Genomic DNA, 55829 nt, shown 5'->3' on the forward strand with positions numbered 1-55829 from the left:
GAACAAATCCTACCGATGGATGCAGAATTCCCTGTTTCCGGCAAATCACAAAAATCGACCTTGTACAGTGTCCCCGATTGCCAAGCGATCGTAAAGAAGGCCATCGTCAACCGTCTGAGCGAATACTATCACCGTCGTACCCGTTTGCCTGAATCCGGCGCACTTTATCCGATTGAAGTGGCCATCAACAAGGATGAAGTGATCCTGACGATTGACACAAGCGGTTCCAGTCTTTTCAAACGCGGTTACCGTTCCGAAAAAGGTGGCGCACCATTGAAGGAAAATATGGCGGCCGCTTTGGTGATGTTGACCAATTGGTTCCCTGATCGCCCCTTCTATGATCCGACTTGCGGTTCCGGCACGATTCCGATTGAAGCAGCTCTTATCGGCTTGAATATCGCGCCTGGTTTGAAGCGCTCATTCCCTTCCGAAGAGTGGAACATTTTCGAAGAAGGTATGTGGGATCGTATCCGCAATGAAGCCAAAGCTGCCGCGAATTTCGATGTGAAGTTGGATATCGGCGGTTCGGACATCGATCCACATGTCATCGCCATCGCGAAGAGCAATGCCGAGAAAGCAGGCGTTGCGGATTATGTCACTTTCAAACAGTTGGCTTTGGCCGACTTCACGACTACCAAGGAATACGGCACAATTGTCTGCAACCCGCCCTACGGTGAGCGTCTTTCCGATCAGGAAGAGATCGAGATACTCTACAAAGAGATGGGCCAAGTTTTCCGCCCATTGAAGACATGGAGCAAGTACATTCTGACGAGCGAATTGCTTTTCGAAGAATTTTACGGCGAAAGAGCTACGAAAAAACGCAAACTCTACAACGGCAGATTGCGTACCGATCTGTTCCAATATTGGGGAACGCGCCCACCTAGAGTCAAAAAAGAACTTGATGCCAGCGAAACCAAAGAAAAATAATTTTTTCAAATAAATAAAGCAGTCCGGACTCCTCGCTGATGCGGGTTCGTCCGGACTGCTTTATTTTTTCATATTCCCGAAAAATCTCAAGCTTGCTCATTTGTTCTTTTTGGTGAGCTGATAGAGTGCTTTTTTTGCGAGATTATCGGCTCCTTTATTTTCCTTTTCCGGAATCCATTCCAAGTAAAAATTCGTGAACGCAGCCAATTCCTGCAAGGTCTCTTCCAGATACAATTTGTGTTCCGTTTTTTTTGTATACTTTTTCCTGATCGACTCGGCAACAAGTTTGCTGTCCGTATAACAAAAAATGAGTTGGTCTTGTTTGTTTTGCGCTTTCAGGTGGCGCAAGCCATGCAGAAGCGCTTCGAATTCAGCCCGATGATTATCCATCCTGCCCTCTAAAGGCAGGCCTATTTGCTCTTGTACACCGTCCTCAACGATCAAAATCCCAATGGCAGCATACCCTTCTTTTCCGGTGGCCGCCCCATCCACAAATAATTTTATCAAATGTTCCACATCCCAAAAAACAAAGGTGAAAGAAAATCCTGAACGGATTCTCCTCACCTCTGCGGTTTACTGTACTTGTTTATGATTCTGCCACGACGATCACATTAGTGGCTTGTGGTCCTCTTACGCCTTCAGCGATATCAAACTGAACGCGTTGCCCTTCTTCAAGTCTTTTGAAGCCTTCTCCAGCTATACCGGTAAAATGTACGAAGATGTCGTCATCCTGTTGGTCGAATTCAATAAAACCATACCCTTTATCATTATTGAACCACTTTACTTTGCCAAATTCCATTGTACATCCTCCTTAAACACTCAATTCTTTGGAACTGCTTTCACAAAGACGGGTTACCCCCATTATAGAGAGGAATCCCTATAGAGTCAATTATTCTGATAGCTTCATTGGCACTTATTCAAAAAAACCAAAAAATTCGGCCAGCTTATTTTCCAATTGATCAATTTCATCGCGGATTTTATTTTCGCTCGGCTCGCCCGTCGATCCGATCCCATTGTAAATGCGGTAGACCACCTCCAACCACTCCGAAACGGACGGTATGGTCCTGGCTTCGAACGGATAAAGAAGGGACAACTGCATGAAAAAGGCATTTTCCATGGCATCTGCCACAGTCGGATTTTTATTGGCGATTTCTTCACGGATATACGCCATTCCTTCTTTGTACGTCTTTGACTCGATCAAGGGGACCAATCCAGCCAGGTCCAATTTTTCTTCGCTTCCGTCCAACCTGACAGCTACCGTCGGATGGAGCCCACGCGCAAGAAATTGATGAATGATCTCTGTTTTGAGCATCCGATGGAGATTATTATTCATGAGTAAGCGTTGCGCTATCTTGCCGAATTGGTCATCCTCCAATTCCTTCAATTGTTGCGCGTATGTCTGCTGCTTGTGGAACGGTTGCGTATCGATGTTTTTTTCAGCTTGGAGGATTTCTGAACTTCTTTTTAGTTTTCTTTCCAAATTCTTCAGTTCAGCTTTCTCGACTTCAGCCTCCAATTGCTCCAAAGCAAATTGATGTTCCATCGAAAGCCCGAAAGTATTTTTGCGTGCTTCGATTTGTTCACGAGCCATGTCGAATGATCCGGAATGCAATAAGCCTTTCAAGTAAAGGAAATCAATATCGTCGACCGAAATGGCGGAAGCAATATCCGGACGCATTTCGGTTATCATCTCCAGGCACTTCTCTGTTTGATTAGTCTCTTGCAACAACATGAGGTACAGCGGGAGCATATCGTCCGTCTTTTTGATGGCAACAGCCTTGCCGATCCATTCTTCCGCAAGCTGCAGATTCCCCTCTTCAAATGCCAATAGTCCCTTTTTCAAGTATCCTTCGTAATTTAATGGAAAAATAATTTTATCTCCCATTTCCATCACCCCAATCTACGCTGATTTTCCTGTTAGGTCATTATAACACAAAAGCGAACGCGAAAAAAACCGCCCCGCACAGCTGCTGCTGTGTGGGCGGTCCATAATCGTTCATTGATCAATAGTTCCGGAATCGTTTCTGGCGTTGCTCGACCAATTCAGCTGGAGTCAGTTGCTTCAGCTCTTTCAGCTTGGCACTTAATTCTTGCTTCAGTTCCAGCATGACATCATCCGATTTACGGGCCACTTTCCTACGGGTTTCCATAATGATTTTGTCGATGACGTCCAATGAAAAGAGATCATCAGGCGTCAACTTCATTACTTTGGCTGCTTCATCGGATCGTGAAGAATCTTTCCACAAAATGGAAGCAAAGCCTTCCGGTGACAGGACAGAATACATGGTATTCTCCAACATCCATACCTCGTTGCCCATTGCCAGCGCCAAGGCTCCGCCGCTGCCTCCCTCACCGATAAAGATGGCGATGAAAGGAACCGTCAATTGGCTCATCACCAAAAGCGACTCAGCGATGGCTTCACCGATGCCTCGATCTTCAGAATCGACATCGCAAAAAGCGCCTGAGGTATTGATGAAAGTAACGATCGGACGATTGAATTTCTCCGCCTGTTTCATCAAACGGATCGCTTTGCGGTAGCCCTCCGGATGCGGGGATCCGAAATTCCGGTAGACATTTTCAGTCACGTCATGGCCTTTTTGGGTTCCGATGACGGTTACCGGCATGTCATCCAACAATGCGATCCCACCGACGATAGCAGGGTCGTCACCGAACTTTCTGTCGCCGTGGAATTCAACAAAGCCTTCACAAATGGCATGGATCATTTCTGTCGCCGTCAGACGGGAGATGCTTCTTGCAGAGGTGATAATTTCTTTGACATCCTTCACTGCACTTCACCCGCCTTTTCTGCAGGAGCATGCAACAGCAATAAATGCTGCAATGCTCTCCTTAAATCTTTTCTGGCTACTATTTTGTCGATAAAGCCGTTTTCCAGCACTTTTTCAGCTGTCTGGAAGCCTTCTGGTAATTTTGCTTTGATTGTCTGTTCGATGACGCGCTTGCCGGCGAAACCGACAGTCGCCCCTGTTTCAGCTAGGATAATATCCCCCTGCATTGCAAAGCTGGCCGTTACGCCCCCAGTTGTCGGATCGGTCAGGACTGTGATGTACAAAAGTCCTGCTTTACTGTGATTGGAGACTGCAACGCTGACTTTAGCCATCTGCATCAAGGACATGATGCCCTCTTGCATTCTGGCACCGCCTGAAGCCGTGAAGACGATGATCGGGAGCTTTTCAACCGTTGCACGTTCAAATGCACGTGTCAATTTCTCGCCGACCACTTTCCCCATGCTTGCCATGATAAAGTTCGAATCCATCACACACAAAGCAACTTTATGCTTATTGATGAATGCCGCGCCTGTTACAACCGCTTCGTCAAGTCCCGTTTTTTCTTTGGCGATCTTCAATTTGTTCTCATACCCGGGAAACGCCAGTGGATTTTCTTCAGGCATGAGCGCATTCCATTCATCAAAAGTACCTTCATCAACGATACTGGAAATGCGTTCGTATGCCGGGATCCTGAAATTGTAGGCACAATGCGGGCATACTTTATCTTTCCCTAAATCCTTGCTGTAGATCGTCTTTTGACAATTCGGGCATTTTTCCCATAGGCCTTCAGGAACGATCGGTTTCTGATCGTCTGCTTTTGAAGCGGGAACTTGAGCTATCGGAATGTAAGGACGCTTACGAAATAATTTCATTTCCTCACCTCTAGTGTGACTTCTTGACTAATTGATTTATACACTTTCCTCTTCTTCAGGCGCCCACGTCTTCAGGAACACATTTTGGAGATATTCTGTATCGTAATCTCCGGAAATGAAGTTTGGATCCTGCAAAATATCTTCTTGGAAGAATTGGTTCGTGTCGACTCCCTCGATGACCAGTTCCTGCAGCGCACGCCTCATTTTGGCGATTGCTTCACTTCTGTTGTCACCTTTTGTGATGATTTTCGCGATCATCGAGTCATAGAACGGCGGAATCATATATCCGCCGTACATGGCGCTTTCCACGCGCAGTCCATTCCCGCCGCTGGGCAGGAACAGGTAGTCGATTTTTCCGGACGAAGGACGGAAGCCCAAAGCCGGATTTTCAGCATTGATACGGCACTCGATCGTATGACCGGTGATAACAACTTCATCTTGCGTAAAGGACAAAGGCTCACCGCTCGCGATGCGCAATTGTTCCTTTACGATATCGATGCCAGTCGCCATTTCGGTTACCGGATGCTCCACTTGGATACGTGTGTTCATTTCCATGAAATAAAACCGTTGTTCCGTATCGACAAGAAACTCGATTGTCCCTGCATTGGTATAGCCGACATGTTTAGCCGCCCGGATGGCGACGTCCCCCATGGCTTTGCGGGTCTCCTCAGAAATAAATGTGGATGGACTTTCTTCCAACACTTTCTGATGATTGCGTTGCAAGGAGCAATCACGCTCGCCCAAATGGACGACATTTCCGAAAGAATCACCTAAAATCTGCACTTCGATATGGCGAGCCGGCGTGATGATCTTTTCAAGGTACATGCTGTCGTCCCCGAAAGCCGCCTTAGCTTCCGCTTTCGCTTGGCTGAAGGCTGCCTCCAGTCCGTTTTCTTGGTAGACTTTCCGCATCCCCTTACCCCCACCACCAGCGGCAGCTTTCAGGATGACGGGATAACCGATTTTCTCAGCTTGTACCACTGCCTCTTCGTATGAAGAGATGTAGCCTTCGCTTCCCGGAGTGACTGGTACGCCTGCTGCAATCATCGTCTTGCGGGCATTTGCTTTATTGCCCATCAGGTCGATGATGGTGGAAGAAGGTCCGATGAATCGGATATTCATTTCTTCACACATTGTGGCGAATGCGCTGTTTTCCGAGAGGAACCCGAAGCCTGGGTGGATAGCTTGTGCCCCTGTAACGACTGCTGCACTCAAGATGCTTGTCATATTCAGATAGGAATCGCTTGCTTTTGCAGGGCCGATACAAATAGCCTGAGTGGCTAGTTGTGTATGCAATGCTTCGCGGTCAGCTTCAGAATAGACCGCAACCGTTTGGATTCCTAACTCATGACAAGCACGAATGATCCTGACAGCAATTTCTCCTCTGTTTGCGATCAATACCTTCGTAAACATATTATCTACCAATGATGAATGTCATTTCAACTTCACAAACTTTTTTGTCACCGACAAAAGCTTGCCCATAACCGACACCTGCAAATTTCTTCAATTTGACGATATCCACTTGGAGGCGAAGAACGTCTCCTGGAACAACTTTTTGACGGAATTTGACTTTATTCAATCCGCCCAAGTAAGCTGTCTGACCCTTGAAATCAGGCAATGTCAACAACGGAATAGATCCTGCTTGAGCCAATGCTTCAACAATCAGTACACCTGGCATTACTGGCTCTCCAGGGAAGTGGCCTTGGAAGAAAGGCTCGTTGATTGTTACGTTTTTGTAGCAGACGATGTGTTCGCCTGGTGTCAATTCTTCAACTTTATCGATGAAGAAAATCGGATAGCGATTCGGGATGATATCCATTACTTCTTGTGCACTCAATAAACTCATTTTATTAGTCTCCTTTTATTAGACGATACGGAACAATGGTTGGTTGTATTCAACGATTTGTTCATTTTCAACCAACACTTCAACGATTTCCCCATCGAATTCGCTTTTGATTTCATTCATAAGTTTCATCGCTTCCACCAAACAGACAACGTCGCCTTTTGCGATGCTCTGGCCTTTAATGGCGTAAGGTTTTGCTTCAGGGGTCGGTGCCAGGTAAACAACACCGACGATCGGGGAAGTGATGATTTTTCCTTCTTTTGCAGTAGCCGCTTCAGAAACAGCCTCCTTGAGGTTTTGGACTGGAGCGATCACTGCTGGACTAGGAACTTCTGCCTGAATGTTGTCGCTTGACTGCTGGTTCGTTTGAACCAACTTGTTCTTCGACAACAGGAGCTGAAAGTCACCTGTCTGATAGTGCAACTCAGTCAAGGTTGAATCATCGATCAAGGAGATCAGGCTTTTTACATCTTCAATATTCATGTATTAAGCCTCCCATTTTTTGAAACATAGTACGGCATTGTGGCCGCCGAAGCCCAGAGAGTTACTCAATGTGTAAGTGACTTCTTTTTCACGTCCTACATTCGGGATGTAGTCTAGATCGCAATTTTCATCAGCCGTTTGGAAGCCGATTGTAGGCGGCATGAAATCATCTTGGATAGTTTTGACACAGGCAACCGCTTCGATACCGCCGGCTGCGCCCAGCAAATGTCCCGTCATACTCTTTGTGCTTGAGATAGCGACATTGTGAGCTTCTTCGCCGAATGCGTACTTGATTGCAGCCGTTTCGCCTGAATCATTTGCAGGCGTACTTGTTCCATGAGCGTTGATGTAATCGACTTGCGCTGGAGTGATGCCTGCTTCTTTCATCGCCAGGATCATCGCTTTGCCAGCACCGCTTCCATCAGCTGATGGAGCCGTCATATGATAGGCATCACAGGTGACGCCATAACCGACAACTTCAGCCAAGATATTTGCGCCTCGTGCCAGTGCGTGATCAAGATTTTCAAGCATCAAAATGCCCGCACCTTCACCCATGACAAAACCATTTCGTTCTTTATCGAAAGGAATGGACGCACGGTCCGGATCGGTGCTAGTGGATAAAGCAGTCAGAGCCGCGAAACCAGCGATACCGATTTCACACACCGTAGCTTCCGATCCACCTGCAAGCATCAAATCGGCATAACCATGCTTGATGCTGCGGAATGCTTCTCCGATTGAATTTGTCGCAGAAGCACAAGCAGTAACGATGTCCATGCTCGGTCCTTTAGCACCGAATTTGATGGCAGTATTTCCTGCCGCCATGTTGCCGATTGCCATCGGAACGAACATAGGTGGGACGCGTTTCGGTCCTTTTTCATGCATTTTGATGATGCCGGATTCCATTGTAATGAAACCGCCGACACCAGAGCCGATGGTAACGCCAAAGCGGTCCGCATCGATTTTTTCCATGTCGATGCCGCTTTGTTCCACGGCTTGAGCAGAGGCAGCTACCGCATATTGCGAAAACAAATCCATACGCTTGTATTCTTTTCGGTCCATATACTTGGTCGCATCAAAGTCTTTCACTTCACCTGCGACGGATATGCCCGTTTCGCTTGCATCAAAATTTGTGATGGCAGCAATACCGTTTTTACCGTTTTTGATGCCGTCCCAAAATTCAGTGACTGTATTTCCTAAAGGGGTGATAGCACCCATACCTGTAATAACAACGCGATTCATATTTATCCTCCTGTCTTACATGTACATGCCGCCATTGACACTGATGGTCTGGCCGGTGATGTAAGTATTCTCACTCAAGAAGACAGCAGTGTTTGCCACTTCTTCGGCTTTTCCAAATCGTTTCAATGGGATTTGCGTCAACATTTGTTCTTGAATCTTTTCCGAAAGAACATCCGTCATTTCCGTTTCGATGAATCCTGGTGCAATGGCATTACACGTAATGCCTCTTGTCGCAGCTTCACGGGCGACAGATTTCGTCAATCCGATGATACCGGCTTTGCTGGCGGCATAGTTGGCCTGCCCTGTATTTCCGGTTTCACCGACTACGCTGGAAATATTGATGATACTGCCGGCTCTTTGTTTCAGCATTAGAGGCAAGGCGTGGCGGATCATATTGAAGGTACCTTTCAAGTTCACTTGATAAGTGGCATCAAAGTCCTCCTCATCCATGCGCATGATCAATTTGTCGCGGGTAATCCCAGCGTTGTTGACCAAAACATCAACAGAACCGAACAGTTCTTTGGCCTGGCTGACGATTTCTTTGGCAGTCTCAAAATCGCTGACATCTCCTAGGAGCGTTTTTACAGTTACACCGTAAGATTCCAGATGCGCAACTTTTTCTTCAGCAATCGGTTTACGTGCATTCAGAACGATATTGGCTCCACGTTTCGCATAAGCTTCAGCGATGGCTTCGCCGATTCCTCTTGAACTACCAGTGACGATGACCGTCTTTCCTTTTAAATCCAAGACTATCCCTCATTTCTTATCTGATCTTCTTATTTTTGTAATGCTTCAAGGGTCTTGGTGAGGGATTTCAAATCCTCCACATTATATACAGCGACCTCTTTGTTGATTTTTTTGATGAATTTGCTTAAAGTCGTGCCTGGGCCGACTTCCACAAAGGTGTCCACTCCCAGTTCAACCAACTTGCGGACGCTGTCTTCCCAAAGTACCGGCGATTCGATCTGACGCACTAAAAGACCCTTGATGGCGTCTCTTGCTACGATGGTCGCTTCGGTATTGCCAACGACCGGTATCTTCGGTTCATCGACAGCCACTTCAGACAAGGCTACTTCCAACTTTTCCGCTGCAGGATGCAACAGAGCCGTATGGAAAGGACCGCTGACTTTCAAAGGGATGATGCGTTTCACGCCTTTGGATTCAAGGATTTCGATGGCTTTATCCACGCCTTCGATTTCTCCGCCGATAACAATCTGCGTCGGCATGTTATAGTTGGCAGGCGCGACATAGGCTGTCTCGCTCGCTTCCCGGCAAGATTCTTCGATGACAGAACGTTCCGCATTCATGACGGCAGCCATTTTCCCACGGCCTGCCGGCACAGCTTCGCTCATGTATTTTCCGCGTTTCGCTACGAGCGAAATAGCCTCATTAAAAGAAAAAGCATTGGCTTTCACCAGTGCTGTATATTCTCCGAGGCTCAATCCTGCAACAAAATCTGGCTGAATTCCCTTTTCAGCTAGTAATTGATCAAGGGCGTAGCTAACCGTTAAGATTGCTGGTTGTGTATATTCAGTTAAATGAAGCTTGTCATTCTCTTGGAAACATAATTCTGCAACATCGTAACCAAGCGTTGCTGAGGCTTCCTCAAAAACAGCGCGCACAACGGCATACTCGTTATAAAGTTCTTGACCCATACCGAAATATTGTGCACCCTGACCACTATAGACAAAAGCTGTTGCCATTATTTCACCTCTATAAATTTGTTACTCAGCCCACAATTTAGCTTGGGCCAAAATAACTTCTTTGCATTCCGTCATATACTCTTGTATGATCTCGTGACACGTTTGTTCCTTCGAAATCAAACCGGCGATTTGTCCGGCCATCATCGAACCGTAGTCTTTATCGCCATCAACAGTCGCTCTTCTCAGAGCGCCTTTGCCCATTTCTTCAAGTTTTGCCAAGTCCGGATTTTCCTTGCTTGTCTCTTCTTTTTCGACTTGCAGATATTCTCTGGTCAACTTATTGCGCAACACACGAACAGGATGTCCGGTAATCTGACCGGTAATGACTGTATCGATGTCTTTTGCCTTGAGGATAGCATTCTTGAAGTTTTGATGTGCATTGGATTCTGTGGCTACTACAAAACGAGTACCTACCTGAACAGCAGATGCGCCCAACATGAAAGCAGCTGCCATCCCACGTCCGTCGCCGATACCACCGGCAGCGATGACTGGAATCGAAACGGCATCGACAACCTGAGGAACCAGGGCAAGTGTCGTTGTTTTCCCGATGTGACCACCGGATTCCATGCCTTCGACTACGACAGCGTGTGCGCCATCTTTCTCCATTCTTCTCGCTAAAGCTACGGAAGCCACTACCGGAATAACGGTAATGCCTGCTTCTTTGAATTGGTTCATATAACGGGCTGGACTTCCGGCGCCGGTTGTGACAACCTTAACGCCGGCAGCGATAACTGCTTCTACGATAGCATCGACATGCGGATTCAAAAGCATGATGTTTACACCGAAAGGCTTATCCGTCAATGCTTTCATTTTCGAAATTTTCTCATTCGCTACATCCACACTATCATGTCCAGTCCCGATAAGACCCAAACCACCAGCATTGGAAACGGCACTTGCCAAATCAGCATCCGCTACCCACGCCATTGCCCCTTGAATGATGGGATATTGAATACCTAATAATTCACATAATTCTGATTTCATACAAGGCCTACTTTCCTGCTACTGCTTATTCTGCTAATTGAGCGTCAACGTATTTAACTAAATCTTCAACAGTGTTGATGCCTTCGTCTGATTCGATTTTGATGTCGAATTCGTCTTCGATGTCGTTGATGATTTGGAATAAGTCTAAGCTGTCCGCATCTAAGTCTTCTCTGAAGTTAGTTGCTAATTGTACTTCTTCTACTTCTTTGTCCAATTGGTCCACGATAATAGCTTGAATTTTTTCGAATGTCATAATAAATTCCTCCAAATATGTTTTTTTTAGTTTAATGATACTACGATGGCTCCCCAAGTGAGGCCGCCACCAAATCCTGTCATCAGCACCTTATCTTTGGTGCCGAGTTGAATTTCCTTGGTTTGAACAAGCTGATCCAACAATATCGGAATGCTTGCTGCTGAAGTGTTGCCCGTTTCCGCAATGTTTGTGGCAAACAGTGAAAATGGCAATTTCACTTTTTTGCTGATTGCCTCCAATAAGCGCACATTTGCTTGATGAGCCAAAATCTTCTTCAGATCGCCATCAGAAAGATTTCCCTTCTCCATCACTTCGCGTATGACGCTTGGCACACTGCGGATTGCAAAATCAAAGATGGCTCTGCCATCCATCGTAAGGAAAGCTTGTTCCTTTTGCGAGGAGTCTCCATACGGATTTTCTACTTTCATCGTGTTCGCCACTAATGCCATATGGCGTCCACCATCAGAATGGATCGCTTCTGCAACGAAGCAATCATCTTCCGTTCGTTCCAACAACAAACCGCCAGCGCCATCCCCAAACAGAACAGCCGTAGAACGGTCTTCCCAGTTGACGACTTTTGACATTGTCTCAGCACCGATGATCATGCCATATTGATAGAGACCGCTCTGCATCATATGGAGACCGGTGGACAATGCGTAGACAAAGCCGGAACAAGCTGCATTGATATCGAAACAGAAAGCATTTACTGCGCCTATCTTTTCTTGCACTAAACAAGCAGTCGATGGGCTGAGAGCATCCGGCGTCATTGTTGCTACGATAATGAAGTCCAGTTGGTCTGCAGTGATCTTACCGTTTTGCAAAATTTTGACGGCCGCTTTGCTTGATAAATCGGAAGTATTTTCATCCTTCGAAATGTGTCGGCTGCGGATGCCTGTCCTTTTGCTGATCCACTCATCACTTGTGTCCATGATTTTAGACAGATCATCGTTTGAGATGACCTGTTCAGGAAGGTAGTGACCTGTTGCGCTAATCTTTGAACCCAATTTCATCAACCCTGTTCCTTGATATTTTGAACTAACCCAAATAAGAAACCGTGAAGATTGTTTAGGCCTTTCAGCAAAACTTTCACTTCCTGATCTTCCATATCGCGAATAGTGTTTTTTACCATCTCTCTATGGAACTTATCATGAAGACGATACAGTAAGCGTCCTTTTTTGGTTAATCCTAGTTTTACGACTCTGCGGTCTTTCTCCATCCGAATGCGTTCGACATACCCCTTTTTTACCAGAGCGTTTATGGCCACCGTCAAAGTTCCCGCAGTAATGTTCAATTTTTTTGCTACTTCAGAAGTTGTATGAGCTTGATACATGCCGATTGCCTCGACTGTATGCATCTCCTTGATGGATAAATCAGAAAATGTACTGACACGCAATGCACGCTCTTCGATATCCAACACTTCACTGAAGACTGCTACGAGATATGAGTTAATTTTATCTATGGAATGATCCAAAGATAGCTCTCCTCCTTTCGATGCCCAATCAAACCACATTCGCTTGAAGGTCAAAATAGTTTGATGTTCAAACCTTTCGACTTTCAAACTATATAAAATTTTATACAACCTGTCAAGCATTTCGATAATAATTTTTCTGTTATATCTTCCGGTGCTGCAAGATTCATTGAGTCCCTACTCTATTTAAAACGGTTACGTTGAACTGCAGGATAACCAGCCTGCTTGGTATGGCCTGCCGCAACAAAAAGAAGCGACGATGAGTGCCGCTTCTTTTGCATATATGTATTAATCAACTTTAACAAATTCTTCAATGTCTTTGAAATTCACGATTGTTTTATCCTCGCAGATGTCTTTCATCGTGCCGGAGGACAAATCCCAGTAGATCTCTACGACGGCGCTATTTGTCAATAATTTCCGGATTACTCCTACCATTTCCTGCTTACGGAAGGTAAATTTTATTTCGTCACCGATTTCAGGTCGTATAGATTCCTTGATGGCTTCGACGACTTCCAAAGCCTGCTCATACGATACGCCAAGCAGATTCGCAATACGTGAGTTGCTCGTGCCCTTACGTAATTCGCTCTCAATCATGGTTTTTGTTTCATCAGTAATATTTCGTACCATTTCCATTATCGCCTCACTTTTAAGAACCAGGAACTACAACACACTTACAAGTAGTAGTATACCACACTTTCCATCATTTAGCCTATTTTTTTCAATTATTGCCTTTAACATCGAAACATATCTTTCATTTTGTTGACTGCTGTCCGCAATTTCATTTTAAATAGGTATTAATTATCTGTTCACTATGAGGTATAATAAGGATGTGAAAATTTTAACATTCTGTTTAGGAGGGATTTATGATGTTGAATGACCTGATTACGATACTGAAATATGAATACACGGTTCACCCAGGAGAATATTTCAATGTCGATACCTACTGGGTAAAAAGCATGTCTGAAGTGAAGACTGTCATCATTGACCAAGATCATGTATTCACGAAAATGGTAAGTTTTTATCCCAAAAATTTTGTCATCTATTTGGAGCAGTTCCCTGACCAAAGCATCTATCGCACCAACTTTCCGCTGAAAAAAATTGATAACAGCGATTCGCATGAGGTTCTTTTCGACGAGACGACAAAAAATATCTTTGAATATCTGGATTGATTTCCGGATATGTTACAATCATTCCCACAGAAAAAGACCGCTGTAAGGATATTAGTCCTTGCAGCGGTCTTTTCAATTATCTTTAGACGTCTCAAGAGAGATTCGAACTCCCGACCGTTCGCTTAGAAGGCGAATGCTCTATCCGGCTGAGCTATTGAGACAAAATGATTATTCGGCCAAACAAATTTGAAGAAGTTTCAAACCAGTGCCACAAGAAATGATTATACAGCAATCCGTTTAAATTGTCACCATAATTTTGACTATTTCCACAAAAAAATTTCACTGCTGCAACAAATAGATAATTATGTTTTGCTATCCATCTTCAGTCCTGAACATCGCTCTGTGCCGAGAAAAAAAGCGTCACACCCGCTTCACAACGGATATAACCCTTTCTCTGACAAGGACATTTGATCCTGAAAACAGATAGGACGTCTCAAGAGAGATTCGAACTCCCGACCGTTCGCTTAGAAGGCGAATGCTCTATCCGGCTGAGCTATTGAGACAAAATTTTGAGTCCTCAAAACGACTCACAACATTTAATATTATAGGCGATGACCAGCTTAAAGTCAATACTATTTCGTAGGAAGGTTTCGAGGTTTTCCTGCAGGTGAGCTCCTTATGTAAAAAATAAAGTGATTTTCAGGCTGAGTACAGATTTGACTCAACCTGAAATCACAAATCATTCTGCGAAGAACGTATCCTTCACGGCTGCAGTGACTGCCAATTTGACATGCTCGTAGGTCAGTCCGCCTTGCACATACAAGAGATAAGGCGGTCTGATCGGCCCGTCTGCCGTCAATTCCAGGCTTGCGCCCTGAATGAAGGTTCCGGCAGCCATGATGACATCATCTTCATAACCGGGCATATAGGCCGGAATCGGTTTGACTGCTGCGTTAACCGGCGAATATTTCTGGATCGTCTGGGCAAAAGCAATCATCGCTTCCTTGCTCGGTAATGCGACCATCTGGATCAAATCAGTGCGGGGGCTGTCCCAAGCAGGGGTAGACGGTACGTTGCACTCCTCCAACAATCCTGCTGTATAGACAGCACCTTTCACCGCTTCGCCGACAACATGGGGCGCCAAAAATAAGCCTTGATACATCTCCAAAAGGCTGTAGAGTGAGGCGCCTGCTTCACGACCGATACCGGGAGTTGTCAGTCGGTATGCACACCGTTCAATCAGGTCCTCTCTGCCCGCGAGGTAACCACCCATCTTCACGATGCCGCCGCCCGGGTTTTTGATGAGGGAACCGGCAATCAGATCCGCTCCGACTTCAATCGGCTCAAGTGTTTCGACGAACTCGCCATAACAGTTGTCGACAAAAAAGACAACTTCCGGACCAACGTGCGGTCGGATTGCCGCAATCATCTCCTTAATTTCGTTTATTGTAAAGGAAGGTCTGGCTGCATAGCCACGTGAGCGTTGTATCGCGATTATTTTTGTTTTTGTATTGATTTTTCTAAGAACACTCGGAATATCCACTTTGCCGTCCGCAAGCAGATCGATATGCTGATAAGCGATGTTGAACTCTTTTAGGGAGCCGATTCCGTTTCCGGTCAAACCAACGATGTCCAACAACGTATCGTATGGCGTTCCGGTTACGTAGATCAATTCATCGCCGGGACGCAAGACTCCGAAGAGCGCAGTCGAAATAGCGTGTGTTCCGGAAATGATTTGCGGCCTGACCAAAGCGGCTTCAGCCTGAAAAATCTCTGCATAGACTTTCTCGAGCGTATCGCGGCCGTCGTCATCATAGCCATAGCCTGTACTAGGATTAAAATGGTAATCGCTGACGCGGTGCTTCCGGAAAGCTTCAAGCACCTTGCCTTGATTAAATAAAGCCTTCTCCTGTATTTCTTTAAACACGGTCTGGATTTTGTTGTCCACTTTAACGACCAGATCCGCCAGTAGTTCTTCTTTATTCGTCACTTGCATCAGTTACTTTGTCTCCTAACCACTTTGAATTCGTTTTAGCATATCCTCTTAAGCGATATGCGTTTGTTTCCTCTATGTACTCAATGGATTCCACAAAGGTCTCTTGTTGCATCTTATTCATCGTCCGGGCTTCAGGGCCGCTTGCATCAATGTCCTTTGTATACGGAACCAACATTTTGGCGATTTCATCCCAGATGAAGTCCTTCAATCGGTTGATGTCGTCATCTTCAAGGGCAGAAATTACGATGTTCGGGAAGAGTCTCGGCTGGAAATCCGGGCTTGCAAGATCCCGTTTGTTGTAGATCGTCAACATAGGTGTCTTATCCATGTCCAAATCCTTCAACAATGCCAAGACGGTCTTCTCATGCTGATCGATGAAGGAAGTCGAAGCATCCACTACATGCAAAAATACATCCATATTGCGGCTCTCCTCCAACGTTGAATGGAAAGCATGGATCAACTGTGTCGGAAGGTCCTGGATAAAACCTACAGTGTCGGTTATAGTTGCCTGGAATTGATTAGGCAATGTCAGTTTCCTTGTCAAAGGATCCAGCGTTGCAAACAATTTATCTTCTTCCAACGTTGCTGCATCAGTCAAGCGGTTAATGATCGTCGATTTGCCTGCATTCGTGTAACCAATCAAGCCGATTTGGAAAACTTCGCTGGCATGTCGCTTTTCTCTTGCCCTTTGACGGTGAAGTTCTGTTTCTTCCAATGTCTTTTTGATTTCCTGCATCTGACTGTGTATGTGTCTACGGTCGGTCTCGAGTTTTGTCTCACCCGGTCCTCTTGTTCCGATTCCACCGCCTAGACGGGATAAATTAACGCCTTGACCCATCAAACGCGGCAATAGATAACTCAACTGCGCCAAGGCAACCTGAAGTTTCCCTTCTTTACTGCGTGCGCGCATTGCAAAGATATCCAATATCAGTTGAACACGATCGATGACTTTGCAGTCGACAGTTTCTTGGATGTTGCGCACTTGCTTGGAAGAAAGCTCCTGTTGGAAAATGACGGTATCTGCTTCTAATTCTGCACACAAATTCACTAGCTCTTCCACTTTCCCTTTGCCGATGACAGTGCGCGAATCCTTACGTTCCCTCTTTTGGGTCAATACGCCGACAACTTCCCCTAATGCGGTTTCGGTCAATTCAGCCAGTTCTCTCAGCTCATATTCAAAGGCTTCATCTGTTTGATTCGTCTGAACGTTAACCAGAATTACTTTTTCTTTCGTATTTTCCATAGAATTTCCAACTTTCTTTATACGTTCTTTATCATCCATCAGGCTAAGAACGCCTCGACTAAATCTTCGATTTTCTGCATATCATGGCTGTTCCGAACCAAATCAAACCAATGGATGCCGCTCATTCTGTTTCGAAACCAGGTCAACTGCCTTTTGGCATAGCGTCTGGAATTTTGCTTCAGCATTTCTGTGGCTTCTTCATATGTGATTTCACCATTGAAAAAACCGAACCATTCTTTGTAGCCGATGCCTCTTGTCGCTTGCGTCTTGACGGGCAGTTTCCTGTCAAAAAGAGCTTTAGCTTCTTCAACCAGACCCTTATCAGTCATCAGATCCACCCGTCTGTTGATGCGATCGTAAAGGATACCGCGATCGGTGTCAAGCCCAATCAGCAAGGCGTCATAATGTGGAGCTGTCTCCCGATCTGCCTGATCCGAAAAACGCTTTCCGCTGAAGTGGATCACTTCCAAAGCGCGGATCACCCTTCTGCTGTTGTTCGGATGGATCTGTTCAGCTGCTTTGGGATCCTTCGCCTGCAATTGCTTCCATATGCACATGGCATCAGTCCGCTCCAACTCAGCCTCCAGTTGTTTCCGGTAGTCAGGATTTTCGGCAGCCACCCCGCCAAACTGCATATCAAACAATAGTCCTTCTATATAAAGTCCCGAACCTCCGACAACGATCGGTAGCTTGCCTCTCGCCAGGATCGCCTCGATTGCTTGTCTGGCGTCCCTTTTGAAATCGGACGCCGTGTAATCCTGCTCCACTGGAATGATATCCAAAAGATGATGCGGGATGCCTTCAGCCTCTTCCTCGGTCACTTTAGCCGTACCGATGTCCAACCCTGCGTACACTTGCATGGAATCGCCATTGATGATTTCACCGTTATATTTTTTTGCCAGTCGGATGCTCAGTGCGGTTTTCCCCACTGCTGTCGGTCCGACAATGACCATGATTTTCTCTAAATTGTTCTTTGTTTCAGACACCTTGAATCACCTTTCTCATCTGCAGTGCGCGTTCCGGATAATCCGTAATCATCGAATCGATTTTTTTGCGCAGACAAACCTGCATTTCGACCTTTCGGTTCACCGTCCAAACACGAAGTGGAATCTTTGATTGTTCGAAAGGGGGCAGACTGCGCAGAATCGAGAATTTCGGATGCCAACCTTCCACAGCAATTCCTTCACCTAGATCCAGTCGTTGCTTGCCTTTCTTGCTGAAAAGCAGGGCAATTTTCGAGTCTTGGCGCAACTCCTTGATTTTTTTCAAGGTTTCGTAATGGAAACTGGAGTAGATGACCGAAAATTGGGCAAGATAAGGCTCTGCCAAAGCAAGCACCTTTTCTTCGATTGCGGAATATTGAAACACATCCGTCTTCAATTCAACATTAAGGACGCCTGAAAAATGATTCTCGGCCAATAGGTCCAATACCTCCTGAAGCGTCGGGATACGGGCGTTGCTGTATTTCGGATCGAACCAGCTGCCGGCATCCAGTTCCTTCAATTGCTTCAGCGTCATGTCTTTTACATAGCCTTTTCCGGATGTCGTGCGGTCCACGGTCTCGTCATGGATGACCACTACCTGACCATCCTTGCTTAAATGGACGTCCAGTTCGATACCGTCGCTGGAAACTTTCAGAGCTTCCTGAAAAGCCTCCAGCGTATTTTCTGGCCGGTTTCCGCGACTGCCTCTATGCGCGATGATTTTAGTGTATGCCAATCTCCTCAACCCTTCCGGTCTGTTCTACTGCGCAGGTCTTCTGTTACGCTTTGTTTTTTTCGGTATTGGCCAACTCAAGCAATTCTTTCGCATGAGCCAGCGAAAGTTCCGTGATATCGGTACCTGCCAACATCCGCGCCACTTCGTTGATGCGTTCAGCACCGAACAGCGACTTGACATGCGTCTTTGTCCGATCGGCAATGATTTCCTTTTCTATATAAAGGTGCTGATCCGCCATCGCCGCCACTTGCGGTAGATGCGTGATGCAAAGCACTTGTGAGTAACCAGCCACCAAGTGGATCTTATTGGCTATCGCCTGCGCTACCCTGCCCGAGACACCCGTATCCACTTCATCAAAGATGATACTGGTGATGCCTTGGGTTTTGGTGAAAATGGCTTTCATCGCCAACATCATCCTTGAAAGTTCGCCACCGCTGGCAACCTTCGCCAATGCTTTTAAAGGTTCGCCGACATTCGTCGCAATATAGAATTCCACCTGATCCAAGCCGTTATCAGTGATTTGAACCTTTCCTGGTTGTTCATGGAACACCGTCTTGAAAAGGACCTTGTCCATGTACAATTCCTTCAGCTGCAGTTGGATCTGTTCTTCCAGAACGGTTGCAGCTTTCTTCCGGATAGTGGTCAATTGTCTGCCGACAGCCAAGATCTCTTCTTTTGCTTTGTTGTAGTCCACATTGAGTTTCTCAAGGTAGCTTTCCCGGTTTTCGATCAGATCCAGCTCTTGGGAAATTTTTTCGTAATGCCCCAGCACTTCACTGATTGTGTTTCCGTATTTCCGCTTCATCTGGCGGATCAATTCCAATCGGTTCTCGATTTCGTTCAAGCGCCCTTCATCGTAGGACAATTGCTCGATCTCCGACAGGATGTCACCTGCGCATTCCTGCAGTTGGTAATACGCTGCCGAGACCGAGGATGCGATTGCCTGGTAGACCGGATTGATGTCCTGCACTTTTTCCAGCGCCGCCATGCCGAGACCGATTTTGTCGATGCCGTTCTCTTCACTGTTCTGCATTGAATCGTACGCACTCGTTAAAGCCTGCATGACTTTTTGGTAGTTGACGAGCAAGTTCCGCTCCTCTTCCAATTTTTCATCCTCTGCAGCATCTTTCAACTGCGCTTGTTCGATTTCCTGGATTTGGAAAGTCAACAAGTCGATTCTTTGGACCGTTTCTTTCTCGTCCGTCTTCAGTTTGATCAGTTGCTTGCGTGTATCCACATATTTGGCATAAGTATTGAGATAGGTCGTTTTGACTTCTCTCAGTTCATTCCCGGCAAACTGATCCAGCAGGTCGATATGTTTTTGCGGATCCATCAATTCTTGATGCTCGTTCTGCCCGTGGATATCGATCAGCGTTTCGCCTACTTCACGCAGAGTCGCAACTGTCACGATTGTACCGTTGACGCGGGAAATGTTTTTGCCGTTTCGGGAAAGTTCCCGCTGCAGCAAAACTTGGTTCCCGTCTGCTTCGATTCCGTATGACTCCAACACGGAAACTGTCTTAGCGTTTTCGGGAATACTGAAAAGCCCTTGGATGACCGTCTTGTTTTCGCCGTATCGAATCAAATCGTTGGATCCTCTTCCGCCTGCCAACAGACCTACGGCATCGATGATGATGGATTTCCCTGCGCCGGTTTCCCCAGTCAGCACGGTCATACCCTCGTCGAAACTCACTTGAAGATTTTCAATTATTGCAAAATTTTTAATGGACAACTCTTGTAACATTCCGTATTCCCCTTCGCAATGGTTCCTTAGTCACCTATTTATCGGAAATCGAGATTGATTTGCTCTTAAGCTGCAGGTAAGCCTCTTTGACGACTTGCTGGCTGTCTATTTCCGGAGAAATGATTCCCGGCGCATGATCATTAGCCTCTAAATGGACCAAAAATTCGATGTTTCCGGTCCCACCTGTGATGGGCGAAAAGCTCAGATTTTTCACATCAAACCCGGTCAGCGAAGCGAACTCCAAGATGTCCCGCAACACTTCATTATGGACTGCCGGATCACTGACGATGCCTTTTTTGCCGATTTTCCCTCTTCCAGCTTCGAATTGCGGTTTGATCAGCGCAACGACGTCTCCGCCGACAGCGATGATTTCCTTCAGGACAGGCAAAATCAGTTTCAACGAAATGAAGGATACATCGATGGAAGCCATCTCGGGCCGTCCTTTTTCAAAATCCTCAAGCTTGCTGTAACGGAAATTCACCCGTTCCATCACCTCGACGCGCTCATCCTGGCGCAACTTCCAATCCAATTGGTTGTAGCCGACATCCAGTGCGTAGCATAATTTCGCTCCATTTTGGAGCGCGACATCCGTAAAACCGCCCGTTGAACTGCCGATATCCAAAAAGATTTTGTCCTTAGGGTTCACTTGGAATAAAGCGATGGCTTTTTCAAGTTTCAATCCGCCACGGCTCACGTATTTCAATGTTTCTCCTTTTATGTGGAGCGTTTTCTCGACGGAAATTTTTTCGCCCGGTTTGTCGTAGCGCTGGTTGTTTTCGTCATAGATTTGCCCGGCCATGATCAATCTTTTGGCTTTTTCACGGGAATCTGTCAAGCCCTGTTGTACTACAAGTAAATCCAATCTTTCTTTTTCCATGGTAATCTCCCGTTATATTCTGACATAATCCAATATTTGGCGGAATACATCTATTTTGTTCTCCGTATCGCCATTGGATAGTACCACTCGATTCAAACAGTCTTCCGCTTGGCGAATGACGTCGTTCAGTTCTTGAATGGCTCCGGCGATACCCAATAAGGATGGGTATGTATTTTTGTTCAATGCGGCATCATGATGGATGGTTTTGCCTGTCTCGGCCTCATCCAACACGACATCCTTCAGATCGTTGTGGATTTGGTATGCCAAACCTAAGTGTCTGGAGTATCTTTCCATCTCGGTTATGAACAGTTCATCCGCATCCGCGATGAGGCATCCCGCCGTGACAGCGTACCTTATCAATGCGCCGGTCTTTTTATCGTGGACTTGCTTCAACTCTTCTATTGTCAGTGCCTTCTTTTCACCCTCAACATCATCCATCTGGCCGGCGATCATGCCGTTCGGACCCGAGGCTTTCGCCAACAAGTCGATCAGTTTGATTCTTTTTTCCGCCGGAATGTCAGAGGATTGTGCAAGGATTTCAAATGCCGCCGTCAACAACGCATCACCGGCAAGGATTGCGGTGGATTCTCCGAATACTTTATGGGAAGTCAAGCGCCCCCGTCTGTAATCATCATCATCCATGGCCGGCAGATCATCATGGATCAAGGAATACGTATGGATATATTCCAAAGCGGCTGCGGCTGCGAAGCCATCCGCAATCTCACCGTCGGCCAACCAAAGCGTCGCCAACACTAAAAGAGGGCGAATTCTTTTTCCGCCCCCCATTAAAGAATACGCCATCGCTTTGTGCAGATTTTCTTGCGAAGGCACACGTGCATCCAATTCCGAGTAGAGGAAAGCATCGAATCGAGGCATCCATTCCGATTGAAATTCACTAAGATTCATGCCTGTCATTCTCCTTCGGTTTGGGTTGCCGGCGCTTCAAAATTCGCTTCCGAACCGTCCGGATTAACGATTTTTGTCAACGTTTTTTCAGCATTGTTCAAAGTGTCTTGGCAATATTTGCTGAGATCCATCCCGACCTTGAATTGCTCCAATGCCTCTTCCAAGGGGACATCCCCTGCTTCCAGTCTTGTTACAATAGCTTCTAATTGGTTCATCGCTTCTTCAAAACTTACTTTTTTTTCGGCCTTCATCATTTTTCCTCCACCACTTGTTTTACTTCCGCTTCGGCGAAACCGTCCGAAAAATTCACTTTCAATTTATCGCCGCTTTGCAATTCCTTGACGGATGCGACTACGTTCCCGTCCCTTGTCGTATAAGTGTACCCCCGCGACATGATCTTCAACGGGCTCAACAAGTCCAACGATTGCATAGCCGATGTCATGCGCATTTCCTTTTGTTTCAAGTAGCGGTCCATGGCCCTTTGCAGTTCATCGGTGACCTGCTGTCTGCGATTGCCGGCCAGCTGAACGTCTCTTGCCGGATTGCGGTTTTCAAGACGCAATTGCAGCCGTTGCAACTCATTGGAGCGCAAATGGATCTGCTGTTGCATCTGATTTGCCAGTCGTTGCTGCACCTGGTCGGCTTTGATGGCATAACCTTCATACATCCGCTCCGGTTGTCTGAAGATATACGATTGCATGGCGCGATTCAATCGTTGTTGTTGCATCGTATGCAGATGCCGCATTTTCTGATAGAGCCTGTTGTCGATCTGATGGATATAACGGATGACATCGCTCAACACCGGCACAGACAATTCTGCCGCTGCTGTTGGGGTAGCGGCACGGACATCGGCAACAAAGTCAGCCAATGTCGTATCCGTTTCATGACCTACAGAAGAAATGACCGGGACACTCATAGCCGCTATTTGCCGAACGACCGCTTCCTCGTTAAAGGACCACAGATCCTCGATGGAACCGCCGCCCCTCGCAACAATGACAGTATCAAAATCGCCTTTATCCTCAATCAATTTAAGATTGCTTACGATATTGGCAGCGGAATCCTTCCCTTGGACTATCGTCGGATAAAGCACGAGTTGTACAATCGGATATCTCCTTTTGACGGTCGTCATGATGTCACGGATGACCGCACCGCTTGGACTGGTCACAATGGCTATCCGCTTAGGAAAGACAGGAAGCTTTTTCTTCGGTAGCGAAAACAACCCTTCGCGCGTTAATTTTTCCTTCAGTTCCGAAAAGGCTTGGTACAAAGCACCGATGCCATCCGGTTCCATATGTTCGACCATTATGTTGTAGGTTCCGCCCGATTCGTAGACATTCACCCGTCCAATGAGCAGGACCTTCATCCCTTCCTTGGGCTTGAAGGCTAACTTGTCGAATCTGCCTTTGTACATCACCGCAGAGATGACAGCATGGTCATCCTTCAGGCTAAAGTATTGATGGCCCGGACGCGGACGATAATTGGATATTTCACCAGTAAGGTAGACACGTTCGAGATAAGGATCGGCATCAAATTTTCTTTTGATGTATTTGGTTAAAGCGGTGACGCTGAGATAGACAGGTTCCAACTTTGTGCCTCCTTGACTATTTTGCTTTATCGATTGTTTGTTGCAATAGCATCGTGATGGTCATCGGCCCTACACCGCCGGGCACTGGTGTGATATGGCTTGCGATGCCCATTGCAGCAGCAGTGTCCACGTCGCCGATCAACTTGCCCTCCGCGCTGCGGTTCATCCCGACATCGATGACGACTGCACCCTCTTTGATGAAATCAGCAGTGACGAAATGGCCTCTGCCGATTGCCGCAACCAGAATATCAGCTTCTTTAGCTAATTCTTTCAGATTTTTTGTGCGGGAATGGGCAATCGTGACTGTTGCATTTTCGTTCAGTAACATGATGGACATTGGTTTTCCGACGATATTGCTGCGGCCGATAACCAATGCTTTTTTTCCTTCAAGCGCGATATTGTATTCATCCAAAATTTTCATGATGCCGTATGGTGTGCATGGCAATGCAGATTCGTTGCCTAGGAAGAAATTTCCGACGTTCATCGGATGGAACCCATCCACATCCTTCTCGTAACGGATGGCACGCAGAACTTTTTGTTCATCTATGTGTTTCGGCAATGGTAACTGCACCAAAATACCGTGCATACTGTCGTCTTGGTTCTGCTTTTCAACTTCAGCCAGCAGATCCGCTTCGGAAATGTCTGCCGCAAGGCGAACGACACGCGAATTCATGCCCATTGCTTCGGATTGTTTCTCTTTATTGCGGACATAGACTTGACTTGCCTTATCCTCGCCGACCAAAATGACGCAAAGCCCCGGAGTTTTTCCTTCCGCTGTCAATGCTGCTACTTGTTTTTTCATCTGGTCCTGCATTTTTTTGGCTAAGCCTTTTCCATCCATGATAATCGTTTCCATTAATCAATCTCCTTTTCCTCGGTGTTATCGTTTATTTTACCATAATATCTTTGATTACAGTTAGAAAAGCGGGCCTGGTATATCCGATTTCATCAACTAAAAAAAGAAAACCCTTAAGCCGAAGCATTAAGGATTTTCCGTTTTAGGAATGAGGTTGGACAATACGCCATTGATGAATTTGCTCGATTGTTCATCGCAATATAGCTTTGAAATTTCGATTGCTTCATTCAACGCTACCCTTTGAGGTACCTGTTCCGTATCTCCCAACAGCATCTCATAAGCAGCAATCTGCATGATCAAAGCGTCTGCTTTGGCCAGTCTGCCCACGGTCCAGTTCTTCAGATAAGGTTGAATCGCTTCATCGATCGCCGCTTGATTATCCAATACGCCATGCACCAATGTGATCAAGTAAGGATAATCTTGAATTTCGACATCCTCTTCGCTGTTCCATTCTTCTGAATCGCTCAACAAAGCTTGCTTGATGGCTTCTTCAGGGGTCAATTCTTCGTTTGTCTTCAATTGAAAAAGAGCTTGAAGCGCCTTTTCACGGATTTCTCTTCTTGTTAAACGGGAATTGCTCACGCATTCTCCCCCAATTCTGTATCCAAATCAAGATAAGTACTATCTTCGGATTTTGGTGCAACGAGACCGACCACATGGACGTTCACTTGCGACACTTCAAGATTGCTCATGTAAAGGACTTGTTCTTTCACTTTTTCTTGCATATCCAAAGCGACTTTCGGCACGGAAGCGCCGTATTTGATGTAACAATAGACATCAACCGACAAACCATTCTCATCGACAGTCAAATGTACGCCTTTGTTATGGGTAGTGCGACCCAACAGTTCATTGACGCCAGTCTTGAAAGACCCTTGCATCGCATAAACGCCTTCTACTTCATTCGCTGCAATACCAGCAATTACTTCAATCACTTCAGGAGCAATTTCAATCTCTCCCAGCGGAGCCGGACCGTTTGCTAAAGGAATGTTTGTTTCTTCCATCATCTGTCATTCTCCTTTCTTGAGAAACACTATGCGCGGGATACGTATGAGCCGTCCGTTGTGTTGACGATAAGCATATCATCCGCATTCACGAAGAATGGTACATTGACCATCAATCCAGTCTCCATTTTAGCCGGTTTTGAACCGCCTGAAGCTGTATCGCCCTTGATTCCTGGCTCAGTTTCTTCCACGCGCAGGATTACTGTATTCGGAAGATCGACACCGATTGTTTCTGATTCATACATCAGGATATTGACTTCCATGTTTTCTTTCAGATAGTTCAATTCGTACTCGATTTGGCCTGCGTTCAATTCGATTTGTTCATAGTTTTCTGTGTCCATGAAAACATAAGCACCGGCACTCTCGTAAAGAAACTGCATTTTACGGTTCGCGATGTGCGCTTTTCCGACTTTTTCACCCGCACGGAAAGTTTTTTCCTGTACAGCTCCAGTGCGAAGATTCTTCAATTTTGAACGGACAAAAGCCGCACCTTTACCTGGTTTTACGTGTTGGAAATCGACAACTTTCCATAACCCTCCATCAATTTCGATCGTCAAGCCTGTCTTAAAATCATTTACTGAAATCATTTATAATTCCTCCTGTGGCAGCTCATTTGAACTAAGTTTACCATTATTTTAATGCGGATTCTATTTTTTTATAAAATAATCAACTCTTTTGGAGAATGCGTCAAAATCTCGTTGCCGTTAGCACGGATCACAAGATCATCTTCAATCCGGACACCGCCAAGACCAGCGAGATAGATGCCCGGTTCATTTGTGATGACATTTCCCGGAACAAGCACTTTCCCGGCTTTTTGCGATGTATTCGGCCCCTCATGAATCTCCAAACCGATTCCGTGGCCATTTGAGTGGCCGAACGCATCTCCGTACCCGTGTTCCGTAATGTACTCGCGTGCGACACTGTCTACTTCTATGCCGCTCATGCCAGCTTTTGCCGCTGCATTCACGCGCAATTGGGCAGCCAGCACAATCTCGTAAATCTTCTTCAATTCTGCATGCGGTTGCCCCACTGAAACCGTGCGGGTCATATCCGAAACATAGCCATTGTAATAGCAACCAAAATCCAGCGTCACGAAGTCGCCTTTTTCGATTAATTTCGGACTGGCGACACCGTGCGGCATAGCGGAACGAATGCCACTGGCGACAATCGTTTCGAATGAAACGCCACTCGCACCTAATTCACGCATGTGGAAATCCAAGCGGTTAGCAATTTCTATTTCCGAAACTCCTGGACGGATATGATCAAGGATGAACAGGAAACCGGCGTCCGCAATTTCACAAGCACGGCTGATAGTTCGAATTTCATCTTCGTCTTTGACTTCACGCAACTCTTCAATGATGCCCGAGGCAGGAATCAGGTCACAAGTCACAAGATCCTCTAAATCCTCGACACTTCGGAAAGACAGGATGGCATCTTCGAATCCCATTGATGCTAGACCTTTTTCTTCCGCGATCTTTTTCACTTCATCGAATATTGGTCCTTTATTCTGAATAATCTGAAAACCCTGTGCCTGTGAAGCAGCTTGTTGGGTGTAACGGAAGTCGGTCACAAAAAAAGCTTCCTCTTGAGTGATGACCGCCAAACCGGTCGTACCCGTAAAATTGGAAACATAACGTAAGTTATATTGACTTGTCACCAGCATTGCATCCATCTTCTTCGCTTTGATGGCATCTTGCAATTTTGAGACTCTACTCATTTCACATACTTCCTTCCAAAAAAATCCTGTTTGTTTATGAACATACCTATCAAGTATATCAAAAAAGTGCTCGTATAGATAGGGGGAATTCGTCAATAAGAGCTTTGAGGCCAGTATTAGACCCCAAATCCGATGAAACAGCCAAGAACCGCACAAATAACCCGACGTACCTACGGATTACTTGTGCGGTTCTTTATGCTGTTTACCTCAGGTCTGGTTCTCCATATGACCTTTATGACCTTTTATTTTGCATATCACTCCGGGGACAGGATTTCCAATACCAGCGTTTCGCTGTAGGCATTTTGCAGGGTCACGGTGGCAGTGACTTTGCCGCTCGCATCCGCCACGCAGTGCACGATTCCTTCTTCAAAATACAGGGAAGCCGGTACGATCCGATTTTCCGGACTCGATATTTTGTTATGTTCCTTCAGCCAGTGATCTGTATACGCCAGTAAAGTTTGCGCTTTGTAGTGGTTTTCCGTCAATCTGTACAGATAGAGCTGATTCTCATAAACTCTTATGATTCCGAAAAGCATCATTTGTGAAAGGAATAAGTAAAAAATGGTGATCGGCAAAATCGAGCCGCCCCTGCCTAGTGATCGATCACTGTTTAATGGGGGCTTTCGGCAGGATGAGATGCGCTCTGCGCGTCTGGTCGTCCGAAAGCGTAGCCTGGATAGAAATCCCTTCATTGGTCACCTCGTATTTCAACGCTTTGACTTGCAGCAGCATCGGATGATAGCCTTCTCCGTTTTTGTAACGAAGCACTTTATTGATACGGAACTCATAAGTATAAACAGCAGTATCAGCAGGATTTTTTGATTTGGTGCGGACGGTCGTACTTGTCTTTTGCACCATCAACTCGTCTTCCAACTCATGCTCGAGTTGGATCAGGAAAAGATGCCATTCTGCTTCTTGTCTCTGCTCCAGCTGTACGTTCGCAGTGCGGATTACTCCCATACCTCCAACTATCAGCAGGAGCACCAACGTATTGACAGTCAGCGCAAACGCCGCTTCCAATAAAGTGAATCCGGCTTGCGATTGTTCAGGGTTCTTTTGCATCGATTTCATCGGCATGCACCGTCACCCTTTCTGGCCCATCATCACCGCTCACTATAAGTTCTGAGGTTTCCGGATTCCAAGTAGTGGTGAACACTATACCTCCGGAAGCCTGACTTTCGATTGGGTTTCCTCCTTTGGCGATGACCTGCATCTGGTCCTGCGCGACCCGCCAGTAGGCAACTTCCGCTCCCGCCGCTTTTAAAGTCGTGAAAAATTGAACGGAATGCGGCATCAGCACATAGATTGAGATGCTGACCATGGCCAAAGCGATCAGACTTTCGAAAAGCATATATCCGCTGCTATCGTTTAGCTTTATTGACTTCATAACGACCGCTCCCCAATTGGATTGTGATGGTATAGCGATATCGGGCCGTTTCCATGATGATGGTATTCGGTTGCAGATATCCACTGCCTCCTTTGATGAATCCGGTGTAGCCTTGAATCACTTTTGATCCTTCAGGCAAAAGCAACTTCCGATTGATATAACGGTCCGATCCGGCACCGTCTTTAAAAACAGCATAATGCGTTGCGCCGATTGGTCGCAGGACATCCATATTGACGCCATTCCCTGTGATGACCGCATAACTCTGAGCTGTGTGAAGTTCCGTCAAGAAATCGTCCAAAAACAGATTGAACGCGAGTTCATCCGTTGCGGTTTCCAATTGCGGGGTCAGCAGCAAAATCATGGAGGCGATCATCAGTACCAATAGGCTCTCCAATAATGTGAATCCGCTTTTATACATTATTCAAGCCTTCATTCAAATCACTCGATTATGGAAACATTACCGCCTGCTATTGTGAGCTTGGCGGTTGCTTGGGTCACTTGATTATCGTTTAGATAACCACCAGCCCCAAGGACGGTAAAGCTGGCCGCTTCCGTCCCTGTATCCAATTCATACATGTCAGCCTGTGTCTGCACCACAACCGCCAAAGCATCCGTGCCTTTAGTCTCTACACTAGTTTTCGTGTTCGCCACATTCGGGATGATCATCAGCATCAGCACAGAAATAATGAAAAGGACGAGTACCATTTCCATAAGTGTAAAAGCTTCTTTATTTTTTAATGTTTTTTTTATTGATTTCATCAATACATTCCTCCTAATGAACTTAGCATCGGCATCAACAATATGAGATAGATCGCCATCACGATGACGGCGACCATGAGGAACAAGACAGGCTGCAACCAGCCGATTTTCTGTTCGATGTCCGCTATCAACAGCCGGAAACATTCTTCGCTGTACATGCTCAATTTGATCGGCAATTGGCTGGTTAGCTCGCCGTGATAGATGATCCAGCCCATCTCCTCTTTGAAAACGGGATAACGTTTGATGATTGTCGTCAGGCTATCGCCCTGCATCAACCCTTCCTCCACCAATCCGGATATGTCCTTCATCCAGGCAGTCCCTTCATCGCCTCGCATCAGCGAAACGATCTGGTTCAGCTGCATGCCGTTGCGGAAGAAATAAGCGTATTCCCGGCAGAAAAAAAAGGAATAGTAGAGCTGTACCCATTTGCTGAATAGCGGAATCCGGCAGAAAAGCAAAGATTTTTGGAAAGCTGATTTCTTTTTCAAATAACTTTTTGCCAACAGGACTAAGCTGGCGGCTAAGGCTAGCGTACCCAGTATGATGAGCGGCAGGTTCTCCAGGTAAAGCAGGATGATGCGGACCAGCAAGCCGGAACCCTCTTGCGAGGGCACCAGCATCGTCTCCAAACTGGGCAGTAGGACCTGTCTGATCGCAATCAGCATTACGTTCGCGAACACCAGCAAAAACAAGGGGTAGATCAAGACTTTTCTGAGCTTATGCAGTTGTTTATCCTTTTCAGTCAGGAAATCGGAACAAAACAGCAAGGTTTCCGTCAATTTTCCGTGAAGGAAGGATAAGCGCAGCTGCGATACGACTTGTTCCGAAAATCCGCATCCAGCCAATGCATCCGCAAGATTGATACCTGTTTCCAGTTTGACCAACATGCGCTGGATATCGCCCGAGCGCTTCGGCTGCATCACCTTCAGAAAGGCAAGCCCTTCCGACAACGAAAAACCTTCCTTCAGTAATTCACCTAAGCGCCTCAAAAAATAAGCCTGCTCTTTTGCCAGCCAACGTTTTTCAGACGAGATTCTCCAAGTAATTTTTTTCCGTAATGTATCCACACGCATAGGCTTTTCGCAATTTATCATTCAGTGTGACAAACCGCTTTCCGTCCTCCTTGTTCTGCAGATGGTTCTGCAGTTCCTTACCTGCCAAAATTTCATAGATAGCAGCCGACTTTTCGTTTACATGATAATGGGCGCAGTGAATGGTGCACTTACCGGAGCACAGTGGACAATATTTTGCGATCAAACGTTGGGAAACGACAGCGAGCAACGTCTGCTTTATTTGTTCGGAAGAAATCGCCAATTCCCGCAGCCTTTCCAATACCCCGAATGACTCTTTGGCATGGATTGTCGCAATCACCAAATGCCCCGTCAATGCGCTTCTTACGACCATTTTAGCTGTTTCCTGATCCCGGATTTCGCCTATGACGAGAATATCCGGATGATGACGCAGGCACTGGCGGATGAGCAGGTCGTATGTGATACCTGCCGCTTCATTCACTTCGGCCTGCAGAAACAGCGGCTCCTCAATTTCGACCGGATCCTCCATCGTAATGATCTGCAGCGGTTCATCGGCATATTTCCTGCGCAGCAAGTGATAGATCGTCGTTGTTTTGCCGGATCCGGTAGGGCCAGAGAACAGTACAAGACCGCTCTTGTGGTCCAACAGTTCGAGCAACTCCGCCTCCTGGGCCGGGAAAAATGCGTGCAAACCCGGTTCAAAACCCGGATTGGCATAAAGCAAGCGGATGACAAGCGACTCCTGGTAGCGGAAATTTGCGATGGTGGACAGCCTCAGTTCAATTTTTTTGCCGTTCAGCCTGTACCTGACAGCACCGGATTGCGGTTTCCGCCTTTCACCCACATTCATGTTCGAAAGAAATTTGAAATAAGAAATCAGCCGCTCACCCTTTTCTATTGAATACACCGCTACTTTCGATAATCCGGTACTCACGCGGAAAAAGAGTTCATAATGGTCTTCGTAAGGGAGCAGATGGATGTCGGAAACACCCAGTCGCATCGCATCGGCCAACAAGCTCTCTGCTTTTTCTTCCATATTCATCACCTCATTTCTATTTTGCCGTCACTTATAGCTTCTGCAAAATCCTGGCTTCCGCTCTTTATCCAACGAGAAACTTAGTTAAAAATATGTTATATTGGCATAAACAGCGGTCCTACGCGCGAAAAACAAGCGGGATCACTCAATATAAGGGAGGTGAACTTTTTTGAAAAAGAACGTTGTTGGTTCGATTCTTCTGATTGCAATCGGAACATTTCTGTTCGCGATGGGCATCAATATGTTTTCCGTGGCGAACCATCTTGGCGAAGGCGGTGTCACCGGCATTAGTTTGTTGGCCTTCTATACCTTGGATGTCCCTGTAGCCATCACGAGTTTCGTGTTGAATGGCATCATACTGGTCATCGGATTCCGATTTTTGGAAAAATCGACCATGAGGCTGACGCTTTTGGCCACACTGTTGATGTCGGTGTTTCTCCATCTGACTGCTGCTTGGCGCTATCCGATGGAAACAATCATTCTGGCTCCGCTTTGCTCCGGGTTTTTGGTCGGCACAGGCTTGGGACTCGTGATGCAGGCAGGCGGTTCAACGGCCGGGACCGACATCATCGCCTTGATTTTCAATAAATATCTCGGTTGGAGCACCAGTATCGCACTGGTCGTATTGGACCTGTTCGTCGTCGGACCTTCCATCTTCGTCATCGGCCTGGAGAATGTCGTTTTGACTGTCGTGCATCTCTATGTGCAAACGAAAGTGCTGGATTTCATCCTGGAAGGGTTCAATCCGAAAAAACAAGTCCTGATCATCTCGGAGCGGCATCAGGAAATCGCTGATGCGATCGATAAAAAAATCGGTCGCGGAATGACCTTCTTGGAAGGTGAAGGCTATTACTCCAAAAGCCAGAAGAAAGTTATTTTGATAGTCGTCAACAGACAGCAATTGATGCCGTTAAACCGTATTGTGACAGCCATCGATCCTAAAGCTTTCTTCACTATCAGCGAAGCTCAAAGCGTCATCGGAGAAGGTTTCTCTTATTTGATTTCGGATGAGCAATACCAGCAGAAAATCAACGATTTCATCGATGAACAGTCGCAACAACAATAAAGCAACGACACAACGAAAAAGAACGGCAAAGGACCAGCAAAAATGTCCTTGTCGTTCTTTTTCGTAAGGATGCTGTGATGATCATACAAATAGTTGGACCTTCAGGAAAGCAGAAAAACGACGGTCTTCATGATATCCATTTTCTCCACCGCAGCATTGTAGTTCATTCTGGCAATCTTCAGGTTCTGCTCTTCTTCGCGCAATACGGCGAGATTTTTTTCCGAATCGTTTTTGATCCATTCACCTTTCACATCCGCTAAGGCGATTTCCTGACGCTCCAGTATTTTCTTCGCTTCCTGCAGCTCGAACTTCAACAATCCGAATTTCCTTTCCAGATCTTGTATTTTTATCGGATTCTGTTCCTTCAATAATTCAATTCTAGCTTTCAACTCTTCCATGTACCTTGCCGCCTCCAATTCCTCAAAAACAGCTGTCCTAGCTCTTTATGCCGTCAAAAATTTGCATATTTCCAGTCCGAACTGCCTTGCCTGATCCGGACCGCTCGCAGTGATGATATTGCCGTCGACTGTCAACGCGGACTCAGAATAAATGGCCCCTTTGGCTTCAATAGTTGCGATTTCGGATTCGAAAACAGTCGCATTTTTCTTCTTCAACAAACCAGCATTCGCCAAGACCACCGGCGCGATACAGATTGCAGCAACCATTTTGCCCTGCCCGTTCATCGCCTGTGCCAACATCCAGGCATGCGGATCGTCGAAGAAAACACGGCTCCCCTGACCTCCAACGAACACCACTCCATCAAAACTGGTCGTATCGACATCCTCAACCAAAAGATCCGACTGCGCAATCCCGCCATGCACCCCCATACAAGTTCCGGTCTTGTGGCTTGCGATCCACATCTCATGCCCGCATTTCGCAACCTCTTCCTGGGTCATGAATAATTCTTCATCACGAAAGTCTTCAGGTGCAATCACAAATATTACTTTTGCCATACGGTTGTCCCCCATTCATAGTTTATCCCGATTGGATAATGATCGCTTCGCTTTAAGAGCCGTGATCGAAAATCCCAAGGAGAATCCGACTTTGGCTATCTAAATTATACTACAAGCCTAACAAGAAAGCGATTCCAACCAGGCGGCACTGCCTATTACTAGGCTCCGAGTCGAATCCGAAAAAACGGTTGCCTACCTTGTCCGCAGACAGTGGTAAGCAACCGTTTTTTATTTTATCTGTACTATATTACTCTTCGTCTTCCAGATCGGCGTTGTGGAATACTTCGGAGACGTCATCATCGTCTTCCAGTTTTTCCAACATCGTTCTGAATTGCGTTTCTTTGTCCGCTGCAATAGACGACAAAGTTTGCGGAACCATTGTGACCTCAGCTTCAGCCAGGACATAGCCTTCTGCCTTCAAAGCTTCGGAAACAGCATCAAAATCGGCAGGATCCGTGTAGATTTCGAAAACTTCATCACTCGTCTGCAGCTCTTCTCCACCGGCTTCCAATACGCTCATCAACATTGTATCTTCATCCACATCCAAGTCTTCACGTTCGATTGCGATATAGCCTTTACGGTCGAACATGTAACTAACCGAACCTGATTCACCTAAAGATCCTCCATTTTTATTGAAAGCAACCCGGATATTAGTGGCGGTACGGTTGCGGTTGTCTGTCAAAGCATGGACCAAAACGGCTACACCGTTCGGACCGTATCCTTCGTAAGTGACTTCTTCATAATTTTCGCCTTCTCCAGCAGATGTTGCTTTTTTGATGGCACGCGTGATGTTATCATTCGGCATGTTCGCTGCTTTCGCTTTATCGATCATTAAGCGCAGGCTCGGATTAGATGAGGGATCCGGACCGCTGTTTTTTGCAGCCATATAAATTTCTTTCGATAATCTCTGAAAAATTTTACCTCGTTTTTGATCTGCAGCGCCTTTTGCACCTTTGATTTTACTCCATTTTGAATGTCCTGACATTCAGATCCCTCTTCTCATCTATTAATTTACTCAATCATTTTATCAAAAGTAACCGCTTATGGCAATTCACTTTCTGCCTTTTCTGACTGTAAAGAAGAACCAACCGGTGATTACCGCCAAAACTGCTCCTGCGCCGGCCAAGACCACATCTTCCTTCATCGCAAATGCCGGAGACACCAGCGATTGATGAAATTCATCCGCAGCCGCGTAACTGACGGAAAGCAACAGCGCCACAACAACAGGTGTAACTACATCCCGCATCTTCCCGGAAAGACCGCCATACCAAAGATAAGTCAAGATGAAATAGGAAAGGAACAACCATATCTTGCTGCCGAAGAATCCCAGAAAACCGAAATAGCCCAAAGCCTCCGTGCTGACCATCTGCTCACCGTATCGGAAGGTGAATGTTGCGAATAACCCGGAGAGCGGTTGCGATTGCAGGAAATTCGCGATGATGTTCGGCAAAGCATAAAAATCTTGTCGGAAAGTGGCACGGTAATAGAGATAACCCATGATCAAAACTGCTCCCACTATATATGAATTGCTTCTTTGCTCTTTTTGCATGTAGTATTTTTCCTTTCCTGATGTGAATTCTTTTATTATTTCTGATGTAAAACGGATATAATGTACTTATGGCAATAAATTAGTCAATCAAGACTGAGAGGATGATCAGCATGAAATATAGCCTTACCTGGGATTTGGACTCGTTTTTCGAAGGTGGGAGTTCTTCACCGGACCTACAAGACAAGATAAAATCCATCCAAGACGGATTGAAGGATTTTGAATCCGCAGCAAACAATTGGAACCCTGAACGTGATAAACCGGAATACTCTGATTTGAAGGATTTGCTTCATTACGAGGAACAGTACACAAAAGCCCTGATGCAATGCAACAGTTTCATAACAGGTATCCAATCCGCCGATGTATCGGATTTGAATGCAAGCGCAATCCATGCGCGAATAATTCAATTGTACAGCAAATTAACGATTATTCAAACGACTCTGAAGAAAAAAATAACTGCCATCGAAGAAAACGATTGGACGTTGTTGGTGAAAATGCCTTCCTTTTCAGCTCTTGCATTTGCACTGTCAGAATGGCGCCAACAGGGCAGTCGCCTCCTCTCCGATAAGGAAGAAGCCTTATTGGCAAATTTGCGTGTCGATGGATTCAATGGCTGGAGCGCGCACTATGACACGCTCGTATCCTTCATCAAGATTCCTTTTGAAGAAGCTGACGGAACTTTGAACGAACTATCAGCTGGTCAAGCGATGAACCGGATGTATGCCGATCCCGATCCGAGCGTCCGCAGAAAAATATTCGTCGAGTGGGAAAAAGCTTGGGGATACCTTGCTCCAGCCTTCGCCGATACGCTGAACCACCTACAAGGTTTTCGTTTGGCGGATTTCGAGGCGCATCAGGATGAGGACTTCTTGGTGGAGCCATTGCGTTACAACCGCATCAAACGCGAGACACTGGAAACGATGTGGCAAGCCATCAGTACGAACAAACAGCCCTTCCTTTCATTTTTGGACCGCAAAGCCGCTCTGATGGGCAAAGGCAGGCTGGCTTGGTATGATGTCGATGCCCCTGTGTCGCTCGGCAGTTTCCAGTCAAAAACCTTCAGCTTCGACGAAGCAGTCGATTACATCATCGAACACTTTGCCTCCTTCGGTCCGAAATTGGCAGACTTTTCCTTGGATGCCGTCAAAAACCGCTGGGTAGAAGCCGAGAACCGATCAGGCAAAAGACCTGGTGGCTATTGCGAAGATTACCCGGAATCGAAAGAATCACGGATTTTCATGACCTTTACGGGTTCAGCCAGCGATATGAGTACACTGGCCCATGAATTGGGACATGCCTTCCATTCACACGTGATGCGCGATCTGCCGGATCTGAACACGCGCTACGCCATGAACGTCGCCGAAACGGCATCGACTTTTGCGGAAACCATCATCAGCGCTGCCACAGTCAGGGAAGCGAGCAGCGATGAAGAAAAAATTTCCTTGCTCAACACGAAGCTCGAAAATGCGACGGCCATGTTTCTGAATATACATGCTCGTTATCTTTTCGAGAAGACCTTCTACACCGAAAGGATGAACGGCTTTGTCACTGCAGAACGACTGTCAGTAATGATGGAAGCCGCCCAAAAAGAGGCTTATCAAGATGCCTTGAGTGACTACCATCCCCTATTCTGGGCGAGTAAATTGCACTTTTTCATCGATGATGTGCCCTTCTACAATTTCCCTTACACGTTTGGCTTCCTGTTCAGCCTGGGAATCTATGCGCAATCGTTGCAGCAGACTGAAAATTTTGAAGAAACCTATATTTCGTTACTGCGGGATACTGGTTCGATGACAACTGAAGACCTTGTGCTGAAGCATCTTGGTGCCGATATCACTCAGCCGGACTTCTGGAATCAAGGATTGGAGATCATGGCAGCTGATGTAAAGGAATTCCTGCGCCTGACCGAAAAGTATGTCTAAAGACAAAAGACAAAACACATCCCTGCGACCTGTATTTTGGGTCGTAGGGATGTGTTTTTAAGAGCGTGCCGGTCCATAAACCTTTATAAAGGAAGGTAGTATCGCGATTTCAAGCGGAAATGCAGGGCCTTCATCACCGTCTACATTCGTGATCAGTTTATCGCCATCCGCAATGGCGACAGTAGCGTGTTTGAATGTTCTATAGATGACAGTATCCGAATTTTTGAGTTCACCCATGATAAGCTGAGGCAGGATTTTCAGAGAATCCAACAGACTGAACTCCTTGAAAACGACCATTCGCATTTTCCCGTCATCGACTTCTGCTTGTGGCATGAAACGCTCGAAACTGGCGATTGAATTCGTTAAAGCAATCAGGAGGAGCGGGGATTCCTGAGTAAATGTTTCCTCATCCACTGTTATGCGGAAACGATGCATCGGCTGGTTCGCCAGCGCTTTCCCTCCTTCAATGAAGTAAGCCAGTGGACCTAATTTTGTTTTTTGCTCCAAACTCACTTCTTCCACAGCTTCAGGAATCGCGCCGGCAGCTACATTAGACACAAAATATCGGTCATTAACTTTGCCGATATCCAAATCCAACAAGACCGCAGTTTCAAACATTTCGATAGCCTGCCCGGGGTCCAAAGGGATGCCGAGCGCCCTTGCTAGATCATTGACAGTGCCCAATGGTACGAAACCGAAAGAGACATCTGTTCCGGCAGCCGCCAAGCCGTTGATGGTTTCATTGACTGTGCCATCACCTCCCATGCAAAACACAGCTTCATGGCCGTTCTTTGCAGCTTCATACGCAAACTTCATGGCATCGCCCTGTTTCCCTGTTTCTTTGACTGTCACCTCTTCGAACATGTTTCTCAATTGCGTTTCCATCAATTCCAGATAACTAGAGGCCATTTCGCCCCCTGATGATGGATTGACGATCAATGTACAAATGCCCATTTCATTCCCCCACTTTCATTTTATCTCTAATGTAAGTGTAGCATGCATCACTCACATCCATAAAGTAGAACACCATTTTTCGAATTTTGAGCATATCCTTGGCTTTTCGCTTACAAAATGTGTATAATTTCATAACGTTCGAAGTAAAACAGATTGAATTAGGGGGAGCAGTATGACAAAAGACTATCGTGTCCTACTCTATTATAAATATACACCGATAGAGGATGCAGAAACATTCGCGCAAGAACATCTACGATTCTGCAAAGAAATCGGCTTAAAAGGAAGAATTTTGGTAGCACCGGAAGGCATCAACGGCACGGTCTCCGGAACAATCGATCAAACACAAGCCTACATCGCTCAAATGAATGCAGATCCGCGCTTCAGCGACATCACCTACAAAATCGATGAGACAGACGGTCATGCCTTCAAAAAGATGTTCGTCCGCCCACGCCAGGAAATCGTTTCCTTGCATTTGGGAGGAGACGATCTCGATCCCAACGAAACTACTGGTGAATACTTATCTCCGGAAGCTTTCCGCGAAGCCATTCTAGACGAAAATACTGTCGTCATTGATGCCCGCAACGATTATGAGTACGACCTCGGCCACTTCCGCGGAGCTGTTCGTCCGGATATTGCAAACTTCCGCGAATTGCCGCAATGGATCCGTGAAAACAAAGAACAATTTATGGAAAAACGAGTTGTGACTTATTGCACCGGCGGCATCCGTTGTGAAAAATTCTCAGGTTGGCTCGTCAAAGAAGGTTTTAAAGATGTCGGCCAACTGCATGGCGGGATCGCAACCTACGGCAAAGACGAAACGGTTAAAGGCGATCTTTGGGATGGGAAAATGTATGTCTTCGATGAGCGCATCGGTGTGGATATCAATCGCATCGAACATGTCGTGGTCGGAAAGGACTGGTTCGATGGAACACCATGCGAACGCTACGTGAATTGCGCCAATCCAAGCTGCAACCGGAGAATACTTTGTTCCGAAGAAAACGAGCACAAATACATGCGCAGCTGTTCGCATGAATGTCGCGTCCATCAGCCGAATTATTATGTGCAACGTAATCAATTGACGCAGTCTGACGTTGAGGAACGTTTGGCTGCCATCGGTGAAACATTTGAGAATACTGCTACTACAACAGTATAGCAATAACATTGTCAGCAAGGATAATATTCCTTGCTGATTTTTTGTGTTCCTCTCACTTAGTGATTGTTCACGCTATGTAATAGTCAGGGCAGAGCTTTTTTGTTATACTGATAAGTGACCACCTGAAAAGGAAAGAGGGAATTTATGAAGAATCCAGATGGAAATAATGCGGAAAAATGGCTGAAAAAAATCGGCGAATTTGTTAAACGCCTTGGGCAATCAATAAATAGCCGCCTCCAGCGGATTTTCACGAAAGAAAATGCTGCAAGAACAAAAGATAAAGCTTTGCTGTGGGAACAAAAAACCCACAAGCGTATAAACCAAAGTAAGACTTCATTGCGAAAAATGAAACATAAGTTGGACACCGAAACAAACATGAAACCGCTCCTCTCGAAAGGAGCTTTCGGTCTCAATGTTTTTTTCGGTGTCATCCGGAACATTTTTACCGGAATCATACTTCTGATGGTCTTGTTGGGCATGTTCGGGGGTGGCGCTGGTCTGGGTTATTTCGCTAATTTGATTTCAAAAGAAACTGCCCCTACCTACGAAAGCATGGCTGAAGACATCGGAAATGTCGAACTCGTTTCCACTATGTATTATGCGAACAGTGAGGCCATTTCGGAAATACGCACAGATTTGGTCAGGACAACTGTCGGATCAGAAAACATCTCTCCGCTCATCAAAGAAGCACTCATCGCAACAGAAGATGAAAATTTTTATGAGCATAATGGGATTGTACCTAAGGCCATTTTAAGGGCGTTGGTGACTGAACTGACCGGATTCGGCAGTCAAAGCGGCGGCTCAACATTGACGCAGCAGCTCGTCAAACAACAGATTTTGACGAATGAAGTGACTTTTTCCCGCAAAGCCAATGAGATTTTATTGGCGCTACGGCTTGAAAATTTCTTTACGAAAGATGAAATTCTGACAGCCTACCTGAACGTCTCGCCATTCGGCCGAAACAGCAGTGGTTCCAACATCGCCGGCATAGAGGAAGCGGCGAACGGTATTTTTGGCGTCCATGCTATCGATGTTTCGTTGGCTCAAGCGGCATTTTTAGTGGGTATCCCACAGAATCCATATACTTATACCCCTTTCACCCAATACGGAGAAAGAAAAGAAGATTTGACTGCAGCCCTTAACCGAAAAAATACTGTGCTTTTCCGGATGCTCAGCGAGGGATATATCACCAAGGAAGAATATGATGCTGCAATCGCGTATGACATCACTCAAGATTTCGTACCTGCTAATGCCACACAAGAGGACCGGAACAGTTACCTTTATCAAGCTGTCGAACGTGAAGCAATCCTTGTTCTGATGGAACAGGCCGCAGCCGCAAACGAGCTTACGATGGACGATCTGGAAGCCGATATTGAATTGTACAACGAATATTACGCCAATGCCGACAACACATTGCGCTTGTCCGGCTACAACGTATACAGTACAATCGACAAAGATGTCTACAACGGCATGCAAGAAGTGGCAGCAGATTACGGACAAACTTTGGGCGAAACCTTTGTGGATTCTTATGTCGATGCAAACGGAGTCACGCAGGAAGTGATTGAGCTTGCGCAAACAGGCAGTGTTCTTATCGAAAATCAGACCGGTAGAATCATTGGCTTTATCGGCGGACGAGATTTTTCAGTCAACCAAGTGGACCACGTATTCAGCACGAAACGTTCTCCTGGTTCCACGATTAAACCGTTGTTGGTCTACGCACCGGCGATTGAACAAAATCTGATTTATCCCGCCTCGATGGTGCCTGATACAAAGATAAGCATCAAACAGCCAGACGGCACGTTATGGGAGCCCACTAACTTCGGCGACACCATTTCCAATACTTACGTGACCGCGCGCCAGGCCCTCTACCAATCTAAGAATAATCCGACAATCAAACTCTATGTCGCTATGAACAGCAAAGGAATGAATCCTGGGCAATATTTGGAAAAGATGGGTATCACTTCAATAGACGAATCGGAATACGGCAATCCGTCCCTAGCGATTGGGGCAACGAATGACGGACCGACTGTTTTGGAGCAGACCAGCGCGTTTACGACCTTCGCAACTGGAGGCGAGCATGTATCGCCTTACCTGATCGAAACAATCACGGACAAGCACGGAAATGTTGTTTATCAGCATGAGTCCGAAGCGACAAGAGTGTTCTCGCAGGATACAGCTTATTTGACTTTGGATATTCTGCGCGACGTCATAACTGACGGCACTGGCCGTTCGATCAACAATTATTTGAATTTCAACGCTGACTGGGCCGGAAAGACCGGTACATCGGAAGCTAACCGTGACATTTGGTTCATCGCCAGCACCCCTACCGTTACGCTCAGCTCTTGGATGGGTTACGACAATTACAAGGGGGAACATGTCTTCTATGATCCGAATAATCAAGGACTTCCAACTGGCCGAAATTTGAATTATTGGTCGCAAATCGCCAACAAAATCTACAGCATCAATCCGGGCATTCTCGGGACCGACCAGACGCATCAGCGGCCGGAAGGCATTGTCGAAAAATCAGTTTTGGCCGAAACCGGAACATTGGCAGGAACAGTGTCATTCGCGAACGGCTTATCCGTCACGCTTAATGGTGGAACAAGGACCGACTTATTCAAAGCTGATGCGTTGCCGAAGCAAATTTCCTACTACTTCTCCCCCGGGGCTACCGATAAAGACCTGGAAGACTATTGGGATAGTTATTTGGCTGAAGCAGCAGCAAGACGCAATGCCGCCGCTGCAGCAGCGGCTGCTGCAGCTAGCCAAAACAATGCGGCAAATAATGCCGACGAAGCAGAGAAAGAAGATTCTACAGAAGAAGAAGATGCGGAAACACCTCCTGACACAGAACCAGAAGGTGAAACACCACCCGCTGATGAAACTCCCACAACTGAAGAATAAGCAAAAAGGCTGCCCGTCATGGCAGCCTTTTGTTTTTGGCATTTGTATCTTCGTCAGCAGTGCCGGAAAACATTCCAAATTTCTTGCCCAAAAAGCCCTTCATCCATTCAGGATACAGGGCTTTTTGGTCTTGAGTGTCTCGCGGATGAACACATTATTTTTTAGGTAACGTTGTTCCTCTGTTGACAATTTTGTATGGAAGGATGATTGATTTCTCATCAATTTCTTCCTTGTTCATTATTTTAGTCAGTAAACGCATCGCTACAGCGCCGATATCATACAACGGCAACATGATGGACGTCAATTTTGGGCGAGCCATTTCTGTAATACGCGAATTGTTGCTGGCAGTGACTTCAAATGCTTCAGGAACGCTGACACCTGCATTGATGATACCGTTCAACAGGCCGATTGCAAGTTCATCGCCGGCTACATATGCTGCATCCACTCCTGCTTCAAGTAATTGAGGAGCCAACAGCTCACCATTTTGAAGCGTCGGCTCACATTCGAAGACAAGCGCTTCATCAAAGGGAATATTTGCATTGACCAGAGCGTTTTTGTAACCTTTTAGTCGATACTGTCCATTGATTGGATTGGAAAGTGAAGCTGATACAAAAGCGATATGTTTTTTTCCGTTCGCAATCATGTTCGCTACACCTTCTTCGGTTGCACCGATATAATCGATATTGACGCTTCCGACTTGTTGCTCAGGATCGATTGTTCCAGCCAGCACGACCGGCGTTTTGGATCGGGAAAATTCTGCGCGCAACTCATCCGTAATCTTATTGCCCATGTAGATGATGCCATCCACTTGTTTCGCAAGTAACGTATTCAACACTTGGATTTCTTTCTGGTCATTCTGATCAGAGTTCGCTAAAATGATGTTATACTTGTACATTGTAGCGATATCATCGATTCCGCGTGCTAGAGATGCAAAGAATAAGTTTGTGACATCAGGGACAATAACCCCTACAGTCGTTGTTTTCTTGCTTGCCAAACCACGGGCAACCGCATTCGGTCTGTAATCCAAACGTTCAATGACTTCCAATACCTTTTTTCTTGTGGATGGTTTCACGTTGGGATTACCATTCACTACGCGGGAAACAGTTGCCATGGAGACGTTTGCTTCGCGAGCCACATCGTAAATTGTAATCGTTTGTTTTTCCATTTATGTTGCTCCTTATCTCAATTGTTTTCAATTTTTTATTTTCCATTACTCAACATAATGTTGTAAATATTGATTGTTTTACAAGCTTATAATGAATTTAACATTGTTTCATAAGATATGCAAGCGTTTTATAAAAGTTTTCATGAAAATTTCACATTGCATTATTCAAAAATAGAACCCTCATTATATGCTATAATACTAAAGAAAGGAAGGTGTCATATTAAAAATGCCTTTAAATCTAATTATCAATTTAATGAAAAAACAAGATGTAGATATCGTATTTCTCAATGATCCCAAAAACGTCTTTTATGTTTCCTCATACAGAAGCGATCCGCATGAGAGAGTTTTAGCGGCGGTTCTGTTCAAGGATGCTGCGCCCATCCTGTTTGTCCCTGCATTGGAAGAAAATGATGCGCGGAAGACTGCAGAGGGATTTGATGTGATCAGTTACATGGATACGCAAGATCCTTGGACAGTACTGGCAACCAATATTAAAAAACGTTATTCATCGCTGTCGGGCTGGTCCATCGAAAAGGACTTTTTGACTGTCGAGCGAATGGAGACGTTGCGGAAACATTTCCCGACAGCTACTTTCAACCACAACATAAGTACAGCACTTCAGAACATGCGCCTGATCAAATCCGAAAAAGAAATTACGTTCATGAAACAAGCAGGCTATTGGGCTGATGAAGCACTTAAAATAGGTGCTGGAACGCTGCGCGAGGGCATTACCGAACTTGAAGTCGTTGCCGAAATTGAATATCAGCTGAAAAAAAGAGGCGTAGCCGAAATGAGCTTCACCACTATGGTGTTGTTCGGCGAAAACGCTGCTAGCCCCCATGGTGTTCCAGGCGATACCAAGCTCAAGAAAAACCAGTTTGTGCTGTTCGATTTGGGAACCATGCATGAAGGTTATGCAAGCGACGTGACACGCACGTTCTTCTTTGGTGAAGAACCCTCCGCGCACCAAAAACGAATCTACGAGTTGGTGTTGGCTGCCCATGATGAAGCCATGGCTGCAGTCCATCCCGGAATCAAAGCTGGTGATTTGGATGCTGTAGCGCGGACAATCATTACCGAAGCAGGCTACGGTCGCTACTTCAACCATCGCCTCGGACACGGATTGGGTCAAGGCGTGCATGAGTACCCTTCTATCATGGAAGGCAATGAAATGATCCTTACTGAGAATATGTGTTTTTCTATTGAACCCGGCATTTATATTGAAGGGGATATCGGCGTCAGAGTCGAAGATTGCGGTTATGTGACTGCGGATGGTTTTGAGTCCTTCACCAACACTCCAACCGATATAGGCGCATATTTGAAATTGATCGATTAGTTGATTGAATCAGTATAGCAGCAGCGATCAGCTAAACAGTGTGCAAAAAAAAACAGGCACCCGGCCTGTTTTTTTTTTTGCGCATTCAGATATCTTCCACGCTGTCTTTTATTTCATCGACCTTTTCTTCCACTGCGACCTTTTTTTCTTCCGTTACGGCGGCCGCTTCCTCTTTGCCTTCTTCAGCGATGACAGAAGCAAATTCTTTCACATCAGTAGCTTTTTCTTTGATGTCGTCCTTAGCTTTTTTCAAGTCTTCACCGACATGTTTCGTTGTTTCAGAGAATTGTGTTTTGATTGAAGAAGTGGTGTCCTTCAAGTTAATTTTAATATCTTCGGTGGTTTCTTTGGCGACGTCCATGAACTCATTGCTCTTCTCCACAGCGATATCCGCGTAATCGCGCGCTGTGTCCAGAAGATTATTTACTTCCTCCGTGATGTCATCGCGTAGTTCTTTGCCTGGTTTAGGCGCAAACAGCAAAGCTGTGATGGCTGCTGCAGCCCCGCCGATGATTGCCCCTAATACAAATCCGCCTTTATTTTTTGTCATAATCCTCAATCTCCTTTTTGTTTATTTATTGGTTGACGCTTCAGTAAGTTTTGAACTTTGTATCCTTCGTTTCTTTCTTCGCTTGCCGTTGCCGGGCAATTGCCATCGCTGTCCGCCCAAGCTTTCCGACCGTGGAGGAACCTGATGTGCTTTTGACCCCTTTTCCGCCACCTTTAAGTGATACCGCCAAATTTCTGGTAGATTGGTTCACATCAGAAACCGTCACTCCCAGATCGCCGATTGCAGTGAATAAAGGATCTGTCTTGCTGATTTTGCCGTTCAGGTCATCCACTAACGTATTGGCCTTATTCAGTAAGCCTTCGACTTCAATCGACAAGTGGTCAACATCTTTCGTGATGACGGCCAAGCTTTTGTTCGCTTCCTGGGTCACTTTTTCAACCTCGCCTAAGATGTCAGTGACTTTCCTTAATGCCAAAATGATGAAAACCACCAACACTGCAAAAGCCAACGCAGCAATCAAAGCTGCAATTTCACCATACCCCATTATTTGTACTCACTCCTTCTTGATTCATACGTGCATCTGTCAAAGCATTGTACGAATTTTTATAAGATTTATTTCATTTATAATAAAATGATACCATAGACATTTCCGATATGCTATTGAAAACCCTTTAGATAATGCCGAATCGTCTGGAAAGGAATGGTTCCGATTTGGACATGCTTTCTTCAACAAAATGTAAACCTATCTTCATTTTCATAAGTCGCAGAATTTGATACAATGAAACCAACTGTTCAGAAATGAGGGATTTTATGAATGATATAAGCACGCAAGACAGCGCACTTGCACAAGATTTGATAGAGGAAGTGGTGACGAATCCAAACATTTTCGTAAAATGGTGGAACAGCATCGCATGGGAAGAGATTGTGGGCTTGTTTATTTCAAAAGGCATAACCTTGCTTTTTTTGCTGCTCATCTTTTTTGCTTTAAAAAGTTTATCCAATTACGTATTGCACCGAACTTTCGAAAAACAGATTTTGACCAAGCACATTACCCAGAACCGCGCTACCACCATCTACAAAATAGCCGAGAACGGTTTGCGTTATCTCTTGTTCTTCTTTTTGATTTATGGGATCCTTTCCATCATGGGCGTACCCATCGCTACATTGATTGCCGGTGCGGGTCTAGCAGGTCTGGCTATCGGTCTTGGCGCACAGCAGTTCATCAATGATATCGTCAATGGATTCTTCATTATCCTGGAATCACAATTTGATGTCGGTGATCATGTTGTGATCGGCGGAATCGATGGTACAGTCGTGAACGTTGGCTTGCGGACGACACAGATCAAAAGTTTTGATGGCACGCTGCATTTTTTACCTAATCATACCATCACGACCATCAGCAACCTGTCCCGAAATGATATGCGGGCCATGATCGATATCCTGTTGTATCCGGATACCGATTTTGAAACGGTCAATCAGGTAATTCAGGCCGTCAATGAACGGATTGTGCCGGAACATCCGGAAATCGTCAAAGGCCCTAATGTCATTGGCATCACCGACAAAGGGAATGGCCAGCTTGCCTATCGGGTTGTCTTTTATACATTGAACGGCCAGCAGTACAGCATCCAAAACTTGTTCTTGGGAAGCTACCGTTCCGCACTGTTGGAGGCCGGTATCCAGATTCCTGCTATGCCGTACACCGTGCCGAAAGCATAAACGTCTTACGAAAAAGTGCTTCACCTCCAAGTGTATTTGGAAGTGAAGCACTTTTTGATTTATTGGGTTAGGCTTGAAGCAGAAATCCGCATGCTATCTTTTGGAGGCCACTTCTTCCTTTTCCTCGATTTTCTCTAATTTGTAGATGCGGTGGATGCCATGCACCAGATGATTCACTCTTGTCAGTATCTCTTTGCGCGTGATGATGCCGATAAATTTGCCGTCATCTTCGGTAACGCACAAGAAATTGTGATCGATCAGATAATTCAGGATATCCTCCAGGTCTGTCCATGGGCGGATGGTCTGTACATTCCTGTCCATCACATCTTCCACTTTGAGTGTTTCCATTTTGTCATAGCGGATCGCATCGATTTCCGTGATGGCTTTGATGATCATCGGTATGGAAATCAGTCCTTTGATGCGGGACTTCGAATCCAAAACGGGAATGACGGAATACTTCACTTGGGACAACACGAGAAACGCATGGTTCAGGTTATTCGAACAATGTACATTGGCGACATTTTCGCCGTGGATCATCAGATCTCCGCAGGCATCATTGTCCAGCAATAACGCGGCTACTTCGCTACTAATCATTATTTTTTCCTCCTAAAAGGTATCCATCCGGAATGTGTGCAGCCGGATGCACCTTCTTTGCATGTGATCAAAGCATTTGAAATTGTTTTCTCAGATCGACCACTTCCTGATGGTGATCATTGTAATAGGTAACAGTAGCCGTTTGGTCATCCAACGTGACGATACAATAGGTCTTTTCCATCAGCGTGCCACGTGGTTGGCTGATGCTACCGGGATTTATGAAAAGGATGCCCTCCTCCTGTTCCGCTTTGGCGATATGAGTATGCCCATAAAACACCAGCGAAACATTCGCCTGCTCAGCTTCTCGTTTCAGACCGGCAATCGAGCTCCTTACGGAATGCTGATGCCCGTGGACAACCAGTACATTTTTGCTGCCGGCCTGGAAACGGTATTCGTCGTTCATCTGATAATCATAATCGCAATTTCCCATCACAGTGGACATGATCCCCCAGATCAGATCGGAACTGCTTAATTCAGAATCACCGCAGTGTACGAAATGATCAACCTGATTTGAATAGCGTAAAGCCAGTTCGTTAAGAATATCTTTGTTACCATGGCTGTCACTGACTGCAAGTATTTTTATCATCTAATCCGCTTCCTTTTCCAACCATGCTGCCCAATTTTTCTCAAGATTTTTCAGGGCAATCGCACGGTGGCTGATCTGATTTTTTTCTACATCGCTCAACTCTGCCATCGTCTTTCCCAAGTGTGGCAAATAAAATAACGGATCATATCCGAAACCATAGTCTCCGCTCGGGAATTCCGCTATTTCACCCTCGATATCCCCTTCGACAACCAGACTTTCCCGATCCGGATGGGCCAACACTAAGGTACAATGGAAATGCGCCTTACGGGATGGGTTTTCCTGGGACCCGAGCATCGCCAGCACCTTGGCATTATTGGCGGCATCACTTTTCATTCCGCCAGCAAATCGGGCTGAAAACACACCTGGTTGGCCATCCAAGGCATCGATGCAGATACCGGAATCGTCCGCTAAGACCGTCATGCCTAATAATTCAGCGATTGTCTCAGCTTTCTTCCGTGCATTAGCTTCGAATGTATAGCCCGTTTCCTCAACATCTTCAATCTCCGGATAGTCCAACAAAGTTACGACTTCATAGCCTTTTGGTTCAAATAGGACGGCGAAATCTCTGGCTTTTCCAGGATTTTTGGTTGCTATTACGATTTTCTTTTTTTCAATTGCGTTCATCGTATCCCTCATTTCTCAGTCATTCTCGATCAAATTTAGCAAATCAACCTTTTCAATCGTAAAATTGCTCTGTCCGAGCCAATTTTCTGCAATATCCGAAAACAGTTTAGGCGAACCCGTCGTATAAAATCGGTATTCGGATGCTTGCTTGTTGTGAGAACTCTCCGCCAATCGGAAATAATCCAAGAGTGTGCTCACCTCAGATACCGTTTCAGCCCCGGAATCGATAAGAGTTACACAAGGGCCCATCACATTTTGGATGAGCGGTGTCAAGAGCGGATAATGCGTGCACCCCAGAATGAGAGTATCAACAGATTCTTTCAGTAAAGGTTTCAGCGTTTCCGCAACCACTTTTTTGGCGATTGATCCGTTGTATTGGTTACTCTCCACTAGCGGCACAAATTTTGGGCAGCTCATGCTGATGACTGAAATACCCTTGTCTTTGTCCTTGATGGTTTGTTTATAAACGTCGCTGTTGATGGTGCCTTTTGTACCGATTACGGCAATGCGTTCATTTTTTGAATGTTTGATTGCCGCTCGGCTACCGGGATTGATAACGCCGATCACCGGAATGTCTATGCGCTCGCGGATGACATCCAAGGCGGCTGCGGTCGCTGTGTTGCAAGCAATCACCAGCATTTTGATATCTTTCTTCAGCAGAAACTGTGTCATTTCCCATGTGTATTGAATCACTTCTTCTTTGGGCCTTGGTCCATAGGGGCATCTGGCGGAATCCCCCAGATAATAAATGGATTCATTGGGAAGCTGTTTCATTGCTTGTTTCACGACGGTCAAGCCGCCGACACCAGAGTCAATAAAACCGATTGCTTTTTTACTCATGCAGTAACTTCCTTTATTTGTTTTCGTATCTCTATTTTACCTTAAGATAAAGGATTTTTGTAAAAATGAGGCAAATTTCATTCTGATTTGCTTCACTTTTGTGGTTTAGACTAGATTGCTTTCTCCAATAGGGCTGCCGATTATTGGCAGTCCGAAATTATGTATGCTACAATAGTCTCAATTTAGGGACGGTATTTTTTGTCCTCCAGAAGCTTCCGATACTACGATGGATGCAAACCAATAAAAAGGAGTGGATATTCAAATGAGTTATCAATCGATTGTCACAGTAGTCGATAAGGGATTGGTCGACCGTGTCTTCGAGAGTGCCCGCTGCGAAGAATCCTACTGCGGTACCGTCATCTCAGGCCGCGGATCCGGGATGCACGAGAACAAAAAGTTGTTCAATCTGGCGCTGGAACCGGAAAAGGAAATTCTGCTGGTTTTGACCCAAGAACAGCATTCCGAAAAAATCATCAATCAAATTGAGGAAGCCGTAAACATTACCGCACCCGGTAATGGCATCCTATTTGGAATCAATTTGAAAAGAGTTCATGGCATTGCTGAATAGTAAGAAAAGCTGAACGGGTTCGTTCAGCCCTGAAAGAAATTTAGGAAATCTGTCCACGCAACGTTCCCTACGGTCACCTTGTACTGGGGCTCTAAGGGATGAATCCCTAAGAGTCCCATGCAACTGAGCATCGAAGAGCGCAATATGCTGAGAGACTTACTGCGTCAGCAGGTTAGTCGAATAGTATCCTTGGCTCGCAGAGACAAGGGGTTCCTTGATCATTTCCGAAGGGCTAACCCGTGAAGCTGGACATCATTTTAGGTGCATGAAACATTTTGCAAACTTGTGAAACACCTACGGTGATGCACTTTTCACTCTGGAAAATTTTATAAATTCCTATATGTGAACAAAGGAAACTCGTTATACCGCGACCGGCGGCATAACGAGTTTTCATTTGTTTCCGGATCGGATAGCCCCGTTCAGCTTTTCAGCAAGCGGCGTTGTTCCTCTTCTTTTTTCCAATCCGAAACATATTTGAAGACTGGGATCAACAGCAAGATTAATCCCAAAGTTTTTTTGGCAGTCCACATAAATATCTCCCTTTCTGATTGCAGGTTGAACTTCTTACCCCTATTATGCCTGATGTTGAAAAAAAACGCTATTGATAGGCATCATCAGAAAATAGACTCTATCCACTAATTAAAATACGTGTATAATGAAGTGTAGATTTAAGGGGGGGAAAAATTAATTGAATCCTGAAAACGAAAATGCCCATATTATCGATAACAAACACTTCTCCTATTTATTGATAAGGGATTACCTGCTGGGGAATATTCTAGGCGAACATACTGATGAAATATTGTATTGGGCCGGCAAAGATTTAGCTCGGCAGTTCCCGTTGAAAAGTCAGGAAGACCTATATGAGGCGATGATTTATTGCGGATTCGGTCAGCTCGAACTGCTCAAAAAGGAAAAAAACGCCCAACAATACCGTCTGGAAAGCGATTTAGTCACTGTCCGCACCCAAAACGAACAAGTCTCCTTCCAACTGGAAGCCGGATTTTTAGCGCAGCAGATCCAGATGACGACCGGCCTCCCCTGTGAAGCAAAAGCAGAAATCATAGTCGGAAAAGATAAGAAAAAAGAAGTGCTCATCACCCTGTTCATCGAGTGAATCAAAACGCCCGAGCATACCGGCAATTCGTTGCCGGTATGCTCGGGCGTTTTTTGGGGAATTCTGCGATGTTTGACTGTTCTCCGGCGAAAGCCATCTTGCCCGGAGCTGAGGCCCCGTCCCCCCTGCTGTACTCCGATGAAGGGATTCTCGACGGAGCAGGTACTATTTTAGGGACTTATCTCCGGCCAGTGGCCTACAACCGGAGATAAGCCGCCGGAAACGGTGCTCTCCTCCGGTCCACTAGCTTTCGCCAATAACTTCGCTCGCGCCACAGCACCCAAAACAAAAAGAGTTGCCGGATATCCTGAAACATCAGGACACCGGCAACTCTTTCTTATTATTTAGATATATTTTTCAAGCGTTTCTTCAAGCATCTCTTTTGCGTGATAGCCGACTAATTTTTCTACGACTTGGCCATCTTTTTTGATCAACAACGTCGGAATGCCCATGATGCCGAATTGGCTTGGCGTTTGCGGATTAGCATCCACATCCATTTTAGCGAATGTTACTTTGTCGCCGATTTCTTCATCCAATTCATCGATGATTGGTGATTGCATGCGGCAAGGTCCGCACCAAGTTGCCCAAAAGTCCACCAATACGACCCCATTTTTTGTTTCTGTTTCAAAATTTGCATCTGTTAATATTTTTACCATTGTATTTACTCCCTTCGAAATTCACCTTTATATGTTAATTATAGCAGAGGCTATACTCAGTACCAATCAATCTGCTCAGCCGCGGAACGTTACGATTGTCGCACCGTTTCCCCCAGCATTCACCGGTGCATACTCGTAAGAAAGCACTTGTGGGTGACGCTTCAATAAATCGCCGACCCCTTTGCGGAGTGCACCTGTCCCTTTCCCATGAACGATAGTCACTTGCGGATAGCCCGCTAACAAAGCAGCATCCAAATACTGATCGACTTCCGCCAATGCTTCTTCATAGCGCTGGCCTCTCAGATCGAGCTGGGTCGCGACATGACTGGATGAAGATGATTTGACAGTGGCAATCTGACGTTGTCTTTTTTGTTGCTGCGGCTCTTCTTTGATCAGCCTGAGGTCCGATTCCGGCAACTTCATCTTCATGATGCCCATCTGGACGACCCATTCGGAATTGCCTTTCTTTTCGACGAGCGTCCCCCGCTGGCCATATGTTTCCGTAATGACTTCATCACCCGGCTTGAACATTTTTTTCTCTTTCTCTTTGCGCAGGACTTTATTTTTGGCTAAAGACTCTTCTTGGCGCAAGTCATTGAATTGTCTGCGCAGATCGATCAATTCATGCTCTTTGATACTACCGGATTTCCCCATATTCAGTTGCATCTCACGGATTTCCTGCAACAGGAATTCCGCCTCTTCTTTCGCCGTATCAACCAATTTGTTGGCTTCTTTTTTCGCGTCTTCGATGATTTTTTCCTTGTTTGTTTCCAGTTTTTCGTTGGCTCGCTTCAGGTCCGCCAATAACTTGTCGGATTCTTCCAACTGCGTTTGGAGCTGCAAGGATTCTTTTTCGGTGACGCGTCGCTTCTGTTCCAGATCCGCGATCATCTCGTTCAGGTTTTGGCTGTCCACATCAATGAAACCGCGCGCCTGATCGATGATACTCGGGTTTAGGCCGAGGCGTTTCGAGATATCGAAGGCGTTACTTCGCCCGGGAACGCCGATCTGCAGGCGATAGGTCGGAGCCAAAGTCTCAACGTTGAATTCCATGCTGGCATTGATCGTGCCGGAGCGATTGTATCCGTAGGCTTTCAGTTCAGGATAATGGGTAGTGGCCATGACATAGCTGCCGATGCCACCGATATAGTCTAAAATTGAGATGGCCAGGGACGCGCCCTCTTGGGGATCGGTACCGGAACCCAACTCATCCAAAAGCACGAGACTTTTATCGTCGATCTGATTGAGGATCGAAACGATGTTGGTCATATGCGAAGAGAATGTACTCAGGCTCTGTTCAATTGACTGCTCATCACCGATATCCGCAAAAATTTCTGTGAAAATACCGATTTGACTGTCCTCATCCGCCGGTATCTGAAGGCCTGATTGGCCCATCATTTGGATGATTCCGAGTGTTTTCAGCATGATCGTTTTTCCGCCCGTGTTCGGACCAGTAATAACGATGGCTTGATAGGCTTCGCCGAGGATCAGATCATTCGCGACAACGTCCTTCTGATCGATGAGCGGGTGTCTGGCTTTCCAGATGGCGATATGATTCTCTTTGCTGATGATCGGGCGTGTCGCCTTCAGGGAATCGGCATAACGCGCTTTTGCATTGATGAAATCCAGAGTTGCCAGCACTTCGCTGTTCCCGTACAATTCCTGTGTGAAAGGCTCGATTTCCATCGATAATTCATACAAAATCCGTTCGATTTCCGCTTTCTCCTGTGCAGCCAACTGGCGCAGATGATTATTCAGATCCAGGATGGCTTGCGGTTCAATGTAAAGCGTCTGACCTGTCGAGCTTTGGTCATGGACAATACCGCCGAATTGATTACGGTATTCTACCTTTACCGGAATCACAAAACGGTCATTGCGGATCGTGATGATGGCATCGCTAAGGTAGGATGCCTTATTGCCTCTGATGATGTCATCCAACTTGGTCCGGATATTCTGTTCGCCCTGTTTGATTCCTGTGCGTATCCCTTTCAATGCGGGAGAGGCATCATTCTGGATCGTCCCATCTTCATAGACTGTTGCTTGGATCCTCCTTGTGATTTCCGAAAATACAACCAGCCCAGCAACCAGTTCGTCCAGGACAAAGAAGGAAATCTCGTTGTCTTCGAACCATTGGAAGAACTGGATGATTTCTCTTGTGGTCGACAATACCCGACCGATTTCGGCGATTTCTTTACCATTCAAAGTGCCGCCTATCTCAAGACGCTTCAGATGGCTGCGGATGGATTTTAGCCTTGGCATCGGAATCCCGCCTTTCAGGCGCAATACCTTTCTGCCGTCTTCCGTTTCATTCTGCAAGGCAACGACTTTTTCTTGATCGATTTCAGGCCGCAATGCCTGAATTTTATCTATCCCTTGATCTGTTGCCGCAAAATTCTGGAGTTGTTGTTTTATTTTTTCGAACTCTAACGTTTTGCTTATTTTATTATTCATCTGATTCTCCTAAAAGTGCTTTCTCCAAAAAAGCGGGACGATATAGTAACGCTATACGGTCCCTTTCTGTTTAACCAACTGTCTTTACTGAATGATGCCGATCCACCAGTCGTAGATCAAGCGTGAGAAGTAAGGCGTTTCGGACACCATCCAAGCCGCAAGATCGCTTTCGACATAGAGCTGTTGAATGAAATCCATCGGAATCATGGATGCGAGCGTCAGCAACAGGAAGATTCCGATGTAGTGCATCAGGAATCCAAGGACGCCGCCTCCCAGTTGGTTCAATTGTTTGATGATCGGGAAGAATGCCAATGAGTTCAGCATGCTCCCGACAAATCTCGTGACCAGCCAGCCTGCGAACAACAACAAGATGAACGCCAATCCGTTATAAAACGCCTGATCCAGGACGAACGATACCTCTTCTGTGTAAAAAATCAATTCTTTACCGAACTCGATGGATGGATATGGGACCAGCAGATCGATTTTTGCTGCGATCACGGTATAGTATTCTCTGGCAACCAAGAAAGATATGAAATACCCCACTGTATAGACAATCTGCAGAATAAGACCTCTTCTGACGCCTGTATAGATGCCCCACAGCAACGTAAGCACTATGATAAACGTAAGCATTTTTTCACCTGATTTCTACAGTCTTTTTACTTCTTTTTTCCGTCGTGCTCGTGATTCTTTGTGTATGGCGGGATGGTATTTTCTGCATTTCTGTTGACACCCAAAGCCGAACGTACTTGATTTCTGTGTTGTACCCGTTTCAACGTCGCCTCGGAAGCGGTTGTCGTCTTCGTCAATTTCGAATTGGATTTCCTGGCAGGCAACTCATTTGCTTCGCGGGCCGCTTGCTGCAGTTCACTGATTGTCGCTGGCATAGAAGTCACGAGTTGACTCTTGTCGTCGCGCTTTTTCCGGGAAAATTCAGGCAACGCCTTCTTAGCGGCCGCACTATCGGCCATCTTTTCTGCATTGTGTTCCTTTTCAGGCGTTTCAACCACCGCTGTCTTGGATTCACTTGTTTGTATAGCTACTTTCTCCTCTGCCAGGGGAACAGCCTCAGTTTTTTGCTCAACGTCGGCAATCGTTTCAGGTTTAGGTGTCTCGGCTAAAGTATTCTCCGGCTCAGTCTGTTCTGTTTCCTCAACGGAAGCGGAGTGTGTAACGCTATGGCTTTCCTGCAAAGCCTCCTCTAGCTTCGCCACCTTCAGCAACAGCTCTTCCATCTCAAGTTGTTTCGTGATCTGATCGGAAATGGCGTTCACAGCCACTAGGATGCCGCGCTCCTCCCGGCCAAGCGCCGGTGCTGCTTGTTTGATCTGTTTCAACTGCGCATTGACCAACTCCGATACAGCAGTCAAATGCTCAGGTGCTTTATTTCCCACAATCGTATAGGTCTTTCCTGCTATGATCGTTTTGAATCTTCTCTTGTTTTCCGTCATATTCAAATGCCTCCATTAAAAAACTGTCTAATATATTTTAACATAAATCCGACGAATTGCAGTATAAACCTCTTTATGTTGCCAATCCTGTCCTGCTGTCCTAAAATAGCTGATCCACTCTGCAGCAATTCCCCATGAAGAAGACAACTTCATGTGATAGAATAAGGAATACCATAATAAATAAGCAGTACAGAGAAATTA

Annotated in this window: 63 protein-coding genes and 2 tRNA genes (1 of these 65 running past the window's edge); 10 read left to right on the forward strand and 55 right to left on the reverse strand. The window is 45.9% G+C overall.

What is annotated here, in order from left to right; translation table 11 throughout:
• A protein-coding gene (locus tag ACKPCD_RS09415; protein WP_068559684.1) for a THUMP domain-containing class I SAM-dependent RNA methyltransferase crosses the window boundary here: on the forward strand, window positions 1-927 show its 3' portion. The gene continues 246 nt to the left of window position 1, outside the view; 927 of the gene's 1173 nt are visible here — the last part of the coding sequence; its start codon lies beyond the left edge, outside the window; it ends in the stop codon at window positions 925-927.
• Between the two features lie 96 nt (window positions 928-1023).
• Here the strand turns inward: ACKPCD_RS09415 and ACKPCD_RS09420 are convergent, their stop codons facing one another.
• The 16 genes from ACKPCD_RS09420 to ACKPCD_RS09495 all read right to left on the reverse strand — a co-directional run bounded on the left by ACKPCD_RS09420 (window position 1024) and on the right by ACKPCD_RS09495 (window position 13182).
• Complete coding sequence (locus tag ACKPCD_RS09420) at window positions 1024-1434, reverse strand: ribonuclease HI family protein (protein WP_288925622.1); 411 nt, start codon at window positions 1432-1434, stop codon at window positions 1024-1026.
• Window positions 1435-1513: 79 nt separating this feature from the next.
• A complete protein-coding gene (locus ACKPCD_RS09425) occupies window positions 1514-1726 on the reverse strand; it encodes a cold-shock protein (RefSeq protein WP_086988059.1) in 213 nt (70 codons plus the stop codon).
• 114 nt (window positions 1727-1840) lie between these two features.
• Entirely contained in the window at window positions 1841-2812 is a 972-nt protein-coding gene (locus ACKPCD_RS09430; protein WP_321433040.1) for a tetratricopeptide repeat protein, read from the reverse strand.
• Between the two features lie 118 nt (window positions 2813-2930).
• Window positions 2931-3713, reverse strand: coding sequence for an acetyl-CoA carboxylase carboxyl transferase subunit alpha (accA, locus tag ACKPCD_RS09435; protein ID WP_068559692.1), 783 nt, complete (start codon window positions 3711-3713; stop codon window positions 2931-2933).
• A complete protein-coding gene (accD, locus tag ACKPCD_RS09440; protein WP_321433041.1) occupies window positions 3710-4585 on the reverse strand; it encodes an acetyl-CoA carboxylase, carboxyltransferase subunit beta in 876 nt (291 codons plus the stop codon). The genes accA and accD overlap by 4 nt, the downstream gene beginning before the upstream one ends.
• A 36-nt stretch (window positions 4586-4621) precedes the next feature.
• On the reverse strand, window positions 4622-5998 hold the full coding sequence (locus ACKPCD_RS09445) for an acetyl-CoA carboxylase biotin carboxylase subunit (RefSeq protein ID WP_086988062.1): 1377 nt from the start codon (window positions 5996-5998) through the stop codon (window positions 4622-4624).
• A gap of 1 nt (window position 5999) precedes the next feature.
• A complete protein-coding gene (gene fabZ, locus ACKPCD_RS09450; protein WP_321433042.1) occupies window positions 6000-6431 on the reverse strand; it encodes a 3-hydroxyacyl-ACP dehydratase FabZ in 432 nt (143 codons plus the stop codon).
• An 18-nt stretch (window positions 6432-6449) separates the two neighbouring features.
• On the reverse strand, window positions 6450-6911 hold the full coding sequence (accB, locus tag ACKPCD_RS09455) for an acetyl-CoA carboxylase biotin carboxyl carrier protein (protein WP_086988063.1): 462 nt from the start codon (window positions 6909-6911) through the stop codon (window positions 6450-6452).
• Between the two features lie 3 nt (window positions 6912-6914).
• Window positions 6915-8150, reverse strand: a complete 1236-nt coding sequence (gene fabF, locus ACKPCD_RS09460) for a beta-ketoacyl-ACP synthase II (RefSeq protein WP_321433043.1) — start codon at window positions 8148-8150, stop codon at window positions 6915-6917.
• 15 nt (window positions 8151-8165) lie between these two features.
• Window positions 8166-8897, reverse strand: a complete 732-nt coding sequence (fabG, locus tag ACKPCD_RS09465; protein ID WP_068559704.1) for a 3-oxoacyl-[acyl-carrier-protein] reductase — start codon at window positions 8895-8897, stop codon at window positions 8166-8168.
• A gap of 29 nt (window positions 8898-8926) precedes the next feature.
• Window positions 8927-9853: an ACP S-malonyltransferase gene (gene fabD / locus ACKPCD_RS09470; protein WP_086988066.1), complete on the reverse strand. Its 927-nt coding sequence runs from the start codon at window positions 9851-9853 to the stop codon at window positions 8927-8929.
• A 21-nt stretch (window positions 9854-9874) separates the two neighbouring features.
• A complete protein-coding gene (fabK, locus tag ACKPCD_RS09475; protein WP_086988067.1) occupies window positions 9875-10834 on the reverse strand; it encodes an enoyl-[acyl-carrier-protein] reductase FabK in 960 nt (319 codons plus the stop codon).
• A gap of 25 nt (window positions 10835-10859) precedes the next feature.
• Window positions 10860-11087 carry an acyl carrier protein gene (locus ACKPCD_RS09480; protein WP_068622893.1) on the reverse strand — a complete coding sequence of 76 codons (228 nt, stop codon included), beginning with the start codon at window positions 11085-11087 and terminating at the stop codon, window positions 10860-10862.
• 26 nt (window positions 11088-11113) lie between these two features.
• Complete coding sequence (locus tag ACKPCD_RS09485) at window positions 11114-12097, reverse strand: beta-ketoacyl-ACP synthase III (RefSeq protein ID WP_288925608.1); 984 nt, start codon at window positions 12095-12097, stop codon at window positions 11114-11116.
• Window positions 12097-12558 carry a fatty acid biosynthesis transcriptional regulator FabT gene (gene fabT / locus ACKPCD_RS09490; protein WP_068559714.1) on the reverse strand — a complete coding sequence of 154 codons (462 nt, stop codon included), beginning with the start codon at window positions 12556-12558 and terminating at the stop codon, window positions 12097-12099. Before fabT ends, ACKPCD_RS09485 begins: the two co-directional genes overlap by 1 nt.
• Window positions 12559-12843: 285 nt before the next feature.
• Window positions 12844-13182: a hypothetical protein gene (locus ACKPCD_RS09495; RefSeq protein WP_068559835.1), complete on the reverse strand. Its 339-nt coding sequence runs from the start codon at window positions 13180-13182 to the stop codon at window positions 12844-12846.
• A gap of 236 nt (window positions 13183-13418) precedes the next feature.
• On the opposite strand from ACKPCD_RS09495, the gene ACKPCD_RS09500 reads away from it, so the two are divergent.
• Window positions 13419-13724 carry a hypothetical protein gene (locus ACKPCD_RS09500; protein WP_321433044.1) on the forward strand — a complete coding sequence of 102 codons (306 nt, stop codon included), beginning with the start codon at window positions 13419-13421 and terminating at the stop codon, window positions 13722-13724.
• Window positions 13725-13811: 87 nt separating this feature from the next.
• Here ACKPCD_RS09500 and ACKPCD_RS09505 read toward each other — a convergent pair.
• The 23 genes from ACKPCD_RS09505 to comGA all read right to left on the reverse strand — a co-directional run bounded on the left by ACKPCD_RS09505 (window position 13812) and on the right by comGA (window position 31521).
• Window positions 13812-13885 (reverse strand) — tRNA-Arg (locus tag ACKPCD_RS09505).
• Window positions 13886-14153: 268 nt separating this feature from the next.
• A tRNA-Arg gene (locus ACKPCD_RS09510) sits at window positions 14154-14227 on the reverse strand.
• A 176-nt stretch (window positions 14228-14403) separates the two neighbouring features.
• Window positions 14404-15660 (reverse strand): methionine gamma-lyase family protein, encoded by a 1257-nt coding sequence (locus ACKPCD_RS09515; RefSeq protein ID WP_321433045.1) that lies wholly within the window; start codon window positions 15658-15660, stop codon window positions 14404-14406.
• The gene (gene hflX / locus ACKPCD_RS09520; RefSeq protein ID WP_276641309.1) at window positions 15644-16903 is read right to left on the reverse strand and encodes a GTPase HflX; all 1260 of its coding nucleotides are present in this window, start codon (window positions 16901-16903) and stop codon (window positions 15644-15646) included. Before hflX ends, ACKPCD_RS09515 begins: the two co-directional genes overlap by 17 nt.
• Window positions 16904-16941: 38 nt before the next feature.
• Complete coding sequence (miaA, locus tag ACKPCD_RS09525; protein WP_321434554.1) at window positions 16942-17856, reverse strand: tRNA (adenosine(37)-N6)-dimethylallyltransferase MiaA; 915 nt, start codon at window positions 17854-17856, stop codon at window positions 16942-16944.
• 25 nt (window positions 17857-17881) lie between these two features.
• Entirely contained in the window at window positions 17882-18622 is a 741-nt protein-coding gene (locus ACKPCD_RS09530) for a glycerophosphodiester phosphodiesterase (protein ID WP_321433046.1), read from the reverse strand.
• Window positions 18623-18665: 43 nt separating this feature from the next.
• Complete coding sequence (gene recN, locus ACKPCD_RS09535; protein ID WP_321433047.1) at window positions 18666-20366, reverse strand: DNA repair protein RecN; 1701 nt, start codon at window positions 20364-20366, stop codon at window positions 18666-18668.
• A 34-nt stretch (window positions 20367-20400) separates the two neighbouring features.
• On the reverse strand, window positions 20401-21243 hold the full coding sequence (locus ACKPCD_RS09540; RefSeq protein ID WP_086988073.1) for a TlyA family RNA methyltransferase: 843 nt from the start codon (window positions 21241-21243) through the stop codon (window positions 20401-20403).
• 12 nt (window positions 21244-21255) lie between these two features.
• On the reverse strand, window positions 21256-22149 hold the full coding sequence (locus tag ACKPCD_RS09545; RefSeq protein ID WP_086988074.1) for a polyprenyl synthetase family protein: 894 nt from the start codon (window positions 22147-22149) through the stop codon (window positions 21256-21258).
• 5 nt (window positions 22150-22154) lie between these two features.
• On the reverse strand, window positions 22155-22400 hold the full coding sequence (locus tag ACKPCD_RS09550; protein ID WP_068559727.1) for an exodeoxyribonuclease VII small subunit: 246 nt from the start codon (window positions 22398-22400) through the stop codon (window positions 22155-22157).
• Complete coding sequence (gene xseA / locus ACKPCD_RS09555) at window positions 22400-23734, reverse strand: exodeoxyribonuclease VII large subunit (protein ID WP_321433048.1); 1335 nt, start codon at window positions 23732-23734, stop codon at window positions 22400-22402. The genes ACKPCD_RS09550 and xseA overlap by 1 nt, the downstream gene beginning before the upstream one ends.
• A gap of 16 nt (window positions 23735-23750) precedes the next feature.
• Window positions 23751-24590 (reverse strand): bifunctional methylenetetrahydrofolate dehydrogenase/methenyltetrahydrofolate cyclohydrolase FolD, encoded by an 840-nt coding sequence (gene folD, locus ACKPCD_RS09560; RefSeq protein WP_321433049.1) that lies wholly within the window; start codon window positions 24588-24590, stop codon window positions 23751-23753.
• A 126-nt stretch (window positions 24591-24716) separates the two neighbouring features.
• Window positions 24717-25172, reverse strand: coding sequence for a transcription antitermination factor NusB (gene nusB, locus ACKPCD_RS09565; protein WP_068559734.1), 456 nt, complete (start codon window positions 25170-25172; stop codon window positions 24717-24719).
• Window positions 25169-25594, reverse strand: coding sequence for an Asp23/Gls24 family envelope stress response protein (locus ACKPCD_RS09570; RefSeq protein ID WP_068559736.1), 426 nt, complete (start codon window positions 25592-25594; stop codon window positions 25169-25171). The genes nusB and ACKPCD_RS09570 overlap by 4 nt, the downstream gene beginning before the upstream one ends.
• 26 nt (window positions 25595-25620) lie before the next feature.
• A complete protein-coding gene (gene efp / locus ACKPCD_RS09575; RefSeq protein ID WP_086988077.1) occupies window positions 25621-26178 on the reverse strand; it encodes an elongation factor P in 558 nt (185 codons plus the stop codon).
• Between the two features lie 68 nt (window positions 26179-26246).
• Entirely contained in the window at window positions 26247-27308 is a 1062-nt protein-coding gene (locus ACKPCD_RS09580; protein WP_321433050.1) for a M24 family metallopeptidase, read from the reverse strand.
• Between the two features lie 254 nt (window positions 27309-27562).
• The gene (locus ACKPCD_RS09585) at window positions 27563-27883 is read right to left on the reverse strand and encodes a hypothetical protein (RefSeq protein ID WP_321433051.1); all 321 of its coding nucleotides are present in this window, start codon (window positions 27881-27883) and stop codon (window positions 27563-27565) included.
• A gap of 28 nt (window positions 27884-27911) precedes the next feature.
• Entirely contained in the window at window positions 27912-28385 is a 474-nt protein-coding gene (gene comGF / locus ACKPCD_RS09590) for a competence type IV pilus minor pilin ComGF (RefSeq protein ID WP_321433052.1), read from the reverse strand.
• The gene (locus ACKPCD_RS09595; RefSeq protein WP_321433053.1) at window positions 28354-28695 is read right to left on the reverse strand and encodes a type II secretion system protein; all 342 of its coding nucleotides are present in this window, start codon (window positions 28693-28695) and stop codon (window positions 28354-28356) included. Before ACKPCD_RS09595 ends, comGF begins: the two co-directional genes overlap by 32 nt.
• Window positions 28670-29113 (reverse strand): competence type IV pilus minor pilin ComGD, encoded by a 444-nt coding sequence (gene comGD, locus ACKPCD_RS09600; RefSeq protein WP_086988081.1) that lies wholly within the window; start codon window positions 29111-29113, stop codon window positions 28670-28672. Before comGD ends, ACKPCD_RS09595 begins: the two co-directional genes overlap by 26 nt.
• A 20-nt stretch (window positions 29114-29133) precedes the next feature.
• On the reverse strand, window positions 29134-29454 hold the full coding sequence (gene comGC / locus ACKPCD_RS09605) for a competence type IV pilus major pilin ComGC (protein WP_321433054.1): 321 nt from the start codon (window positions 29452-29454) through the stop codon (window positions 29134-29136).
• Window positions 29454-30548, reverse strand: a complete 1095-nt coding sequence (gene comGB / locus ACKPCD_RS09610) for a competence type IV pilus assembly protein ComGB (protein ID WP_072763671.1) — start codon at window positions 30546-30548, stop codon at window positions 29454-29456. Before comGB ends, comGC begins: the two co-directional genes overlap by 1 nt.
• Window positions 30478-31521, reverse strand: coding sequence for a competence type IV pilus ATPase ComGA (gene comGA, locus ACKPCD_RS09615; RefSeq protein ID WP_306298095.1), 1044 nt, complete (start codon window positions 31519-31521; stop codon window positions 30478-30480). The genes comGB and comGA overlap by 71 nt, the downstream gene beginning before the upstream one ends.
• A gap of 169 nt (window positions 31522-31690) precedes the next feature.
• Between comGA and ACKPCD_RS09620 the strand changes: the two genes are divergently transcribed.
• Window positions 31691-32587: a YitT family protein gene (locus tag ACKPCD_RS09620; protein ID WP_068559755.1), complete on the forward strand. Its 897-nt coding sequence runs from the start codon at window positions 31691-31693 to the stop codon at window positions 32585-32587.
• Between the two features lie 101 nt (window positions 32588-32688).
• Here ACKPCD_RS09620 and ACKPCD_RS09625 read toward each other — a convergent pair whose 3' ends face one another.
• The 4 genes from ACKPCD_RS09625 to ACKPCD_RS09640 form a co-directional block, all read right to left on the reverse strand.
• The gene (locus ACKPCD_RS09625) at window positions 32689-32985 is read right to left on the reverse strand and encodes a hypothetical protein (protein ID WP_321433055.1); all 297 of its coding nucleotides are present in this window, start codon (window positions 32983-32985) and stop codon (window positions 32689-32691) included.
• Between the two features lie 45 nt (window positions 32986-33030).
• Window positions 33031-33540 carry a DJ-1/PfpI family protein gene (locus tag ACKPCD_RS09630; protein WP_177187466.1) on the reverse strand — a complete coding sequence of 170 codons (510 nt, stop codon included), beginning with the start codon at window positions 33538-33540 and terminating at the stop codon, window positions 33031-33033.
• 247 nt (window positions 33541-33787) lie between these two features.
• Window positions 33788-34525: a YebC/PmpR family DNA-binding transcriptional regulator gene (locus tag ACKPCD_RS09635; protein ID WP_321433056.1), complete on the reverse strand. Its 738-nt coding sequence runs from the start codon at window positions 34523-34525 to the stop codon at window positions 33788-33790.
• A 66-nt stretch (window positions 34526-34591) separates the two neighbouring features.
• Window positions 34592-35089, reverse strand: a complete 498-nt coding sequence (locus ACKPCD_RS09640; RefSeq protein WP_086988085.1) for a VanZ family protein — start codon at window positions 35087-35089, stop codon at window positions 34592-34594.
• A gap of 110 nt (window positions 35090-35199) precedes the next feature.
• Here ACKPCD_RS09640 and ACKPCD_RS09645 point away from each other — a divergent pair, with 110 nt between their 5' ends.
• Complete coding sequence (locus tag ACKPCD_RS09645) at window positions 35200-37008, forward strand: M3 family oligoendopeptidase (RefSeq protein WP_086988086.1); 1809 nt, start codon at window positions 35200-35202, stop codon at window positions 37006-37008.
• Window positions 37009-37065: 57 nt separating this feature from the next.
• On the opposite strand, the gene ACKPCD_RS09650 is transcribed toward ACKPCD_RS09645, so the two are convergent.
• Window positions 37066-37962 carry a diacylglycerol/lipid kinase family protein gene (locus ACKPCD_RS09650; protein ID WP_321433057.1) on the reverse strand — a complete coding sequence of 299 codons (897 nt, stop codon included), beginning with the start codon at window positions 37960-37962 and terminating at the stop codon, window positions 37066-37068.
• A 172-nt stretch (window positions 37963-38134) separates the two neighbouring features.
• On the opposite strand from ACKPCD_RS09650, the gene trhO reads away from it, so the two are divergent.
• Both trhO and ACKPCD_RS09660 read left to right on the forward strand, forming a co-directional pair.
• Window positions 38135-39115, forward strand: a complete 981-nt coding sequence (trhO, locus tag ACKPCD_RS09655) for an oxygen-dependent tRNA uridine(34) hydroxylase TrhO (RefSeq protein ID WP_086988088.1) — start codon at window positions 38135-38137, stop codon at window positions 39113-39115.
• Between the two features lie 144 nt (window positions 39116-39259).
• A complete protein-coding gene (locus ACKPCD_RS09660) occupies window positions 39260-42019 on the forward strand; it encodes a transglycosylase domain-containing protein (protein WP_321433058.1) in 2760 nt (919 codons plus the stop codon).
• 154 nt (window positions 42020-42173) lie between these two features.
• Here the strand turns inward: ACKPCD_RS09660 and ccpA are convergent, their stop codons facing one another.
• Complete coding sequence (gene ccpA, locus ACKPCD_RS09665; RefSeq protein WP_086988090.1) at window positions 42174-43184, reverse strand: catabolite control protein A; 1011 nt, start codon at window positions 43182-43184, stop codon at window positions 42174-42176.
• Between the two features lie 226 nt (window positions 43185-43410).
• On the opposite strand from ccpA, the gene ACKPCD_RS09670 reads away from it, so the two are divergent.
• Window positions 43411-44520: a M24 family metallopeptidase gene (locus tag ACKPCD_RS09670; RefSeq protein ID WP_321433059.1), complete on the forward strand. Its 1110-nt coding sequence runs from the start codon at window positions 43411-43413 to the stop codon at window positions 44518-44520.
• Between the two features lie 85 nt (window positions 44521-44605).
• Here ACKPCD_RS09670 and ACKPCD_RS09675 read toward each other — a convergent pair whose 3' ends face one another.
• Both ACKPCD_RS09675 and ACKPCD_RS09680 read right to left on the reverse strand, forming a co-directional pair.
• A complete protein-coding gene (locus tag ACKPCD_RS09675; RefSeq protein ID WP_276648579.1) occupies window positions 44606-45070 on the reverse strand; it encodes a YtxH domain-containing protein in 465 nt (154 codons plus the stop codon).
• A gap of 40 nt (window positions 45071-45110) precedes the next feature.
• The gene (locus ACKPCD_RS09680) at window positions 45111-45575 is read right to left on the reverse strand and encodes a DUF948 domain-containing protein (RefSeq protein ID WP_086988093.1); all 465 of its coding nucleotides are present in this window, start codon (window positions 45573-45575) and stop codon (window positions 45111-45113) included.
• Window positions 45576-45841: 266 nt separating this feature from the next.
• On the opposite strand from ACKPCD_RS09680, the gene ACKPCD_RS09685 reads away from it, so the two are divergent.
• Window positions 45842-46747, forward strand: coding sequence for a mechanosensitive ion channel family protein (locus ACKPCD_RS09685; RefSeq protein ID WP_068559782.1), 906 nt, complete (start codon window positions 45842-45844; stop codon window positions 46745-46747).
• 93 nt (window positions 46748-46840) lie between these two features.
• Here the strand turns inward: ACKPCD_RS09685 and cbpB are convergent, their stop codons facing one another.
• From cbpB to racE, 4 genes are all read right to left on the reverse strand, one after another.
• Window positions 46841-47341, reverse strand: a complete 501-nt coding sequence (gene cbpB / locus ACKPCD_RS09690) for a cyclic-di-AMP-binding protein CbpB (RefSeq protein ID WP_086988095.1) — start codon at window positions 47339-47341, stop codon at window positions 46841-46843.
• Window positions 47342-47408: 67 nt separating this feature from the next.
• Entirely contained in the window at window positions 47409-47927 is a 519-nt protein-coding gene (locus tag ACKPCD_RS09695; RefSeq protein ID WP_086988096.1) for a metallophosphoesterase, read from the reverse strand.
• Window positions 47928-48551 carry an XTP/dITP diphosphatase gene (locus tag ACKPCD_RS09700; RefSeq protein WP_288927833.1) on the reverse strand — a complete coding sequence of 208 codons (624 nt, stop codon included), beginning with the start codon at window positions 48549-48551 and terminating at the stop codon, window positions 47928-47930.
• A 15-nt stretch (window positions 48552-48566) separates the two neighbouring features.
• On the reverse strand, window positions 48567-49391 hold the full coding sequence (gene racE, locus ACKPCD_RS09705; protein WP_068559788.1) for a glutamate racemase: 825 nt from the start codon (window positions 49389-49391) through the stop codon (window positions 48567-48569).
• Window positions 49392-49653: 262 nt separating this feature from the next.
• On the opposite strand from racE, the gene ACKPCD_RS09710 reads away from it, so the two are divergent.
• The gene (locus ACKPCD_RS09710) at window positions 49654-49959 is read left to right on the forward strand and encodes a hypothetical protein (RefSeq protein WP_321433060.1); all 306 of its coding nucleotides are present in this window, start codon (window positions 49654-49656) and stop codon (window positions 49957-49959) included.
• A 688-nt stretch (window positions 49960-50647) separates the two neighbouring features.
• Window positions 50648-51073, forward strand: coding sequence for a YslB family protein (locus ACKPCD_RS09715; RefSeq protein WP_086990992.1), 426 nt, complete (start codon window positions 50648-50650; stop codon window positions 51071-51073).
• A 344-nt stretch (window positions 51074-51417) separates the two neighbouring features.
• Here ACKPCD_RS09715 and trxA read toward each other — a convergent pair whose 3' ends face one another.
• The 4 genes from trxA to ACKPCD_RS09735 all read right to left on the reverse strand — a co-directional run bounded on the left by trxA (window position 51418) and on the right by ACKPCD_RS09735 (window position 55628).
• Entirely contained in the window at window positions 51418-51729 is a 312-nt protein-coding gene (trxA, locus tag ACKPCD_RS09720; RefSeq protein WP_068559792.1) for a thioredoxin, read from the reverse strand.
• Between the two features lie 75 nt (window positions 51730-51804).
• Window positions 51805-54180: an endonuclease MutS2 gene (locus tag ACKPCD_RS09725; protein ID WP_321433061.1), complete on the reverse strand. Its 2376-nt coding sequence runs from the start codon at window positions 54178-54180 to the stop codon at window positions 51805-51807.
• 84 nt (window positions 54181-54264) lie between these two features.
• Complete coding sequence (locus tag ACKPCD_RS09730; RefSeq protein ID WP_086990223.1) at window positions 54265-54810, reverse strand: CvpA family protein; 546 nt, start codon at window positions 54808-54810, stop codon at window positions 54265-54267.
• Window positions 54811-54836: 26 nt separating this feature from the next.
• The gene (locus ACKPCD_RS09735; protein WP_321433062.1) at window positions 54837-55628 is read right to left on the reverse strand and encodes a cell division protein ZapA; all 792 of its coding nucleotides are present in this window, start codon (window positions 55626-55628) and stop codon (window positions 54837-54839) included.
• Between the last annotated feature and the right edge of the window lie 201 nt (window positions 55629-55829).

This window comes from Trichococcus flocculiformis, from assembly GCF_963662535.1.
Taxonomy (GTDB): domain Bacteria; phylum Bacillota; class Bacilli; order Lactobacillales; family Aerococcaceae; genus Trichococcus; species Trichococcus flocculiformis.

Excerpts from the sequence above, each read along its gene's own strand:
- ACKPCD_RS09425 (WP_086988059.1), bottom strand. The coding sequence starts at position 1,726 with ATGGAATTTGGCAAAGTAAAGTGGTTCAATAATGATAAAGGGTATGGT.
- ACKPCD_RS09430 (WP_321433040.1), bottom strand. The coding sequence starts at position 2,812 with ATGGGAGATAAAATTATTTTTCCATTAAATTACGAAGGATACTTGAAA.
- accD (WP_321433041.1), bottom strand. The coding sequence starts at position 4,585 with ATGAAATTATTTCGTAAGCGTCCTTACATTCCGATAGCTCAAGTTCCC.
- ACKPCD_RS09445 (WP_086988062.1), bottom strand. The coding sequence starts at position 5,998 with ATGTTTACGAAGGTATTGATCGCAAACAGAGGAGAAATTGCTGTCAGG.
- fabZ (WP_321433042.1), bottom strand. The coding sequence starts at position 6,431 with ATGAGTTTATTGAGTGCACAAGAAGTAATGGATATCATCCCGAATCGC.
- accB (WP_086988063.1), bottom strand. The coding sequence starts at position 6,911 with ATGAATATTGAAGATGTAAAAAGCCTGATCTCCTTGATCGATGATTCA.
- fabF (WP_321433043.1), bottom strand. The coding sequence starts at position 8,150 with ATGAATCGCGTTGTTATTACAGGTATGGGTGCTATCACCCCTTTAGGA.
- fabD (WP_086988066.1), bottom strand. The coding sequence starts at position 9,853 with ATGGCAACAGCTTTTGTCTATAGTGGTCAGGGTGCACAATATTTCGGT.
- fabK (WP_086988067.1), bottom strand. The coding sequence starts at position 10,834 with ATGAAATCAGAATTATGTGAATTATTAGGTATTCAATATCCCATCATT.
- ACKPCD_RS09480 (WP_068622893.1), bottom strand. The coding sequence starts at position 11,087 with ATGACATTCGAAAAAATTCAAGCTATTATCGTGGACCAATTGGACAAA.
- ACKPCD_RS09485 (WP_288925608.1), bottom strand. The coding sequence starts at position 12,097 with ATGAAATTGGGTTCAAAGATTAGCGCAACAGGTCACTACCTTCCTGAA.
- ACKPCD_RS09495 (WP_068559835.1), bottom strand. The coding sequence starts at position 13,182 with ATGGTACGAAATATTACTGATGAAACAAAAACCATGATTGAGAGCGAA.
- ACKPCD_RS09500 (WP_321433044.1), top strand. The coding sequence starts at position 13,419 with ATGATGTTGAATGACCTGATTACGATACTGAAATATGAATACACGGTT.
- ACKPCD_RS09515 (WP_321433045.1), bottom strand. The coding sequence starts at position 15,660 with ATGCAAGTGACGAATAAAGAAGAACTACTGGCGGATCTGGTCGTTAAA.
- hflX (WP_276641309.1), bottom strand. The coding sequence starts at position 16,903 with ATGGAAAATACGAAAGAAAAAGTAATTCTGGTTAACGTTCAGACGAAT.
- miaA (WP_321434554.1), bottom strand. The coding sequence starts at position 17,856 with ATGGTCATTGTCGGACCGACAGCAGTGGGGAAAACCGCACTGAGCATC.
- recN (WP_321433047.1), bottom strand. The coding sequence starts at position 20,366 with ATGTTACAAGAGTTGTCCATTAAAAATTTTGCAATAATTGAAAATCTT.
- ACKPCD_RS09540 (WP_086988073.1), bottom strand. The coding sequence starts at position 21,243 with ATGGAAAAAGAAAGATTGGATTTACTTGTAGTACAACAGGGCTTGACA.
- ACKPCD_RS09545 (WP_086988074.1), bottom strand. The coding sequence starts at position 22,149 with ATGAATCTTAGTGAATTTCAATCGGAATGGATGCCTCGATTCGATGCT.
- ACKPCD_RS09550 (WP_068559727.1), bottom strand. The coding sequence starts at position 22,400 with ATGAAGGCCGAAAAAAAAGTAAGTTTTGAAGAAGCGATGAACCAATTA.
- folD (WP_321433049.1), bottom strand. The coding sequence starts at position 24,590 with ATGGAAACGATTATCATGGATGGAAAAGGCTTAGCCAAAAAAATGCAG.
- ACKPCD_RS09570 (WP_068559736.1), bottom strand. The coding sequence starts at position 25,594 with ATGATGGAAGAAACAAACATTCCTTTAGCAAACGGTCCGGCTCCGCTG.
- efp (WP_086988077.1), bottom strand. The coding sequence starts at position 26,178 with ATGATTTCAGTAAATGATTTTAAGACAGGCTTGACGATCGAAATTGAT.
- ACKPCD_RS09580 (WP_321433050.1), bottom strand. The coding sequence starts at position 27,308 with ATGAGTAGAGTCTCAAAATTGCAAGATGCCATCAAAGCGAAGAAGATG.
- comGF (WP_321433052.1), bottom strand. The coding sequence starts at position 28,385 with ATGCCGATGAAATCGATGCAAAAGAACCCTGAACAATCGCAAGCCGGA.
- ACKPCD_RS09595 (WP_321433053.1), bottom strand. The coding sequence starts at position 28,695 with ATGAAGTCAATAAAGCTAAACGATAGCAGCGGATATATGCTTTTCGAA.
- comGD (WP_086988081.1), bottom strand. The coding sequence starts at position 29,113 with ATGTATAAAAGCGGATTCACATTATTGGAGAGCCTATTGGTACTGATG.
- comGC (WP_321433054.1), bottom strand. The coding sequence starts at position 29,454 with ATGAAATCAATAAAAAAAACATTAAAAAATAAAGAAGCTTTTACACTT.
- comGB (WP_072763671.1), bottom strand. The coding sequence starts at position 30,548 with ATGATAAATTGCGAAAAGCCTATGCGTGTGGATACATTACGGAAAAAA.
- comGA (WP_306298095.1), bottom strand. The coding sequence starts at position 31,521 with ATGGAAGAAAAAGCAGAGAGCTTGTTGGCCGATGCGATGCGACTGGGT.
- ACKPCD_RS09625 (WP_321433055.1), bottom strand. The coding sequence starts at position 32,985 with ATGGAAGAGTTGAAAGCTAGAATTGAATTATTGAAGGAACAGAATCCG.
- ACKPCD_RS09630 (WP_177187466.1), bottom strand. The coding sequence starts at position 33,540 with ATGGCAAAAGTAATATTTGTGATTGCACCTGAAGACTTTCGTGATGAA.
- ACKPCD_RS09635 (WP_321433056.1), bottom strand. The coding sequence starts at position 34,525 with ATGTCAGGACATTCAAAATGGAGTAAAATCAAAGGTGCAAAAGGCGCT.
- ACKPCD_RS09640 (WP_086988085.1), bottom strand. The coding sequence starts at position 35,089 with ATGCAAAAAGAGCAAAGAAGCAATTCATATATAGTGGGAGCAGTTTTG.
- ACKPCD_RS09645 (WP_086988086.1), top strand. The coding sequence starts at position 35,200 with ATGAAATATAGCCTTACCTGGGATTTGGACTCGTTTTTCGAAGGTGGG.
- ACKPCD_RS09650 (WP_321433057.1), bottom strand. The coding sequence starts at position 37,962 with ATGGGCATTTGTACATTGATCGTCAATCCATCATCAGGGGGCGAAATG.
- trhO (WP_086988088.1), top strand. The coding sequence starts at position 38,135 with ATGACAAAAGACTATCGTGTCCTACTCTATTATAAATATACACCGATA.
- ACKPCD_RS09660 (WP_321433058.1), top strand. The coding sequence starts at position 39,260 with ATGAAGAATCCAGATGGAAATAATGCGGAAAAATGGCTGAAAAAAATC.
- ccpA (WP_086988090.1), bottom strand. The coding sequence starts at position 43,184 with ATGGAAAAACAAACGATTACAATTTACGATGTGGCTCGCGAAGCAAAC.
- ACKPCD_RS09670 (WP_321433059.1), top strand. The coding sequence starts at position 43,411 with ATGCCTTTAAATCTAATTATCAATTTAATGAAAAAACAAGATGTAGAT.
- ACKPCD_RS09675 (WP_276648579.1), bottom strand. The coding sequence starts at position 45,070 with ATGACAAAAAATAAAGGCGGATTTGTATTAGGGGCAATCATCGGCGGG.
- ACKPCD_RS09680 (WP_086988093.1), bottom strand. The coding sequence starts at position 45,575 with ATGGGGTATGGTGAAATTGCAGCTTTGATTGCTGCGTTGGCTTTTGCA.
- ACKPCD_RS09685 (WP_068559782.1), top strand. The coding sequence starts at position 45,842 with ATGAATGATATAAGCACGCAAGACAGCGCACTTGCACAAGATTTGATA.
- cbpB (WP_086988095.1), bottom strand. The coding sequence starts at position 47,341 with ATGATTAGTAGCGAAGTAGCCGCGTTATTGCTGGACAATGATGCCTGC.
- ACKPCD_RS09695 (WP_086988096.1), bottom strand. The coding sequence starts at position 47,927 with ATGATAAAAATACTTGCAGTCAGTGACAGCCATGGTAACAAAGATATT.
- ACKPCD_RS09700 (WP_288927833.1), bottom strand. The coding sequence starts at position 48,551 with ATGAACGCAATTGAAAAAAAGAAAATCGTAATAGCAACCAAAAATCCT.
- racE (WP_068559788.1), bottom strand. The coding sequence starts at position 49,391 with ATGAGTAAAAAAGCAATCGGTTTTATTGACTCTGGTGTCGGCGGCTTG.
- ACKPCD_RS09710 (WP_321433060.1), top strand. The coding sequence starts at position 49,654 with ATGAGTTATCAATCGATTGTCACAGTAGTCGATAAGGGATTGGTCGAC.
- trxA (WP_068559792.1), bottom strand. The coding sequence starts at position 51,729 with ATGGTAAAAATATTAACAGATGCAAATTTTGAAACAGAAACAAAAAAT.
- ACKPCD_RS09725 (WP_321433061.1), bottom strand. The coding sequence starts at position 54,180 with ATGAATAATAAAATAAGCAAAACGTTAGAGTTCGAAAAAATAAAACAA.
- ACKPCD_RS09730 (WP_086990223.1), bottom strand. The coding sequence starts at position 54,810 with ATGCTTACGTTTATCATAGTGCTTACGTTGCTGTGGGGCATCTATACA.
- ACKPCD_RS09735 (WP_321433062.1), bottom strand. The coding sequence starts at position 55,628 with ATGACGGAAAACAAGAGAAGATTCAAAACGATCATAGCAGGAAAGACC.